Here is a 56,670-nt window from a genome sequence, read left to right as displayed (position 1 = left end):
ATGGCGCAGTGCGCCGGCACCGTGAAGAAGCTCTCGCTGGAACTGGGTGGCAACGCGCCGCTGATCATCTTCGACGATGCCGACCTGGATCGCGCGGTCGAGGGCATCCTTGCCTCCAAGTTCCGCAACAGCGGCCAGACCTGTGTCTGCGCCAACCGCATTTATGTGCACGACCGCGTCTACGACGAGGTCGCGCGCCGGCTGGTCAGCGCGGTCGAAAAGCTGCGGCCGGGCCATGGCGTCGACAGCGGGGTCACGCAAGGCCCGCTCATCGACGCCGATGCGGTAGCCAAGGTCGAAGCGCATATCGCCGACGCGCTCGCGCACGGCGCCACGGTGCTGACGGGCGGCCAGCGCCATGCGCTCGGCGGCACCTTCTTCGCGCCGACGGTGCTGGCCAATGCAACTTCGTCGATGCGGGTCGCGCGCGAGGAGACCTTCGGCCCGCTGGCACCGCTGTTCCGCTTCACCAGCGAAGAAGAAGTGGTGGCGATGGCGAATGATACCGAATCCGGGCTGGCCGCCTACTTCTTCTCGCGCGACATGGCGAAGATCTGGCGCGTGGCGCAGGCGCTCGAGTACGGCATGGTCGGCATCAATACTGGGCTGATCTCCAACGAGGTGGCGCCGTTCGGCGGCGTCAAGCAATCGGGGCTGGGCCGCGAAGGCTCACGCCATGGCATCGACGAGTATCTGGAGACGAAGTACCTCTGCATGGAAGTCGAATAACAGCAGGGGTAAAGCACACCCCACCACCAGGGCGGGGCATGGCGCACCCACGCAGTGCGCTGGCCCCATGGAGACAAGACAGTCCGGCAAATGCCGGTGCCAGGTGGGCGACTCCGGTGCAAGACCTGCGCAAACTTCCGGGAAAGGGAAGGGGGCGGACAGGACGCGCGCCGGGATCGGCCCAACGCCAATGGCACGCATATTGCGGACTGGGAAGTGCCATCCGTTCCTGTCAGCGGATGCCATTTTATCGATGAGGGTACAAAGATGCGTTCCACTGCTATCCGCAGCCTGCTTGCTGTCACCATGCTGACGGCCTCTTCACTGGCACTTGCGCAAGGCACCCGCGACTGGCCCAGCCAGCCGGTGCGTATTGTCGTGCCGTTCCAGGCCGGCTCGGCCACCGACCTGATCTCGCGGCAGATCGGCATCGGGCTCGGCAAGGAATACAGCCAGACCTTTGTGGTTGAAAACCGCCCGGGCGCCGCCGCGATGATCGGCAGCGAGGTGGCCGCGCGCGCGCCGGCCGATGGCTATACGCTGCTGATGTCCGGGCCGGCGTCGATGGTGACCAACCGGTTCCTGTACAAGAAGCTCAGCTATGACCCGGATGCGTTCGAGAAGGTGGCAGTGGTCGCGGTCACGCCGAATATCCTATTGTCCAACCCCTCGCTGCCGTTCAAGACGCTGCCCGAGATGGTCGCGTATGCCAAGGCTAATCCCGGCAAGCTGACCTATGCCTCCTTCGGTGCCGGCACCACCTCGCATATCGCCGGCGAGATGCTGAAGGCCGCGGCCGGCATCGATATCGTCCATGTGCCGTACAAGGGCGCCGGCGAAGCGATCCCGGCGCTGCTGTCGGGCCAGGTGTCGATGTATTTCGACACCATCATGACCGGCCTGCCCTATGTGAAGGCCGGCAAGCTGCGCGCGCTCGGCATGTCCACCGCTAAGCGCTCGCCCAACGCGCCGGAGATTCCGACGATTGCCGAGCAGGGTTATGCCGGTTTCGATATCGCACCGTGGTATGGCATTGTCGCGCCCAAGGGCACGCCGGCCGACGTGGTCAGCAAGCTCAATGTCTCGATCAACAAGCTGCTCAAGGCCCCGGAGTTCCGTGAACGCCTTGCTGCCACCGGTGCCGAGCCGCGCGGCGGCAGCGTCGGCGATTTCAGCGCGATGGTCAGCGCGGAGATCCCGCGCACCGAAAAGCTCGTCAAGCAATCCGGCGTGACGCTGCAATAAGCCGCGTGCAGCAACCCTGGGGCGCCGCCCGCGCGCCCTTTTACCTGTTCTGAATGGAGTTCCCGATGTTGCCTTTCGACTGGACCTTTCCCTACCCGTCGCAAAAGATGCCGCTGCTGGCCGCCAACGCGGTCAGCACCAGTCAGCCGCTCGCCGCGCAGGCGGGGCTGCGCATGCTGTACGAAGGCGGCAATGCCATCGACAGCGCCATTGCCAGCGCGATTGCGCTGACCGTGGTGGAGCCGGTCATGAACGGCATTGGCGGGGACATGTTCGCGCTGGTCTGGCATGAGGGGCAGCTGTACGGGCTCAACTCCAGCGGCCGGGCGCCGGCGCGCTGGACCCTGGATCATTTCGCCGGGCACGACAGCATGCCCCAGGTTGGCTGGGATACGGTCACCGTGCCGGGCCAGGTCGCGGGCTGGAAGGCGCTGTCGGCCCGCTTCGGCAAGCTGCCGTTCGCGCGGCTGTTCGCACCGGCCATCGAGTACGCTGAACAGGGTTTCCTGGTGTCACCGCAGATCGCACGGCAATGGGCCGCGCAGGTGCCGGTGCTGGCCGGGCAGCCTGGTTTTGCCAAGGCGTTCCTGCGCGACGGCAGGGCACCGCAGGCGGGCGAGCGCTGGCGTTTCCCGGAGCAGGCCGCCACGCTGCAGCGTATTGCCGAGAGCGATGGCGCAAGCTTCTACACGGGTGAACTCGCCGCGCGCATCGTCGCGTTCGCCGAGGAAACCGGAGGCGCCATCCGCGCCGACGACCTGGCCGCGCATCGCGCCGCCTGGGTCCAGCCGATGGCGCAGCAGTTCCGCGGCTTTACGCTCCATGAAATTCCCCCGAACGGCCAGGGCATCGCCGCGCTGATCGGCCTCGGCATCCTGGACCGCTTCGACGTGGAAAGCATGGGCTGCGACAGCGCCGGCTTCTACCACGTCAGCATCGAGGCGATGAAGCTGGCCTTCGCCGACCTGCACCGCCACGTGTCGGACCCCGCCACCATGCAGCACGCGCCCGCCGCCTTTCTGGATCCGGCCTATCTTGCCGAGCGCGCGGCGCTGATCGATATGAAACGCGCCGGCACACCCACCGCTGGCGTTCCGAAGAGCGGCGGCACCGTCTACCTGTCCAGCGCGGATGCCGCGGGTTCGATGGTGTCGTATATCCAGTCCAACTACCGCGGCTTTGGCTCCGGCGTGGTGGTGCCCGGCACCGGCATCGCGCTGCATAACCGCGGCGCGGGCTTCAACCTGAAGCCCGGCCACGCCAACTGCGTGGCGCCGGGCAAGCAGCCGATGCACACCATCATCCCGGGCTTCGTCACCCGCAATGGCGAGCCAGTAATGTCATTCGGCGTGATGGGCGGCTCGATGCAGGCGCAGGGCCACGTGCAGATGATGGCGCGGCTTGCTGCCTTCGGCCAGAATCCGCAGGCCATGAGCGATGCCCCGCGCTTCCGCGTGGAGCACGGCCCGGTGGTGAATGTCGAGGCGCATCTGCCGCCGGACGTGGTCTCCACGCTGCGCGGCATGGGCCATCGCGTTGAAGTGGCGCCGCGCGACAGCCTGGAGTTCGGTTCGGCGCAGCTTATCTACAAGGCGCCGGACGGCTATATCGCGGCCTCGGACTCGCGGCGCGACGGGCAGGCAGTGGGGTTTTAGGCGCGAGCCGCCCGCGGTCACAGCGGCGCAGGCTGGGGCTGGCTGGCAGACGTGGCCGCGGCGGGCTTCTTGTTGTCAGTGCCGCTATATGAGAAGTACCTCGCCTTCGCGCCCCTGGCCCAGTACGCCACGGTGAAGTGCTTGCTGTCGCGCCCATAGAGCAGTTCCAGGCTGCCATTCGCGGCGGCCCACTCGGCGTAGCCATTCTCCGCCGCGCCTTCGGTCTTGCGCAGGGACGCATAGCGTTCGTCGAGCTTCTTGCGCACCTCATCCAGCGCCGTGCGCTCGAACGTCATCGTGATCAGCGCCACGGTGTCCTGCGCATCGCAGTTCAGGATCACGCGCGTCAGGCCCGGGAGGTGGAAGCGCTCCAGGTGCCTGAGCTCGACGGCATCGCCACCGGCCCACTCGGACTTGCCGGTCCTGGCGTTATTCTGCGGCGGCGCCAGGCGAGAGCACCTGGCCTTGCCCAGCTCCAGTCCCAGCGGCGCCGCGGTGTTGCCGGCTGCGTCAGGCTGGGCAGGAGATGCGGCATGGATCGAAACGGATGTCAGCAGGGCGGCACAGAGCAGGGCGGCCTGCTTCAGGTTCAGGCGGGAAAGTGCTTTCACGGTCTTGAGGAGAAGTTGTCAGCCGGGGATTCTACGGCTTTCTTGCTTCCTGCCGTCCGATCTTGCTAATGACGGGTGTGCCTGCCTGCGCGGCTTGCGCCGGCATGAAGCGGCGGGTGGCGGCCCAGAACATCAGCGCCAGCAAGCTGACCACGGCGCCCAGCACGCAGACGCCCCGCCACCCGGCAGCCTCATAGACTGCCGTGGTGGCAATGGCGCCCAGCCCGCTGCCCGCCGCGTAGAACAGCATGTACGCGCCGACCAGCCGGCTATGTACCGCGGGGTCGGTGCGGAAGATCATGCTCTGGTTGGTGACGTGGATGGCCTGGCCGCCCAGGTCGAGCAGCACGATGCCAATGGCCAGCGGCCACAGCGATGTCTCCAGCCACGACAGCGGAAGCCAGGCCGCCACCAGCAGCACCAGTGCCGCGAGCGTGGTGCGCTGCCCGAAGCCCTGGTCCGCCCAGCGTCCCGCACGCGCGGCCGCCAGGGCACCCACCGCGCCAACCAGCCCGAAGGCGCCGATGGCCGTATGCGACAGCGCGTAGGGCGGAGCGCTCAGCGGCAATACCAGGGCGCTCCACAGGATGTTGAACGCCGCGAACATCAGCAGCGCGATCGTGCCCCGGATCTGCAAGACCCGGTCGCGGCGCAGCAGCAGGAACATCGATGCGACCAGGCTGGCATAGCGCATCCGCTGGCCGGCGCTGGCCACCACTGGCAGCGCACGCCATAGCAGCCACGCAAGCACCAGCATCGCCGCTGCGGCGCAGACATAGACGTTGCGCCACCCGACCACGTCGCTGACGCCGCCGGCCACGACACGCGCCAGCAGCAGTCCGATAAAGACACCGCTCTGCGCGGTGCCGACCACGCGCCCGCGTTCATGCGGTCCTGCTGCCGCGGCCGCGTAGGCGATCAGTCCCTGGGTCATGGCGGTGCCGAGCAAGCCGGTCAGGAGCATCCCCGCCAGCAGCACGGTAACGGACGGCGCCAGCGCCACGGCGGCCAGCGCGCCGGCCAGGGCAAGCACCTGTGCCAGCATCAGGCGGCGGCGTTCCACAAGGTCGCCCAGCGGCACCAGCAACAGCAGCGCCAGGGCACAGCCAAGCTGGGTGGCGGTGACCACGCCGCCGATGGCCCCGGCGCTGATGGAGAAATCCGCCATCAGCGCATCCAGCAGCGGCTGGGCGTAATAGACATTGGCGACGCTCAGGCCGCTGGCGCAGGCGAACAGCAGCACGGCGCCGCGCGGCAGGTTCGCACACGGTGCCGCAGGGCAAGTCGGAGGCGGTGCCGTCACCGCGGGGGAGGTTTCCATACCAGTTCACATGGTTGCAAATCAAAACCAGTTGAAGCGTAAGCCTACTGGTTTTAAAATGCAACTACATTGACGGGCTGCACAGCCCCAAGGCAACCAAGACATGGCCACCCGCAAAGACCCCAGCGATGAAACCTGCCCCGTTGCGCGCACCCTGGAGCTGGTCGGCGAGCGCTGGTCGCTGATGATCGTGCGCGATGCGTTCGACGGCATACGCCGCTTCAGCGATTTCCAGCGCAGCCTGGCGGTCGCGCGCAACATCCTGGCCGACCGTCTGCGCCGGCTGGTGGAAGCCGGCATCCTGACGACGCAGCCGGCTTCCGATGGCAGTGCGTATCACGAGTATGTGCTGACGAAAAAGGGAGAGAGTTTGTTCCCCGTCGTATTGGCCTTGCGCCAATGGGGCGAACACCATCTGTTTGCGCGCGGCGAGCGGCGCTCGCAGATGGTGGAAAAGCGGACCGGGAAGCCGGTGCCGCTGATGATGCCCCGGACCAGCGACGGTGATGTGCTCTTGCCAGGGGAAACGGAAGTGCGCAAGCCGCGCTAGGGGGGCGGTGACGAGGTCGTCGACAGTCGCCCGCTTTTCGGCACGGGCGACATGCTTCTTGCATTCAGCTGCCCCGATACGTCCCGAAGCTCCACGGCGAACACAGCAACGGCACATGGTAGTGCTGCGCGGCGTCCGCGATAGTAAAGCGCACGGGCACGATGTCGGCGAAGACGTCGGGGGTGCGGAAGTAGTCCGCCACCCAGAAGCGCAGCTCGAACTCGCCGGTGCGCGCCTGGGCCGGCGGCAGCATTGGCGTGTCGGTGCGGCCGTCGTGGTTGGTGCGAGCGCGCGCGATCAGCCGTGGCGGCTGGGTGGCGACGTCGAACAGTTCCACCTGCATGCCGGCCACGGGGCGGCCCAGGGATACGTCGAGCACATGTGTGCTGATGCCTGCCATGATGCGTGTGTCTCCGGGTTGGGCCGCGGCGTCAGCTGCCGCGGTAGTAGTTGTAGCTCCACGGCCCGAACAGCACGGGCAGGTGGATGCGCTGGCTGGCGTCGGTGACGCGCAGGCGCAGCGGGATCTTCGACAGGAAGGAGGGTTGCGGCAGGCTGGCCTTGCGTGCGGCAAAGTATTCGTCCGCGTGCAGGATCAGCTCATAGGTGCCGGTGCGGTAGCTGTCGCCGATCAGCAGCGGCGGTTCGCTGCGGCCGTTGGCGGCCAGCGTGACGGTCTGCAGCGGCGTGCGCTGGCCATTGTCGATGCGGAACATCTCCACGCGCATACCGGCCGCGGGCGTGCCGTGGTAGGTGTCCAGCGCGTGCAGTGTCAGGCGCGGGCTCAGGCCGCCTTGCTGCACCGGCGCAGCGGTCTGGTTCGGGGCCGCCGCCTCCGGCGTGGCGCCCCAGCTGGCGCCGGCCAGCAGCGCGCCGCCGCCCAGCGTCATCGATTGCAGCGCGAAGCGCCGGCGGGTGGGATCAAAAGCATAGTCGTCCATGTCAGGCCCCTTGCTTGCCGTGCTTGCCGCCCAGCTTGCGGATGCCGACCAGCACCAGCGCCGCGGCCAGCACCTCGATCACCGCCACCAGGTACAGGCCGGAGGTGAGCTTGCCGGTAGTGTTCTTGATCAGCCCCATCACATAGGGCGCGCCAAAGCCGGCCAGGTTGGCCACCGAGTTGATCAGGGCCACGCCCACCGCGGCGGCGCTGCCTGCCAGGTATCGGTTGGGCAGCTGCCAGAACACGGGGATGGCGCTCATGGTGCCGACCAGCGCGGCGGTCATGGCCAGCAGTGCGATCACCGGCGACAGCACCTGCGCGCCCAGCAGCACGGCCAGCACGGCCATGGCACCGCCACCGACCAGCGCCGCGCCGCTGAAGTGCCAGCGCACTTCGTTGCGGCGGTCGGAATGCGCGCCGTTGAGGATCATGCCGGCGGCGCCGCACAGGTAGGCCACGGCGGCGATCCAGCCCACCGCCATCGGCGTGGTGAAGCCCACGTCCTTGATGATGGTCGGGATCCAGAAGGTCAGCGTCGAGTTGGCGCACAGCAGGCAGAAGAAGATCGCGATCAGCAGCCACACCTTGGGGTTGGTGAAGAGCGTGCGCCAGTCGTGGCCGCGCTCGCCCAGGGCGGCGTTGTCGCGCTTGAGGGCGTCCTGCAGCACGCGCTTCTCGTCGTCGGAGAGCCAGCGCGCCTGCTCCGGCTTGTCGGTCATGTAGAACCAGGCAAAGATGCCGGCCAGCACCGACGGGATGCCTTCCAGGATGAACAGCCACTGCCAGCCGTGCATGCCGTTCACGCCAGCCATGCTGGTCATGATCCAGCCGGCCAGCGGGCCGCCCAGCACGCCGGCGATGGCCGATGCGGACATGAAGGTGCCGAAGGCGCGCGCGCGGCGCTGCGACGGGTACCAGTAGGTCAGGTACAGGATCACGCCCGGGTAGAAGCCGGCTTCGAATGCGCCCAGCAGGAAGCGCAGGATGTAGAACTGCGTGGGCGTGGTGACAAAGGTCTGCAGCATGCAGATCACGCCCCAGCAGATGGTGATGCGCATGATCGTCTTTTTGGCGCCGATCTTCTGCAGCAGCATGTTCGACGGCACCTCGAAGAAGAAGTAGCCAAGGAAGAAAATGCCCGCGCCCAGCCCGTACACGGCCTCGCTGAAGTGGAGCGCATCCAGCATCTGCAGCTTGGCGAAGCCGATGTTGACGCGGTCCAGCCAGGCCAGTACCCACAGCACCCCAAGGAAGGGCAGCAGGCGCCAGGTTACCTTCCGGTAGACGCTGTCCTCGGCGTCGTCGGCGGTGCCGGCAAATACCGGGATGCCTTGTTTCGTGATCGACATGATGTCTCCTGTCTTGTCGTGTTCTGCCAGGTCTTGCTTGGCGGCGGTGCATGCCGTCCGCCGGGTTGGGAGCAAGTATATGAATGGCCCGCCAATGCGAAACGAGGGGGCTGGTATAGACCCCATAGCAGCACCGATATGGGCTGCAATCCCTTGTGTGGCGCGGGTTTGCGGGTGCTCCGGCGGGGCCCTGGCGGACCTATGGATTACCCTAGGCAGGCCGTTTTCCGGGGTGCGCGCACGCGGACCGGGCAGGCTCGTCCGGGTTGTACCGGTTGTCGTGCGGTGCGCGACACGCTACAAAGTCGCCATTGCCTGGCACGGCGTTGCCGCCCGGAGCGGCGGCAGCCGCACCCGCCAGGCCTCCACTTTTTCTGCCACGGACCCAACATGATTCGCGCCGACGACCCGTTCGATACCTACCTGCTGCGCGTGCTGTGCATCCTGATCGCCGAGCAGAGCGTGTCGCGCACGGCGATCCGCCTGAACCAGTCGCAGCCGGCCATCAGCGCCGCGCTCAAGCGCCTGCGCGCGATCTTCAACGACCCGCTGCTCACGCGCGAGAAGAACGTCATGGTGCCGACCGAGCGCGCGTTGCAGCTGGCGCGCAATGCCCAGGCCGCGCTCAGCGCGCTGGACAACCTGCTGGTCTCGGACGACCGCTTCGACCCCGCCACCACCGAGCAGAGCTTCGTGGTGGCCATGCCTGACTACCTGGCCCCGCCGTTCTTCGCGCACGTGGTGCGCGCGGTGCGGCGTGCGGCGCCGCACGCGCGGCTGTCGGCGCTGCCGCTGGGGGCCACCTTCGATTACGAGCAGGCGCTGTCGGCGGGTACGGTCGATATCGTGATCGGCAACTGGCCCAATCCGCCTGAGCACCTGCACCTGTCCGTGCTGCTGGAAGACGAGGTGGTGTGCGTGGTGGCGCAGGACAGCGTGCATGCGCAGCCCGGCAAGTTCACCGCCCAGGCCTACCTGGGCGCCTCGCATATCGTGCCCACGCCGTATTCGCGCGACCAGCGCGGCCTGGTCGATGCCGGCCTGAGCACCATGCGCGTGCACCGGGACAACCGCATCAGCTGTCCCTACTTCAACCTGGCGCCCAGCCTGATCCCCGGCACCGACCTGATCTTGACCACCGCACGCCACTTCGCCAACTACCATGCGCAGCATGTGCCGCTTGCGGTGCTGGAACCGCCGATCGAGTTCCCGTTCATGCGCTTCTACCAGCTGTGGCATCCGTCGCGCCACCGCTCGGCCGCGCATGTCTGGCTGCGCGGCATGCTGACCGCCGCCTCGCAGGAGCTGCGCGACCTGCGCGATATGCGCCGCTAGCGGTATCGGTTTCTGTTATGGGATCTATAGGGCGCGGGCTCTCGCCGCTGTGGCGGGCCGTTCCTATACTCGGCCCCGTATCCAACGATTCCCCATGCGCGGGATCCCTACGGGAGAAGCATCCATGTCTCAACCACTCGACCTGGCGTCGGTCAACGCCCTGGACGAAGCGGCCTTTGCCGATGCCTTCGGCAGCGTGTTCGAACACTTTCCGCAGGCCGCCGAGGGCGCCTGGGCGCAGCGGCCGTTCGCATCGGCGACGGCGCTGCACGGCGCCATGATGGACGTGGTGCGCAAGCTCGACGAGCCGCGCCAGCGCGATTTCCTGAACCTGCACCCGCAGTTGTCGGCACGCAATATCCGCGCGGGCACGATGACGGCCGATTCCAACGCCGAGCAGAAGAGCGCCGGCCTGGATGCGATGTCGGCGCAGCAAGAGGCCGCGCTGGACCAGCTCAACGCTGACTACCAGGCGCGCCATGGCTTCCCGTTCATCATCTGCGTGCGCCACTACACCCGCGAGGGCATCTTCGCCGCGTTCGAGCGCCGCCTTGGCCGCAGCACGCAGCAGGAGCTTGACGAAGCGCTGGCGCAGATCGCCGCGATCACGCGCGGGCGGCTGGCGGCGCGGCTGGCCGGTTGAGTTCAGCGTTTATCCAAAGGCTTCAAGACCCAGCGCCAGCATCCCGACCAGGATGAGGCTGGCGGCCCAGACCGCCTCCAGGTTGAACCAGCTCCGCGACACGAACTTCAGTCCCAGGTAGCGGTAGACCAGCCATGCCATGCCGCCGCCCACGGCGAACATGGCCAGGGTGTGGATGACGGCGACCACCAGCGCCATGCCCAGGTTGGCGCTGGCGAGCGTGGCGGCGGCCTGGTGCCCCAGGTCCGCCTCGACACGGCAGAGGCCAAGATAGATCGGCACCAGCATCAGGCCGGCGCCATGCGCAATCGCCACCGCGAACGACCATAGCGCTAGCCGCGATGGCGCGATGCGCACCAGTGCCCGCGGGTGGCCTCGCCTGAGCAGCAGCACGATGCCGCAACCAACCAGCAGCACGCTGGCGCCGATGCGGATTTGCGCTTGCCAGGCGACCAGGGCAGCCAGCATGCCGAAAGGCAGCGTTACCGCCAATACCGCAAGCGCGTGCCCGAAAGCCAGGTACCCGAGCGCGGCAAGGAGGGCGCGGCTGCTATGCGCCAGCAGGCCGTTCGATACCGCCAGCGGCCAGCCCATGGCCGGGTTGATGCCGTGATAGAGGCCGCTGGCCAGCACTGCCGACCAGAGGCCGATCTGTTCCCAAGCGTGACCGGTCAAGCCTTGACCGACGGATAGCAAAACGAGTCGGTCGAACAGTCGCCGCCTTCCAGCCGGATCTGGTGCGCGCGGTAGCCTTCCGGAAACTCGACCCAATAGTCATCGGCCAGCGTCAGCCCGCCGTCTGGGCCGGCATGCGCCATGACCTGCGTGCCGGGGATGCCGTCTGGGTAGAACTGGTTGTCCCAGGTGGAGTAGAGCGAGTTGGTCCAGTAGACGCGCTTGCCGTCGCGGCTGATCTCGACCATCTGCGGGCCGCCGGCAAATGGCTTGCCGTTGGGATGCGGCGTGCGGCGGACGATGCCGCCGATATGGACCGAGCCGGCGAGCTTCAGGTTGCGCGGATCGCTCACGTCATACTGCCGCATTTCGCCGGTGCCCCAGCAGGACACGTAGAGGAACTTGTCGTCGAGGGACAGATCGATATCGGTCACCAGCGGCGGCACGGCACCGAAGCCCTGCAGCAGCGGCGGCAGCAGGCTTGCGTCGGCGGCTTCGGGCGGGATGGTTGCCGTCTTCTCGGCGTGGAACTTGCCGCCTTCGCGCCACCAGGTCCAGATCGAGCCTTCCAGGTTGGTGGTATCGACCACCACGCCAACAAAGCCGTATTCCCGGATCGGATCATGCGCAGGCCGGACTTCCAGCGCCATCTGGTGGTTGGCGCCCAGGTCGATGGTCTGCACGTTGCGGCGCGCCCGCAGGTCCCAGAAATGCAGCTTGTGCCCGTAGCGGTTGCCCAGCAGGTCCTCGGGCACCAGCCCGTTCTCGAACTGCGGCGGCAGGGCCCATTCGCTGGACACCATGTAGTCGCGCGGCAGGTTCCACCAGAAGTCGTAGTGCTTCTCCTGTTCGCCGCGGTCGATTTCCCAGCGGCCCAGCACGTCGAAGGTCTCGCAGTCCATGATGAAGATGCCGGGCGCGCCGTCCGTGCCATCCGGGCCACCGCCCCCGAGCGTGCTGACGTAGATGCCCTCCGGCCCGCAGTGCACGGTATGGGGCCTGGAGTAGCCGGTCTTGCGGAAGATCTCGTCCGGTTCAACGATCTTGTGGATCCGTGCCTGGGTCGGGTGGGGCTTGGTGTCGATGATATACAGGCGCGACGAGCGCATGCCCGGAATGATCAGGTAGCGCCGTTCGAGAAACGCATGGCCGGTCAGCGGCGACAACGACGACGAGCACGCATTCCAGCCGAAATGGTGCAACTCGTCGCCCTTGTTGGTCATCGGCACGGTATGCACGACCTGGCTGTAGGTGGGCGAGCCGGGTTTGGCGTCGATCACCGCGAGCGCGTCTGGCTGCGAGGCGTCGGGGCTTAGCAGCACCGTATAAGCAAATGATTCCGCTGGTGCGCTGATCGCAAGTTCCGGCGAGGCGTGAAATGTCGGATCTGGCCGCATGTTCATGGGTGAGCCCTCCTGGTTTTGCAGGACGTCGCAACGTCGCCGGTACATCACTTGCCCGTGGTGTGTGGCCAAGGTGCAGGGGAAGCTTACTTAGCCTAGGTCGTTCTCAATACCGAGTCAAAGGCGGCGCAGGCGCGGCGAATGAATGACCCCCAGGGGCCTATTCATGCTGGCAAAAGATGCGCTTCGTGAAATAGAGATTTACGAAAAGCCGTAAATCGCGCAGAAATGAGGCTTCGGGCAGCGAGCAAGCCACGCGCTGCACCGGTATCAGAGAAACGATCAGCGAAATGGAAACCCAAGCAATGGATGCGGTGAAACCTCAAGGTGAGGGCGATGGCGAGTTCTGTCTGGACAATCCGGCACTGGAAAGCATCGGTGTCAGGATCACCCAGTGGCGCGACGACTATGTAGAACTTGAGCTGCCGCTCGCGCCCAATATGCTCAACCGCAGCCGGGTGGTGCATGGCGGCACCCTCTGCACCTTGCTCGACGCCGCCACTGGATACTCGGGCCTTTACTCGGCGCCAGGCGAGGACGCGCGCCATGCGGTCACGCTGTCGCTGACCTCGAACTTCCTAAGCAACGGCACGGGCAAGTTGCTGACCGCAAAGGGCATGGTCGACCGGCGCGGACGCTCGATCTTCTTCTCGCGCGCAGAGGTGTGGCTGGATGGGGAGTTGCTGGTGGCAACGGGTGTCGCCACGATGAAGTACCTGAAGTAGGCAGTCCGTCTCAGGCGCCGTCCTGGCGCCAGCGCGTCGGCGACTTGCCGAACTGTGCCGCGAACCAGCGCGAGAATGCGCTGGGTTCTGAAAACCCCAGCAGCGTGGCGACCCGGGCGAGCGGGCGCTGCGGATCCTGCAGGTAGCGTTGCGCAAGCTCGCGGCGCACTTCATTGACCAGTGCGGAGAAGGTATCGCCATCCTGCTCCAGCTGGCGCTGCAGCGTGCGCGGACTGATGCCAAGGCTTTGCGCGACCTGTTCCACCGCGCCGCGCCCGCGCGGCAACAGCTGGTGCAGGGTGCGCCGGACGTCGGCCGCGATGGAAGGCTTGCCGACCCCCGGCTGCAGGTCGAGGAAGCCCCTGGCGTACCCGGCCAGGCTGGCATCGGCCAGGGGATTGACGCGATCCAGGTCGCCGCTGGCGAGCACCAGCCCGTCGAACTCTGAACCGAACTCAATGTGTTGTCCGAACAGGCGCCGGTGGATTTGCAGGTCGGCCGGCGCCGCATGGGCGAAATGCACGCTGTGCGGCTTCCAGGACGTGCCCAGGATGGCGCGGATCAGGCTGTACAGGGCGGCGACTGTCAGTTCCATGGCCTGCCTGCCGGGCTGGTGCCGGCCCGTCTGCAACGTCACATGCAGCACCGTGATCTCTGGATATTCCGTGACCAGGATGGAGATGGAGTCGCTGAGCCAGTGGCGGTAGCGCTCGATCTCCGCCAGCGCGTGGCGCAGCGTGGGCTGGTGCTGCAGCAGCAGGCTGACCGGGCCGAAGTCTGACAGGCGCCACGATTCCCCCACCATCAGGCCAAGCGAATGGCAGGCCGTGACTCGCGCCGATGCCTCCAGCACTTCGGCCAGGCGCGCTTCCGGGATGCGCAGGTCCGGGGTGTACAGGCAGGCCTGGTCCAGGCCTGCCTGGGCCACCATGCGCACCGGATCCAGGCCCGCGCCCCGGGCAATCTCCAGGTATTTGGTCAGGGAAGCGCTGCGAACAAGGACGGTCATAAGGCTGCCGCGAGAGTGGGTGGGGGCGTCGGTCGTGTCCGTCATCAAATGTCAAATCCTGGCGCGATCGGTCAAGGGTGCCGCGCCATGGCTGTCTGACAATCGTTACCGTCGCGCCAATGATAGCGGCGCGGGCAGGACACGACAATCAGGAGACAGCCTTGGCAAAAGCCATTCGCATGTACGAGACCGGAGGGCCCGAAGTCCTCCGCTATGAGGACGCCGAGGTCGGCGACCCGGGCCCGGGCGAGGTGCGGATCCGCCACGCCGCCGTCGGGCTGAACTATGCCGACACTTACTTCCGCAACGGCACCTACCCGGTGCCGCTGCCCAGCGGCATGGGCGTGGAGGCAGCCGGCGTGGTGCAGGCGGTCGGGCCGGGCGTGACCCATGTCGCGGAGGGCGATCGCGTCACATATACCGGCTTTATCAACACCCTGGGTGCGTACAGCACCGAGCGCCTGGTGCCTGCCGCACCGCTGATCCGCCTGCCGGAAGCGATCAGCTTCGAAACCGCGGCGGCAATGACCATGCGCGGCCTGACCTCCGCCTACCTGATGCGCCGCATCTACCCGTTCAGCGGTGGCGAAACCATCCTGCTGCACGCGGCTGCCGGCGGCGTGGGGCTGATCGTCTCGCAATGGGCCAGGCTGCTCGGCCTGACCGTGATCGGCACCGTCTCGACCGAGGCCAAGGCAGAGGTGGCGCGTGCCCATGGCTGCAACCACATCATCAACTACAGCCATGAGGACGTCGCAAAGCGGGTTCGGGAGCTGACCGATGGCGCGGGCGTGTCCGTGGTCTTCGACAGCGTGGGCAAGAGCACCTTCATGGCGTCGCTGGATTCGCTGAAGCGGCGCGGGTTGATGGTCTGCGTCGGCACGGCCTCCGGCACCATCCCGCCGTTTGATCCGCAGCTGCTGGCGAGAAAGGGTTCGGTCTACCTGACCCGACCGGCGCTGGCCGACTACATTGCGGACCCCGCCGAAAAGGCCGAACTGGCCGCCGAGGTGTTCGGCCACGTTGCCGCTGGCCGTATCCGCATCGAAATCAACCAGCGCTATGCGCTGCAGGATGCCGTGCAGGCCCACCGCGACCTGGAATCACGCAAGACCACCGGGTCTTCGATCTTTGTGCTGTAAAGGAGCGTCCCCATGCGAGCCCAACCCCTTACCTGCAATATCGGCGCCGAAGTCAGCGGCGTCAGCCTGGCCGATGCCGCGCGCGACGACGCGCTGTTTGCCGAGATCAAGTCCCTGCTGCTCACGCACAAGGTGCTGTTCCTGCGCGACCAGGAAATCTCCCGCGCGGATCACGTGGCATTCGCGCGCCGCTTCGGCGAACTGGAAGACCATCCCGTCGCCGGCAGCGATCCCGACCATCCGGGACTGGTCCAGATCTATCGCAGCGACAAGCGCGAGAACTACGAGAACAGCTACCACACCGACGGCAGCTGGCGCGAAACCCCGCCCATGGGCTGCGTGCTGCGCTGCATCGAATGCCCGCCGGTCGGCGGCGACACCATCTGGGTGAACATGGCGGCGGCCTACGAGCACCTGCCCGAGGACATCAAGCAGCGTATCGCCGGGCTGCGCGCCAAGCACAGCATCGAGCATTCGTTCGGCGCGGCGATGAGCCCGGAAAAGCGCGCCAGCCTTGCCGCGCAGTACCCCATGGTCGAGCACCCGGTGGTGCGCACGCATCCGGAAACCGGCGAGAAGGCGCTCTACGTCTGCGGCTTCTCCACGCATTTCGCCAACTTCCATACGCCCGAGAACGTGCGCTACGGACAGGACAAGACCCCGGGCGCCAGCCATCTGCTGAACTACCTGATCAGCCAGGCGGCGATTCCCGAATACCAGGTGCGTTTCCGCTGGCAGCCCAACAGCGTGGCCATCTGGGACAACCGCTGCACCCAGCACTACGCGGTGCAGGACTACTGGCCGGCTCCGCGCAAGATGGAGCGCGCCGCCATCATCGGCGACAAGCCGTTCTAAGGCGCGCCAGCCGCCGCCAGGCCACGTGCCTTTATCAATGGAGACATGCCGTGAATTACCTCGATGGATCCCTGTTCCCTGAAAACCAGCAGCCGTTGATCATCACGGCGGCACCCTACGCACCGGGCTGGCTGCCGTCCGATTTCCCGGAAGACATCCCCGTGACGATGGAAGACCAGATCCAGAAGGCCGTGGACTGCTACAACGCCGGTGCGACTGTGCTGCACCTGCATGTGCGCGAGCTTGACGGCAAAGGCTCGAAGCGTCTGTCCAAGTTCAACGAGCTGATCGCCGGGGTGCGCAAGGCGGTGCCGGAGATGATCATCCAGGTGGGCGGATCGATCAGCTTTGCGCCGGAAAACGAGGGGGATGCCGCCAAGTGGCTGTCCGACGACACGCGCCACATGCTTGCCGAACTCGACCCCGTTCCGGACCAGGTGACCGTCACGGTAAACACGTCGCAGATGAACGTGACGGAGCATGCGGAACTCGCGGATTTCAAGGGCACCTCGCGAGAGAACCCCGCGATCTTCAATGCGTACAAGGAAATGACGGTTCCCGCCCAGCCGGGCTGGGTCGAAGAGCACATCCGGCGTCTTTCCGCTGCCGGCATCCAGAGCGCATTCCAGTGCTACAACATCAACAGCTTCGAATCCGTTGAGCGGCTGATCCGGCGCGGCGTGTACAAGGGCCCGCTGGTCATGAACTGGGTGGCGATCAGCGGCGGCATGGATGCGCCCAGCGTCTTCAACCTCGCCAACATCGTTCGCGCCGTCCCGGATGGCGCGGTGCTGACCGTCGAAAGCTCCGTGCGCAACGTGCTGCCTGTGAACATGATGGGGATTGCCCTGGGCCTGCATGTGCGATGCGGAACCGAGGACTGCCTCTGGAACCAGTCGCGCACGGCCAAGATGAGCACGGTGAAGCAGATCGAGCAGCTGGTGCGCATCGCGGGCGAATTTGGCCGCAAGGTGGCAACGGCCCAGGAAGCGCGCGAAATCCAGAAGATCGGCGTGTTCTACGACACCGTCGAAGAGACGCTGGAGGCCAACGGCTTCGCGCCGAACCGCAATGGCGGCAATCAGGGCTTCCTGCGCAAGGCCGCCTGACCCGGGCCGGTTGGCATTGGCGATCCGCCAGCAGAAGGGCAAGGGTGGCAAAGCACCGGCTCACGATGAAGCCGGCTGCTGCCCTGAACAACCCTCGCACATTGGAGACAACCATGAATCAAGCACAACCGTCGGCGCGCCGCAGGGCGTCGCTGTCATGCATGTTCGGCCTGGCGCTGTCGGTGGCGCTGCCGGCTGCGCTTCCATCGACCGCCCAGGCCCAGGCGTGGCCAACCAAGGTGGTCAAGATCGTGGTCGGCGGCCCCGCCGGCGGCACCGCCGATTTCCTCGGGCGCCTGCTGGCCGAGGGGCTGACGCAGTCGCTGGGCAAGCCGGTGATTGTCGAGCAGAAGCCTGGCGGCGCCGGGGCGATCGCCGTCAACACACTGCTTTCCGCACCGCATGACGGGCATACACTGCTGCTGATCCAGGGCGGCATCGTCTCCGAGACGCCGCTGGCGCTGAAGGTCTCGTTCGATCCTTTCAAGGACCTGAAACCCGTTGCCCAGGTGGCCCGTACCGGGCTGGTGCTGGTGGCCAACCCCAAGCTGCCGGCGAAGAACTTCAGCGAATTGCTTGCCTACATCAAGAGCAAGCCCGGGCAGATCGACTATGCCTCTTATGCCGCCGGCATGCGCGGGCAGACCATCGGCGTCCAGTTCAACCGCCTGGCAGGCGTGAACATGAACCATGTCGGCTACAAGGGATCGCCGCCCGCGCTGCAGGACGTGATGGGCGGCCATGTGCCGCTGATGTTCGACGGCCTGGCCACGTCGCTGCCGCTGATCAAGTCCGGCAAGCTCAAGGCCTATGCCGTGGCGTATCCCAAGCGCATCCCCGCGTTGCCGGATGTGCCGACCTTCGCCGAAGTCGGCTTCGCGGCGATGACGGAGCCCAGCTGGATGGGGGTGTGGCTGCCACCGGACGTGACGGCGGCGGTGCAGGAAAGGATCCGCAACGCCACGCTGGCCATCGTGCAGCAGCCCGGCTACCGCGAGCGCGTGGAGGCCATGGGCATGGACGCCGGGCAGCCGCTCAGCAGCGAGGCGCTGTCCAGGGAGGCGCGCGCCGCCCATGATCGGCAGGCGGAGTTGCTGCGGTCGATACATTTCGTGCCGGAGTAGGGGGCCGGCAAGGAGGGCAGGCGCCCTGCGGGCGCCTCGGCGCAGCGTTCAGCAAAGTTGTATGCTTTCTGAATGGCCTGCCGGGCGCCTCCAGCGCGTTCCCGTCACGGCGCAAACAGTATGGCGGTGACGACATGAAGCCTGCTCACGCATTGATTGTGACTTGCGTCATGCTGGCCGCCTGCGTATCGACGGGCGTCGAGGTGAAACAGGAGCAAATGTCGAACTTCCTGCTCGGTTTCTCCACCCTCGACGACGTTACCAGCCAGCTGGGGAAGCCCTCGTCGCAGACTACCCTGGTCAACGGGTCAACCATCCTGATCTATTCGTTTGCGGCCTCCAGGCCGCACCCTGAGAGCTTTATCCCGTTCATTGGCCCGCTGTTCGCCGGCGGCGCGATCCGGTCGTCGACGGTTTTCTTCGAGTTCGACGAGAACGGCGTCCTCAGGAGCCAACGCCTGACGACGTCCGGCAGCGTTTCGGGATGGAGCGTGCTGCCGCCCGATATGTTGCCATAGGCCGGGGCGGTATACTTCTGCTCCTTTACGGCCCTGGCCAGACACCCGAGAGTCCCCATGAGCGCTTTGCCTCCCTGCCCAAAATGTCATTCCGAGTTCACCTATGAAGACGGAGGCCTCTACATCTGCCCGGAATGCGCGCATGAATGGTCGGCGCAGGCCGCGGCGCCGACCGAATCGGAAGCCAGGGTGTATCGCGATGCGGCAGGCAATGTCCTGCAGGATGGGGACACCGTCACCGTCATCAAGGACCTGAAGCTGAAGGGGTCGGCCGGTGTGGTCAAGATGGGTACCAAGGTGAAGAACATTCGCCTGGTCGACGGTGACCACGATATCGACTGCAAGATCGACGGCTTTGGTGCCATGAGCCTGAAATCGGAGTTCGTCAGGAAGGTCTGACCGGGCGTTGCACCTTCGCCGCTCAGTCACCTGCGCGGCGGCTTCCTGGACGGGGTCGTCCCCGACTGCGCGAACGGGCTGTCGCGAACATCTGCATGTCGCGCAGGATGCAGTCCAGCAGCGTATTCGCGGCCACGCCCATCGGGCGGCCTGTCTTCACCAGCAGACGTGCCTTGGCGGCCTCGAACAGCGGATGGGCGATAGGCAGCGTAACCAGTTCGCCGGACTGCAATTCACGATAGGCCGCGAACCCGCCGATCAGCGTGATGCCATCATGCCGCTTCACGAAATGGCGCAGCACGGCCAGGGAGTTCGTGGTCAGCGTCGGGCGGATCTGGACATTCTCCGTGTAGGCCAGCATCTGCACGACCTGCCCGAGTCCGAATGCCGGCGGCATCATCGCCAGCGGGTAGTCGCCCAGTTCGCGCACGTCGACCTTGCCGCCCCGGCGTGCCAGGGGATGCCCGGCATGCACCAGCAGCACCACCGGTTGCGATGACGTGGCAACCCAGGTGATATCGGCATGCGCAGGCGGATTGTAGGCCAGCCCGATATGCGCGCGGCTTTCCGCTACCTCTTGCAGGACGTTGTTGACCGGGAGGATGTCGACGGTCACGTCGAGCCTGGGATAGCGCGCACAGAAATCCGTCAGCACTTCGTCCATCAGTCCGTCGACATAGCCCTCGCTGGTGGCGATGCGCACCTGGCCGTGCTGCAGGCCGCGCAAGGCCTGCAGGCGGTCCTCGAAGAGCTCCTGCTGTGCGCGGCAGCCGCGCCAGTACTCAAGCAGGTGTACTGCGGCTTCGGTCGGCTGCACCCCGCGTGCATGGCGGTCGAACAGCGGCGCGCCGACCTCCTCTTCCAGCAGCCGGATCTGGCGCGTGATCACCGATGGCGAGGTGTTGATGCTGTCGGCCGCACCACGGATCGAGCCATGTGTCAGTACCTCGTGGAAATAGCGCAGCCTGCGCTGGTTCAGTTCCCGCATGTCGGATCCCGCTGTTGCCAATAGGGCAACGATAGCGGACTTAAGTTGCTCTTGCTCTGTTTTTTCATATGCCAGAGGATCGACCCTGAACGACATCGCATCCACAAGAGATAGAGCCGACCACGGGAGAGACCGACATGTCCGCAACCCTGCCCCCACGTACCACGCCGAAGTACGCCAGCGCCGCGCAGCAGGCGCTGTACCGCAAGCTGAACTGGCGCCTGTTGCCGTTCCTGCTGCTCTGCTACACCTTTGCCTACCTGGATCGCGTCAATATCGGCTTTGCCAAACTGCAGATGCAAAGCGATCTCGGCTTTTCCGATGCGGTGTACGGGCTGGGCGCCGGCATCTTCTTCTTCGGTTACGTCCTGTTCGAAATCCCGAGCAACCTGCTGCTGCCCCGGATTGGTGCCCGCAAGACCATCAGCCGCATCCTGGTGCTGTGGGGTATCACTTCCGCGGGCATGATGTTCGTGCGTGACGAGACCACGTTCTATGTGCTGCGCTTTCTGCTCGGCGTGTTCGAGGCCGGCTTTGCACCGGGCATGATCTTCTATCTCACCTACTGGTACGGGCAGCGGCGCATGGCGCGCGTGATGGCCGTGGTGATGCTGGCCGGGCCCATCGGCGGGATCTTCGGCTCGCCGCTGTCCACGTGGCTGATGACAGGCCTGTCCGGCGCGCATGGCCTGGCGGGCTGGCAATGGATGTTCCTGGTCGAAGGGCTGCCTTGCGTGCTGCTCGGTGCCCTGGCGCTGCGCGTGCTGGCCGACAGGCCCGCCGAGGCGAAGTGGCTCAGCGACGAAGAGAAGCGCATGCTGGCGGCTGAACTGCAGGTGCCGGCAGGCGGCCACCAGTCATTCGGCCAGGTGGCACGCGATCGGCGTGTCTACCTGCTGGCCTTTGCCTACTTCACGATGATCTGCGGCATCTATGCCGTGAGCTTCTGGCTGCCGTCGATCCTCAAGGCCGACGGCGTCACGGACACCATGCAGATCGGGCTGTATTCGATGATTCCGTACATGGCGGCGGCGATTGCCATGGTCGTGATCGGCCGCAGCTCGGATCGTCGCGGCGAGCGCCGCTGGCACAGCGCGGTCCCCGCATTTGTCGGCGCCGTGGCGCTGGCCCTGGCCACGGTGTCGAGTGGAAACCTGCCGCTGTCATTGCTTTGCATGACCGTCGCCACGGCGATGATGTGGGCCGCCTACACGGTGTTCTGGGCGATTCCGTCGCAATACCTGAAGGGCGATGCCGCCGCGGGTGGTATCGCGCTGATCAATACCATCGGCCTGATTGGCGGCTTCCTGAGCCCGACCATCATTGGGGCGGTGCGCACCGCCACCGGCAGCATGCAGGCCGGCCTGCTGGTGATGGTGGCGCTGCTGATGGCCGGAGCGGCCGTACTGGTAGCCAACCGGATGCCATCGCCCCAGGGCGCGGTCTCGCCCGCCTGAGGCTGGCCATTCAACTTACGGAGACAACATTGGCAACACGGATTCTGATCGCCGGATTTCAGCACGAGACCAATACCTTTGCACCGTCAAAGGCCACCTATGCCAGCTTCGAGCGCGGCGAGGGCTTTCCGGCGATGGTGCGTGGCTATGACGTGCTGTCGCTGCGCGACGTCAACATTCCGGCCGGCGGCTTCATTGCCGCGGCAGAGCGGCGCGGCTGGACGCTGCTGCCGGTGATCTGGGCCGGCGCCAGCCCATCCGCGCACGTGACTGAGGATGCGTTCGAGCGCATTGCCGGCGAAATCGTCGAGGCCGCGCGCGCCGGCGGATTCGATGCGGTCTATCTGGACCTGCATGGCGCGATGGTTGCCGAACATACGGACGATGGCGAAGGCACCTTGCTCTCGCGCATCCGTGCCGTGGCGGGGCCGGGCGTGCCCGTGGTTGCGTCGCTCGATCTGCATGCCAACGTCACGCGGGCGATGCTAGAGGCCGCCGACGCACTGGTGGCCTATCGTACGTATCCGCACGTGGACATGGCCGAGACCGGCGAGCGGGCCGCGGCATTGCTGCAGCGCTTGCTGGAGGGCAGGGGGCCGCTGCATCGCGCAGTGCGCCGGCTGCCCTTCCTGATCCCGATCAACGGCATGTGCACAATGCTGGAGCCTGCCCGCGCCATGTATTCGCTGCTGCAGCAAGGGGAAAGCGGCGCCGTGGTGTCGCTGTCGTTCGCGCCGGGCTTTCCCGCAGCCGATTTCCCGGAATGCGGGCCGGTGATCTGGGGATACGGCGAGGATGCCGCAGCGGTCGACGCGGCGGTGCAGGCCTTGTACGACCGGATGCTGGCGGATGAGCCTGCCTGGGAGGTCCCGTTCCTCTCGCCGGACGAAGCAGTGCTCGAGGCCATGCGGCTGGCCGAGGGGGCGACGCGCCCGGTGGTCATTGCCGACACGCAGGACAATCCCGGGGCCGGCGGCGATTCGAACACCACGGGCATTCTGCGCGCCTTGCTGCGCCACGGCGCGCGGCACGCGGCCATCGGGCTGATCTGGGATCCGGCCGTGGCGGCCGAGGCGCACCGCGCCGGCGTGGGAGCCACCATCGACGTCGCTCTCGGCGGTGTTTCCGGGGTGCCCGGTGACGAGCCGCTGCGGGGGCGCTTCGAGGTGCTGAAGCTCTCCGATGGCGTATGCCGCTACGGCGGGCCGATGATGAACGGCATGCTGGCCGATGTCGGGCCCGTCGCGCTGTTGAGTATCGACGATGTGCTGGTGGTCGTCAGTGCCGGCAAGGCCCAGATGCTGGACCGCAACCTGTTCCGCGTAGGCGGGGTAGAGCCCGAGGCCATGAAGATTCTCGTCAACAAGAGCTCGGTGCATTTCCGGGCCGATTTCCAGGGCATCGCGCACGCCGTGCTGGTGGCCAAGGCGCCCGGCCCGATGACGGCGGATCCCGCAGACCTGCCCTGGACCAGGCTTGCCCCCGGCATCCGTCTCAAGCCGATGGGCAAGCCCTTCCAGGGCTAGTACCGCGCCAGCGACGCGACCGAGCGACCCGGCGGGGCGTCAGTTGAAGACATCCTGCCGGTACCTGCCCGTGCTGACCAACTCCGCCAGCCAGTCCGACGCAGCCTCTGGTGTCATCCCCCCTTGCTCTGCGCCGATCTGAATCAGCACCTGCCTGACCGCGGGCGCCATGTGGCGGCCGTCGCCGCACACGTAGACGATCGCACCCTGGTTCAGCCGGGCCCAGACATCGGCACGGCGCTGCCACAACAGGTCCTGCACGTAGCGCGGCTCGCCATCCACGACGGAACAGGCCAGGTGGACCTGCACCACGTCCTGTGCCTGCCAGCGCGCCACGTCGTCGCGGTACAGCCAGTCGTGCGCGGGGTGGCGGCACCCGTAGTACAGCTGCACCGGGGCCACCGGCTGGCCGGCCGCCTGTTGCGCGGCCCGCTCCTCAAGAAAGCCTCGGAACGGGGCAATGCCCGTGCCGGGGCCGATCAGGATCATGGGCGTGGCCGGGTCCGCCGCAGGAGCGAAGGCGGGATTGGGCGTGCGGATGGCGCCCGCCACCATGGCGCCGGGCGCCAGGCCCTGCAGCCAGGTAGAAGCCACGCCGCGGAAGAGTCCGCGGCCCGACAGCGCCGCAGACCAGACCGTGCCGACGGTGATGGTTGCCACGTCGGGTGAGACCAGCGGCGATGAGGCAATCGAATAGAACCTCGGCCGCATCGGCACGGTGCAAGCCAGCAGGCCGGCCAGGTCCAACTCGATGGCGGGAAAGCGGTCCAGCACGTCGGCCAGCCCGAGCCGGCGCGGTGCCACCTGGGCGGCGTACCCGCTCTTGGCGTCGTCCGAGGCCAGCTGCTGCAGGGCCTGGCGCGTGACCGGGCAGCGCGAAGACTGCGACAGCAGGCGCAAGGTCTGGCGCGACACCACGTCCTGCAGTTCCACAAAATGGGTCAGCAGCTGCCGCACGGACAGGGCCTCGCCCAGCGGCAGGCCGCGCGCGGCCCCGCCGGAGGCGGACAAGGTGACGATGGCGTCCGGGTCGATGCCGATCCGCTCGCACAGGGCCGCGACCATCCCGGGCTGGTTCTGCGGATAGACGGCGAGGTGGTCGCCCGTGGCGTAGCGCACGCCTGCGGGCAGCCTGAGGCGGATATCGCGCGTGGAAGTTCGCGGCGCCTCGCGCGAGAAGTCCCACAGGCCGGATGGATCGTTCACCAGCTCGGTGTTGGCCAGGACCGTGAAGCCCTGGGTGTTTGCCGGCAGCGTGGACGCGCGGATCTCGGCGACGTCTCTCATCTGCACCCGGACCGGCGGCGTTCCGTGGGCCGGCCCGCCGACGCTGTCACCGGCCTGCAAGGCTTGCCACAGCGAGGCCAGCCAGCGTTCCGCGGCCTGGTCGAAGTCGCCGTTGCCGTCGGCTTCGCCACGCGGCAGCAGCGGACTGGCGCCGGCGTTGGTGAAGAATTCATAGACCCGGCGCGGGAAGGCCTGGTACGTCGGCCATTGCGAGTTGCCGCAGCCCAACACGGCCACGCTTAGCCCTTCTGCGCGGTAGCCGCTGGCGGCGCCGCTATCGAGCAGCGCTTCGAGGCGCCTTGCCGAGTCCGGCGCGCGGCCATTATAGGTGGCGGCGATGATGACGGCCAGGCCGGTGGTCGGGAGCGCGTCGGCCACATCGTCCAGGTCGCGCAGCGTCGCATCAAAGCCCGCCGCCAGCGCGCCGGTATGCACCTGCTCAGCCAGTTCGCGCGCGGTGCCAAGGCTGGATCCGCACAGCACGGCAAGCGGCCTGCCGCCGCCCTGCACATCAGGGCCCGCCTGCGGCGCTTGCGCGGTCCCGGCGACCGGCGCCGCGGCGATGCGCTCATGCGGCCGGCGCCGGCGCGCACGCACCGTGAATCCGTCGGGTTTGATCGTCAGCGTTTCCTTGATGCGGAACTGGTAATCGTGCGCATCGGTGAACTGGAAATTGCGCAGCATCAGCGCCAGTGCCAGCTTGGCCTCGGTCAGCGCAAACTGGCGGCCGATGCAGGCACGCTCCCCGTTGCCGAAAGGCATGTAGGCGTGGCGCGGCAGCTTTGCCTCCTGCTCAGGCAGGAAACGGTCGATGTCAAAGCGTTCCGGGTCGGCCCACACCTTGGGGTCGCGGTGCAGCGCGGTCAGCACCACCGACAGGCGCCTGTCCTTGCGGATCAGGTAGCGGCCGCCCAGCAGCGTATCTTCAAACGGCGCTACGGCGAAGGCGGGCGCGGTGGGCCACAGGCGCAACGTTTCCTTCAGCACGCGGTCCAGTACCGGCAGCCGCGCCAGGTCGGCGTAGACCGGCGCAGCGTCGCCGGGCAACACGGCGTCCACCTCCGCGTAAGCCTGTGCCATCACGCCCGGGTTGCGCAGCAGTTCGTACAGCGCGAAGGTGAGCAGCCCGCTGGTGGTCTCGTGACCCGCGATCAGGAACGTGATCACCTGGTTGCGGATGTTCTCGTCGTCCAGCCGCTGGTCGGTGTCCGGATCCCGCGCTTCCAGCATCAGGCCGAGCAGGTCGTTGGCCGTGCCGCCCCGGCGTTGCGCCGCGTTGCCCGCGCGCCGCCGCCGGATCACGTCGTCAACCAGGTCGCGCATGAAGCGGGTGTCCTGGTCGAACTTCTGGTGTGCCGCATGCATGAAGCGGTCTTGCAGGGCAAAGCGCGTCAGCTTGGACATCGCCTCTTCCAGCGCGCCGACCATGGCCTCGATGAAGGGGTGCAGGTTTGCGCTGGCGAACGATTCAAAGTCGTAGCCGAAGCCGGACAGCGCGATGGTATCGAGCGTCAGCCGCGTCATGTCGTCCGCGACGGCGATATCGGCATCCGGGCCTTGCCGGTCCCATTTGTCCACCAGCCGGTTGGCCACGCGCAGCATGACGTCGAAGTAGCCCTTCATCGCGCGCTGGCTGAACGCCGGCATCAGGATGCGGTGCGCCTTGCCCCAGTTGGCCTCGTCGGAGCGTGCGGTGAACAGGCCATCGCCGGCCATGCCGCGCAGGTAGGACAGCGGCGGGCCGATGTACTTGCGGAAACGCGCGGCATCGCACAACTCGCCGGCCAGTGCCACCGACGTCACAAACGGCACGCGCCGGCCGGCGAAATTCAGCTCGAAGATGCCGTCATGATGGCGGCTGCGCGCCAGCAGGTGCTGGCCCAGCGCACCGGGTGTGATCTGCAGCAGGTTGCCCACCAGCGGCCAACCCGGGTCGCGCGGGATGGGCTCAGGGTTGGGGGCATGCATGGGGCGGGCAGGGGATGGATGCTGCGCGTCGGAGGCCTGGTCGGGGCTGGATAGCTCAATGGGCGGCGGCATGGCAGGGCGGTGTCTCCTGAACGGGCGCTGACACGCGATTTGCCACGTGCGGCCGTTTCATTTAACGTAGACATCTGTCTACCGGCGCAAGCGTAGACAACTGTAGACATGCTGTCAACGAAGCATGTCGGGCAAAAACCGAGTCCTGCTACTAAACCGCATTCATGGAAGCCATTGCCGACGGCAAACGCCGCCTGATCGACGCCGCGTTGCGGCTGGCCGCAGCCAAGCGCAGCTTTGCGGCACTCAAGCTGCGCGAGATCGCGCGCGAGGCCGGCCTGAATCCCAACACGTTCTACCGGCATTTCAGCGACATGGAAGACCTGGCCATCACCGCCATGGCCGAGGTAAGCGCCGAACTGCGGCCGATGCTGCGTGCGGTCCGATGGGCCGCTGCCCGCGACAACCCGGGTGAAGTGGCCACGCGTGCGTGCGAAGCCCTGTTCTTGTACGCGCAGCATCACCCGGATGCATTCATCGTTGGTGTGTGCGGGATCACGGGCCCGCAGCCCGCGCTTCGCGTTGCCATTCGCACGGTGCTGGATGACATCGCCGCCGAGATGGCGGAAGACATCGAACGGCTGGGGTTGTGTCCCAAGCTCTCACGCCCGGCCATTGACGACGTCTGCGCGTACGTCGTTTCCTACCTATTCCATCAATGCGTCGACTACATCGAAGCCGATGCTGCCGGACGGCGCAGGCTGATGGCGCGCTCGGTGCAGTTGAGCTGCTGGCTGCTGCAGGGCGCGGCAGGGCCGAATGCCCAGCCGGGAACGAAATCAGGCAGGGAGCGCAAGGCCGTGGCTGCGTAGCAGGTTGCGGCGAAACACGCAGAAGGAAGAACCTCAGCCGAGGCAGCGGTCGAAGCGAGGGGGTGTGTCCGGGCAGCGCTCACCCTGAAATTTTGATGCCACACTCTTGCGCCACCGCCAATAGCTTCTCCATGTCTGGCGCGCCTGGCGGAATTTCCTCATCGAGCCGCGTGAACAAGCGCGATGCGCTTCCGCCGTGGCTGGTGACTGAAATCATTTCGCCGCCGCCGATGCCGAACCGGAAGTAATGCACGGTGCCCGCCGGCACATGAACAAAGGTGCCAGCGACAGCAGTGATCGCTTGATCGCCATAGCCGATCTCGATCGTCCCCCTGGTAACGTAGAACGATTCGTCCCAGTCATGGCTATGGGGCGGTGGGCCACTGCCTTCTTCGCCCTGCTGCAGAAATACCTCATAACCTTGCGTGGCGGCATTGGACGCCAGCACCGTGATCCTTTCCCCTACCACGTTGAGCGCGCGTGCATACGCATCCGGAGTCACTGCAAATGGTTCTGGTTTCATGTTTCTCTGCTCCGTCAGTGAGAACGTCGCCGTGGAGAGGGTAGCCAGGTCTGAGGCATGCGGTCGCTCCAAAGCGAGCCGGCCACGGTGCCAGGCGGTGCCCCTTTTTGATGTCTGGCAATCTTAGGCGCCCCACGATGGGAAGTCATCGCCAGGAAGCGAGGATTGCCGCGGCCAATGTGCGTCAGCAAACATTGCTTCCATGCGCAATGTCACTTGCCCCTGGCTCGTTTTCCCATTTCAATGGAGTTGAGAGAAAGAAGGGATGACATCATCCGGCGTCACATACGATCCGCGAGGTGGCGGCCACGCCGATGGATGGCCCGGAACCTGCGCTTCGTATTTGCCAATGAGCCGGTCGAGCGCCTGGCTGGCATTCGCGAGCGGATTCGCCTGGCGTGGGACATCTGATACGTGCAACGCTGAGCGACGAAAATGCTGGCCGCTTCTGGTCATGATGGTTCCGAGGGCAGCGACCGAACCCTGCTGTATTTCGGTTGCCTGACCCTGTTCATCGCTCTGGCAACACCAGCCGGTTCCCTGGTGGATATACAGACGTCGTACCTGCTCAAGAACCAGTTGCATGCGACCGCAACGCAGATCTCGATATTCCGGCTGGTGACGGGAATACCGGTGTATCTTGCGTTCGTTTTTGGTCTCGCGCGCGACCAATGGAGCCCGCTGGGATTGCGGGATCGCGGTTTCTTCCTGATTTTCGCTCCGGTGACCGCAGTGGCATTCATCTGGATGGCGTTTTCAGGTTTCTCATACGCGGGACTGGTCATCGGGTTGCTGCTGGCAATGCTGTCGTCCCGGTTTATCGCCGCAGCGTATCAGGGGCTGATCGCTCTGGTGGGCCAGGAGAAGCTCATGTCCGGGCGCCTGAGTGCACTGTTGAACGTGGTCGGCTCGGTCCCGGTTGTTGCGGCAGCGTTCGCCTCCGGGTACATCTCCGATCATCTGGCTGCAAAAGAAGCCTTCCTCCTGGTGGCGATGTTCGCCTTGTCGATTGCCCTGTTGGGGCTCTGGAAGCCCGTTTCCGTCTTCGGCCATCTTTACGAGAAGCCGCAAGCCAGGGGCTCGGATCTCGTTGGCAATGTCAGGCGGCTGGTGAAACATAAGGCTGTTTATCCAGCGGTCCTCATCTGCTTTCTGTGGAACTTTGCGCCAGGAGCGGCCACGCCGCTGCAGTTCTATCTGAGCAATGAGCTGCATGCATCGGATTCCGTTTACTCGTACTACAACGGGATCTTTGCCGCCGCCTTCATCCCGACATTCTTGCTGTATGGCTTCTTGTGCAAGAAGGTATCGCTGAACAAGCTGCTGTGGTGGGGAACGATCGTCGCAGTGCCGCAGATGATTCCGCTGGCATTCATTCACTCGGCCAATCTTGCCCTTGTCTTGGCGGCACCGATAGGGCTGATGGGCGGTGTCGCCACGGCAGCATACTTCGATCTCGCGATGCGGTCCTGTCCGCCAGGCCTGCAAGGAACCTTGATGATGCTGGTGGATGGCGTTCTCGCGCTCTCGGCGCGTGCCGGCGATCTCCTGGGCTCATGGATCTATAACAGCAGCCCAACGCACGGTTTCACATATTGTGTGATCGCGACTACCGTGGTGTACGCAATGATCCTGCTTTTGATCCCGCTGACGCCGAAAGCACTGATTGCTACCAGGGATGGCGAACCAGGCCCGGAGGTCCAGGCGCTGGCGGAGGAGGCGAACAGGCCCTAGTAATGTATGGTGGCCGGGCTCTGGATGCCGGCGTTCTCGTCAACGACATACGCTTCGATTCCCGCGCTGCCGCCGTTCCACCAGTTTGTCATATCAAAGACAGTCTCGTCGTCCAGCCGCTGGACATGGACGCCGTAGATGGTTAGCGGCTTGCCGGGCGCGCAGACCGCGGGCGAAGTCAGTGGCCTCAGGAAGTGAACAGCGCTGGGCGATGTCGTGGACAGGTTGGTGACGCGCTGTGCAATGAAACGGCCTGAGATCTTCTGAATCTGCAATGCTGTCTCGACGTCAAGGCCAATCCCGCGGGCGGCCGACGGGTTCTTCAGGACTCCGCCCTCGCAGCCTGAACCGGACCATGGCGCAATGCTTCTTGACAGGAACGTGACCAGCCTGCCCATGCGATCGCGCGAGTCGAAGTGCGGATCGACGAACGTATCGTCCAGTGCCGTAGCGTTCAGGAAACTGGGCCCGGAGAACCCTTTCGGGTCAAATGTCATGTACTTGTTGTACGGATCGCTCAGCGCCTGCGTCGATGTGACCGTCCCTTCGATGGCGGAGAAAACGAACTGCCCCAGCACGTTGGCCCCGGCGCTGGTGCCGCCAACAGGTACGTTCTGCTGCATGAGCGCGGCGATGGTCGCGTTGAGCTTCGTACCTTTCCAGAACTTGATGTAGTTGCTCTGGTCGCCGCCCGCAATCCACAACGCGTTCGCGCTGCCGACAACGGCATTGACAAACGGGTCATTCGCCGCGGCAGTGTCGGTAATAACCAGCGTTTCCGCCGCAGTCAGGCCGAGGTACGCGCCACCGACATACCCGTCCACCGCGGGCATATCGGTCGCGTTCTTCTTGTTGCTGTAATAGAAGTAAGGGTCGTAAGCGTCGGTGCCGGTCGCGCGAATCACGACCAGGCGGCCGCCCGTTGCTTTCGTAATGCCCGCTTGCTGAATCATCCAGCGATACGCGCCGTCTACATCGGGCCCGCCACCCATGATGACCACCGGCTGCACCGCCTGTGGCTGCGGTGTGGGGAGGGTCTGCACCGGCACCGGATTGCCAGTCTCGAAGTACTTTGTGCCGGTTACGAAGTAGCTGTAGGAGGCGGTAGTCTTGTCACCTGCAAGCGCAGGGGGAATCAGCACCCCGAGGGCCACGCTGATGCAGGCGACCGCGTAGTACCCCAACATCCTGCAACGCTGGGTGAACTTCGAAATGGATTCCATGACGTGACACCCCCTGCCGCTATCTTCTTTGTACAACTCGGTGACGACAGAAAAGCAACGCGCCAGATCCCTGGAAGGGCTGGCGGATGTCACGTCACCAGGCAAAAGCTCCCGCCGTTACTCCGAGCACGGGTGCGGGACGTGCAGGCGTTCCGTTATAGACGCTGGCGCACAAAAACTCCAGCCGACGCTGACCGCGGCAGCAGATGCGGTGAGGCAGAAACGACCACCAGCAACAAAGCCCCTATCGCGGCCAGCTTTCAAAGGTCACTACTGGCAGCGCTTTCGCATGCCGGATCGCCTTGAGAGCAAGGGTGCCACGGCAATCGGAAAGGTCTGTTCGCTGGCATACGCAGGCGTTGCACTGCTTGCCAGTCCCCCGGCTTGGAAGCTTGCGCAACCGGCCTCGCCAATGCGACGCAGCGCTCAGTCTGCGCACCGCTGAATGAACTGCGTCATGGCAGGCAGGATGGACTCCCGGAAACGCTGGCCGGCGAAGGTGCCGTAGTGACCCACGCCGTCGACGACCAGGTGTTCTTTCCGGTCGGCGGCAAGGCCTGCGCAGAGCGCGTGAGCCGCTTCGGTCTGGCCGCGACCGGTGATGTCATCGTCGCTGCCTTCGATGGTCAGCAATGAAACGTTCCTAATGGCCTCGGGGTAGACACGGCGCTGGCCGACTTCCATGCAGCCGCGGCACAGGTGATGCTCCAGGAAAACCTTCTGGATGGTTTCCAGGTAGTACTCGGCCGGCACGTCGAGTACGGCGTTGTACTCGTCATAGAACTTGCGATGCCTGGCTGCCTCGCTCTGCCTGCCATCGACCAGGTGGCGGTAAAAGTCGAGATGAGCACCGGCGTGCTGTGCGACGTTCATCGATACGAAGCCTGCAAGCTGGAGGAAGCCCGGATACACCCGGCGCCCGTTTCCCGGGTAGCCGGCGGGCACCCGTTCGATGACGTTGGCCTCGAACCACGCCAGCGAATGTTGCCGCGCGAACTGGTCGACCGCCGTCGGGCTGACGCGGGTGTCGATCGGCGCGGCGATCAGGGTCATGGAGCGGGGCTGCACCTGCTCGTTGTCTTCGGCCATCTGGGCGACCGCGCAAAGCACCGGGACCCCGGGCTGGCAAACCGCCACGATATGCGTGCCGGCGCCGAGGTATCGCAAGAACTTTTTCAGGTAATCGACATAGCCGCCAAGATCGAAGTGCCCGGCGTCAAGCGGGACCACGCGCGCATCGGCCCAGTCGGTGATATAGACATCATGACCGGGCAGCAATGCCTCGACCGTCGGGCGCAGCAGGGTGGCGTAGTGGCCGGAGAGCGGCGCCACCAGCAACACCCGGGGGCCAGGACTGGACATGTCCTTCCTGAAATGCAGCAGCCGGCAGAAGGGCTCTTCGATGAGCGCGGTCTCGGTGACGGCCACCCGTTGCCCACGTACCAAGACCTCGTCGATCTCAAAGCGAGGTTTCCCGTAGGACTTGGTCAGCCGGGTGAACAACTCAAGCGCGGCGTCGGCCTCGCGCAGTCCCGGAAGCCAGGCGACCGACTCGCCCCAGAAATTGACTGCGCGATAACCTGCTTCGATCATCGCCCCGAGCGGGCCAAGGGACTGCAGCGTGAGTTCCCGCAGAGCATAGAGCGCCATGGCGATTCCCGCCTTTTTGAATTGGTTGGTGTGTTGTTCTGGCGCAGGGGCCGGCAAACCGGGTGCTGCGCAATGCGGGCTTCAGCGCAGTTGGCGTGCCCGACAGCCGCACGGCCGGCTTCGTGCAAGGTGGGCGGGCGGGCGACAGGCTTCTGCCGCGGGTGCGTAGGTGGGAAGGTGGCGCTGGTGCACCCAGAAGTGCTGCGCGCGGCTCAGGTGCCGTCGATGTCGAATGGACTGGCTGCGGGAAGCACCGGTGTTGCCGTGGCGGCCGTTGCGGCCGGACTGATGCGCGCGGCCCAGGTCGCACGCGAATCGGCTGGAATGCTGCATGATGCCCCCCACTACTCAAGCCACCAGCATTGGCGTCGCAATGCCAGCGGTACAGCTTGTAATCAAGTTACGCCATTTACATTCAGTAACATATTCGATCTAACCCTATTGCAACGCTTTGCATACGTCCCTGGCAACGAAGGAAGGCTGGCGGGATCATTCGATGCGAATGTGGCCTTATGTGCCGGCGATATGTGATCCTCTATTGCCAGAAGGGCGGACCCAGCCGGACCGTCTGCCAGGCTATTTGTAAATTTTTGCAAGTTGCGTTCGGGTAAAACGTCAGGCAGGCGGATGTGGTTGACCCGCCCGGTCCCGCTTCCTCGCTGTCACGCTGCCCGGCCAATGACCGGAATCACGCCGAACGCAACAGTGGCCAGCATCATGACCACGGCCGCCGACAGCGCCCAGAGCAGCGTATAGCGCTGGTGATCGCCAAATTCGACCTCAGCCAGGCCGACCAGCAGGTAGGTCGACGCGACCAGGGGGCTCAGCAGGTGAACCTGCTGCCCGATCAGCGAGGCGCGTCCGATCTCCGCCGCGCCGATGCCATAGACGGCGGCAGCCTTGGCCAGGATCGGCAGGATGCCGAAGTAGAACGCGTCGTTCGAGACAAAGAACGTGAACGGAATGCTCAACACCCCGGTCACCAGGGCCATGTACGGGCCCATCCAGTCCGGCACGGCGCTGATGACGCTGTTGGCGATGGCGTCGACCATCTTGGTGCCCGACAGGATGCCGACGAAGATGCCGGCGGCGAAGATCAGCGACACCACCGGCACGACGTTGGCGGCATGCGCGCCCATGCGCTCCTTCTGTTCGTGCAGGCTCGGGTAGTTGACCATCAGCGCGATGGCGGATGCGATGATGAACAGCGCAGGCAGCGGCAAGGTGCCGAGAATCAGCAGCACCATCAGGGCGATGGTCAGCAGGAGGTTGAACCACAGCAGCTTCGGCCTGGCGATCTGCGGATCGCCGGCGGCAGCCTCCGGCATGGCATGGCCGTCATCACCGGCCCCGGTGCGCATCAGTGCGATGGTGCCAAGCCGGTTGCGTTCGCGGCGGCCGAGCAGGAATGCCACGAACAGGCCCCACATGCCGGTGACAATCATCGGCAGGATCATCGGCACGAACAGCGAGCCCACGTCCACGCCCAGCGCGCTGGCGGCACGCGCGGTCGGGCCGCCCCAGGGCAGGATGTTCATCAGCCCGCCCGCCATCATGATCACGCAGGCCAGCACCAGCCGGCTGATGCCCAGGCGCTTGTAGAGCGGGAGCATCGCGGCGCAGGTGATCATGTAAGTGGTCGAGCCGTCGCCGTCGAGCGACACCAGCGCGGCCAGCACGAAGGTGCCCATGATGATCTTGACCGGATCGCCGCCCACTAATTTCAGGATCACCCGCACCACCGGATCGAACAGCCCGGCATCGATCATCAGGCCGAAATACAGGATGGCGAACATCAGCATCACGCCGGTCGGCGCCAGCTTCTTGACGCCGTCCAGCATCATCGGGCCGAGTTCCGGGCCGAAACCGCCGATCGCGGCGAACGCAATCGGAACGAGGATCAGCGCCACCATGGCGGAGAGCCGCTTGGTCATGATCAGTGCCATGAACACGATCACCATCGAATAGGCGAGCAGGGTCAACATCTTTCTCTGTATCTCTTTGCCGCCCTGCAGCGTGGGCGCTTGGGGGCGGGTGTGTGTGCGTCCGTCTGGCGCACGAGGTCAAGGGCGAGGCCGATCCCGCCGGCACGGCAGGGCGTGCCGGGTATGGAATGACCGCGGAGGGAGGCAGTCTTGTGCGCTGGCCCAGGCGGGCCGCGCGGGTGTGGCTCAGTTGGCGGATTCGATGCGTTTCACTACCGCGTCCGCAAACTGCAGCGTGGAGGCCGTGCCGTGCAGGTCGCCGGTCTTCACCTGGTCCTGGCTGAGCGTCAGCTCGATGGCTGAGCGCAGGCGCGTGGCCAGGTCCTGTCGGCCCACGTGGTCGAGCATCAGGCCGGCCGCCAGCATCAGCGAGATGGGGTTGGCAATGCCCTTGCCGGCGATGTCGGGCGCGGAGCCGTGCACCGCCTCGAAGATCGCAGCGTCGTCGCCGATGTTGGCGCCCGGCGCCATGCCAAGCCCGCCAACCAGGCCGGCGATCTGGTCCGACAGGATGTCGCCGAACAGGTTGGTACAGAGCAGCATGTCGAAGCGCCACGGGTTGAGCACCAGCTGCATGGCGCAGGCGTCGACAATAATGTCGTCCATGTCCACGCGGCCGGCATAGTCCTGGGCGACTTCACGCGCCGCTTCCAGGAAGATGCCGGTGAGCGCCTTCAGGATATTGGCCTTGTGCACCACGGTAATCTTCTTGCGGCCGTTCCTGACGGCGTACTCGAAGGCGAAGCGGGCAATGCGCCGGCAGGCGTCGCGCGTGTTGGTGCCGGTGGACACCGCTACCGCATGCGGGTCGTCGCCGACCGGGATGTAGTAGTCATGGGCCACATAGAAGCCGCCGACGTTCTCGCGCACCAGCACCAGGTCGATATTCTCGAAGCGGCCCGGCACCAGGGTGCGGGCCGGGCGCACATTGGCATAGAGGTTGAACGCCTCGCGCAGGCGCACATTGACCGAGCGGAAGCCGCCGCCCACCGGCGTGGTCAGCGGCCCCTTCAGGGCCAGGCCGGTGCGGCGGATGCTGTCCAGCGTGTCTTCGGGCAAGGGATCGCCGCTGTATTCGACGCCTGCCATCCCCGCCCGTCGGATATCCCAGGCAAATGGGGCGCCAAGCGCATCCAGCACCCGGACGGTGGCGTCGACGACTTCGGGACCGATCCCGTCGCCGGGGATCAGCGTGGCCGGGATCTGTTCGCGTGCACCGTTTTCCATTTGCGTTCCTGTCGTGAATTGAGCGTTTCGCTGGCCGGCCAGCCGGGGCCAGGGAGGCTGTGTTTCTCGTCCCTGGCGGGGAATCCGGCGTTCGCGGCCGATCCGGCTAACCAGGGGCCCGATTCTAGGCGGGGAAGGCTGTCAGGAAACTGTCAATGTGCCGGCTATGTCATTGGGGTTTACGCTGAGGGCGACAAACTCTGCTGGCGGGGACCGGCTGACGAATCGGGGCCGGCGACGGTGAAATCGTCTTCGCTGCAGTGCGCAGGGACTGGCCGCGACGATGAACGTGCGCCGATGTCCGGAAGCCGCGCTAAGCGGGCAGGCGCGCCGCCTTGAATTGTTTCCAGAAGCGGCGCAGCGGCTGCCTGTCAACGCTGACACCCTTTGCGATATAGCCGCGCGCATAGCCACAGCCAATCGCAAGTTGCTGCCGCTCTGTCCCCAGGCGCAGCAACAGTCCCTTTGCGACCGCCATATCATTGCGCCATCCCAGGTCATCCTGCAGGCGCGACAGTTGCCGGCGATAGCGGCGCAACTTATTCGCGGCAAACAAGGATTCAAAGAACTCGGTCGCGTAGCGCAGCTTCTTTGCGGCGATACGCGCACGATGGCGCCGCTGCTCATCGAGCCTGGCCATGCCTCGGCCCCGCTTGAGCAGCCTGCGTTGCCGCTTGCGCAACGTGGTCAGCGCGAAGTCCCTGGCGGATCCGGCAAGTGCCGCGCGCTGCGCTTCGTCCAGCCCATGGTCCCAGTCCGCGCTGCCCAGCCAATGGCTCAGCGTCAGGACCAGCCGGGTGTAACGATCGGAATTCACGGCCTGGGCCGCGCGTTGCCGGGCATCGGCTGCGACTGCCTTCGCCGCGGCAAGCACCGCGCCCGCGCCCACGTCCTCCGGCGCCCCATCGAACGCCTCACGCAAGGTGGTGTTGGCGAGCACGTCCCAGTCGCGTGCGGGGCCCAGTTCATCCGCAATCCATTTGAGTTCCGCTTGCAATGCCGGCGGGCAGGCAATCAGCGGCTCAAAGATATCAAGCGCCGAGCGCAGGCGACGCAGGCCGACACGCATCTGGTGCACGCTTTCCGGATTGGAGCTGTTGACCACGCCGCGTTCGTTCCCCGAGATTTGCGCCAGGCAGTTCCGGGCAATGCACTGAAACACCGCTTCCGCCGACCCGGCGTCGGCCAGCCTGAGGGGCTGCGCCCGTACCGCTTCATTGGCCTCGTCAGCGACCAGTGCATAGCCACGGTCGCCTTTGCTGGCGCGGCTCAGGCGCATTGGCACTGCGTCGAGCAGCCGCAGGGCAAACGCTGACAGATGGGCCGGCTCCCCGGCCTGGATCTCCATCTCAAGCTCGCGGATTGGTTCCGTGGCATCGTTCGCACGGACCACGCCGCGATCGACAGCCAGTTCGACCTCGTCCCCCTGTGGCAAGCGCAACAGCAGGACCGTGCGCCGGACATCCGTGATGAAGATCGGCTTCAGGCGTTCTGCCAGGTCGCCTTCACGGAGCAGCGTCCCCAACGCAGTGCCCTCGGGCAGCTTGTCTCGTAGTGCACCAAGATCTGGCGTATTTCCGGAAACCACCGACTCAAACTCTTCCCGCTCGTAAAGCGCCCCATGCTGCGTGCCACAGGTCTTCAAGGTCTGCACGTAATGATCACCCGCTTGTCGTACGCGCAGCGATGCGTGCATACGCCGAAAGGCAAGATCCGACGTATCGAAATACGTGCTCACGAGCCTGTCCTCGTGCGGCGGCTCCACGCAGCAGGACGACACCAGGGGCAAGCCGATCAGGCCTTCGGCCTGGTCCTGCAGCAACTCGAGCTTGAGTTCGCGTTCCATTTATCCGAGCTTTGCCGTGTCCTCGAATTTTGCGTATACGCTGGCCTGGACTGCGTTCATCACTGCAAGGATCTCGTCACTGGCTGGGCCGCTGGTTGTTACGCCCGTGGCGTTCTTCGGCTTCGAACCGGGCGGGTCGAAGACAAAGAGCGTATCGAACTTTCCGGCCGACGCTTTCTTCAGGCGCCGGTTAAGTGCTTTCAGGTATCGCTTCTTGTCAGTCTTTGACATAGGTTCCACGGTTATCCGCGGTGGTAATCACAACCAAAATCATTGAACTACCTGCTTAGTGAATTCACTGCGTCACCAGGCGGCACTGCTAGTGCGGCTGGCCTCCATTCGACTCCGCGCCGGTGAAAGGGATTTCGTGCTCCCGCAACTTCTGCAGTGATCGGGTCAGCCTGGCGCCGTACTTGCGGTCCGCGGCCAGCAGCAGGGCCTCTATGCCGTCGTCCAGCCCGGCAAGCTCGCGGTCACCCGGCAGCCTGGTCGCTTTCATCTCCTGCAATTCGTTGGCAATGCGCTTCGCCAGCTTGCGCACAAACTCCGGGTCAAGGTGCCCTTGCGCTGCAGCATCTCCAATATGCTCGATCAAGCGCTTCAGGCCGTCCGGGGTGGTCTCGGTCGCAGAGAGTATTTCGTGTGTCATCGGCAGCTCCAGTGGGCGCGTAAGATCATTCTACGCATCGGATGCTCATAAGATGGTACGTATTTCGCGGGAGCAGTGCGATCCAATTCGCCCCGATATGCGTGATACGCCAGCTAGAATCTGGAAGGATTCCCCCGCACAGGCACTCACACCATGAAACCCGAATCCGATCCCATGCAAAATGCGTCGCCGACGGACGCGGGGGAGGAGCGCCTCGGCACCCCGGTCGATCCGGATGGCCTGCTGAATGGCAATGAGCTCTATATCAACCGTGAACTCAGCCAGCTGGAGTTCTTCGGGCGCGTGCTGCAGCAGGCCGCCGATCCCGCGGTGCCGCTGCTGGAGCGCCTGCGTTCCCTGTGTACCTTCAGCAGCAATCTGGATGAGTTCTACGAGATCCGCGTGGCCGGCCTGAAGGAGCAGTGCCTGCTTCAGTCTCCGGTGGCCGGCCCGGACGGGCTGACGCCGCAGGCGGTCTATGCGAGGGTCAACCAACGGGTCCGGGAGCTGGTTGATCAGCAGTACCGCCTGTTCAATGACATGCTGATTCCGGCCATGGCCGAGCAGCAGATCCGCTTTTTGCGGCGGCCCTCGTGGAACCCTACGCAGGCGGAATGGATCCGGGAGTTCTTCTTCGCCGAACTGATGCCGGTCCTGACACCGATCGGGCTGGACCCGGCGCATCCGTTTCCACGGGTGCTTAACAAGAGCCTGAATTTCGCCGTCGAACTCGAGGGCAAGGATGCGTTCGGGCGCAACTCCGGCTATGCGATCGTGCAGGCGCCGCGAGCGCTGCCGCGGGTTATCGCTTTGCCACCGGATATCGCCGGATGCGAGCATGGCTTTGTTTTCCTTTCTTCCATCCTGCATGCCCACGTCGGCGAGCTGTTCAGTGGCATGACGGTGCGCGGCTGCTACCAGTTCCGCGTGACCCGCAACAGCGAGCTGTTCGTGGACGAGGAAGAGGTCAAGAACCTGCGCGAGGCGCTGCAAGGCGAACTGCCGCACCGTCATTATGGTGATGCGGTCCGGCTGGAGGTGGCTGATAACTGCACGCCGGCAATGACTGCGTTCCTGCAGCAGCAGTTCGGCCTGGCGGCAAGCGAGGTGTTCTCCGTCAACGGACCGGTCAACCTGGTTCGCCTGATGCAGGTGCCAGATCAGATGGACCGGCCGGAACTGAAGTACCTGCCTTTCCGGGCCGGCCTGCCGAAGGTGCTGCACGAGCATTCCGATATCTTCCGCGCCATTCGCGAGGGCGACATCCTGCTGCATCACCCGTTCCAGTCGTTCACACCGGTGGTGGACTTTGTCGTGCAGGCGGCACAGGACCCCGATGTGGTGGCAATCAGCCAGACGGTGTATCGGGCCGGGCACGACTCGGTCCTGCTCTCGGCACTCATCGAAGCCGCGCGCAACGGCAAGGAAGTCACGGTCGTGGTGGAACTGCTGGCCCGCTTCGATGAAGAGGCCAATATCGGTTGGGCAACGCAACTGGAGGAAGTCGGCGCGCATGTCATCTATGGGGTCGTCGGTTTCAAGGCGCACGCCAAGATGGTCATGGTATTGCGACGCGAGGGTGGGAAACTCCGGCGCTATGTGCATCTAGGCACCGGGAACTATCACCACCAGACCACGCGCACCTATACGGATTTTGGATTGCTCACATGCAATGAGTCGCTGACGCAGGATGTGGCGCAAGTGTTCAGCCAGCTGACCGGCCGTGGCCAGACCCATTGCATGACCCATATCTGGCAATCGCCCTTCACGATGAAGCAGGCATTGCTTGAGGCGATCCGGCGCGAAGCCGGGCACGCCAGGGCCGGGCGCAAGGGATGGATCATTGCCAAGATGAATGCATTGCTGGAGCCTGACCTGATCCAGGCGCTGTACGACGCCTCACGCGACGGTGTCCGTATCGACCTGATCATCCGGGGCGCCTGTGCGCTGCGCCCCGGCGTTGCCGGCTTGTCGGAGAACATTGCGGTGAAATCGGTCATGGGCCGGTTTCTCGAACACTCGCGCATCTTATATTTCCACGACGGCGGCGCGGAAAAGGTGATGCTGTCCAGCGGTGAATGGATGGAACGAAGCCTGTCCCGGCGGATCGAGATCTGCTTTCCCATCCTCGATGCCAGGTTGAAGGAACGCGTCATCGCGGAAGGGCTGAAGCCGTACCTGGCAGACCGGTGTGACGCCTGGCAGATGACGCCGGACGGTAGATACGAGCGTCAGGCCTCGCGTGACGGCGAGGCTGCGCAGAATATCCTGCTGTCGGCTTTGACGTGAGCCCTGCATAAGGGCGCCGCATCATCCGCTCGCGAATGGCCGGTTGAATCCGCGGATCGAAGCAGGCCACCGCATAGTTGATGTGGCCCATGACGTTTCATTTTCTATACATACTTTTTCCGATCGCTCTGGCGGCCTGTCTACTACTTCCTCGCTAAGCCGTTCAGCTCGCGCCAGCATTCCCCTCCAGTGGGGATTGACCGCATTTTTCGGCGCCCTGGATACCAGTTCCGCGGTGCCTGCCGGAACCTCCGGAAACGACTTTCCATGACCGGCAATGCCTTGTCCTGCAAGGCTTCACGGGAATTCCACAGCCTCGCGGCGACTGTTCCCCATGACCAGTGCCGTGCGCTCCGACATTATCCTGCGCGCCGGTGGCGCGGCGTATTTTCATCCGCGCCGCGGGATGCCATTCCGTATAACCGCGGCCTCGTCCATAGAGCCGATTTTCCATTCCAATTCCGCCAGCTAGATTGACCTCATCGTTGGCGCCGCCAAAGCCATCGAATTTTACGTGCTCAAAAGGCCAAGGAAAAGGGGTCCATCCATGAAACGCATCCACATGAAGCTGGCGGCTTTGCCGCTCGCCTGTCTCGTCATCACGGTCGCAGGTTGCGGGGGAGGCGGGGGCGACTCGACCTCTACCACTGCCGCCACTACAGCACCAGGCACCGGCACGTCAACGTCAACGCCGACGTCACCCACGTCGCCAACAACGCAGACCGCGGCCAGCAGCAGCGCCATGCTGTCGGGTACCACCGATCCCGGGCCCGAGATCGGTAAAGACGGGGACTTCTACCTGAATACCGTGACCTGGATGCTGTTCGGGCCCAAGGCAAACGGCGTGTGGCCGGCAGGGGTTTCGGTGGCGGGTACCGGCAATACCGGCACGGCCGGGAACACCATCCTGTCCGGCTCGGTCGATCCGACCGACAGCGTCGGCAACAATGGCGACTACTACATCAATACCTCCACCTCGACCCTGTTCGGGCCCAAGGCAAACGGCACGTGGCCACCGGGCGTCCCGATGGGTGGCGGCACCGGGTCGGGCACCGGCGGCGGCGTCGTCCTGACGGGCGCGGGGGCGCCAGCCAACAGTGTCGGCAACAATGGCGACTACTACCTCGACACCAACACCTGGACGCTGTACGGGCCCAAGGCCAATGACGTGTGGCCGGCAGGGGTCACGCTGGTCACCCAGCCGGGCGGCAGCGGCGGCACCGGCGGCACCGGTGGCGGCACTGCAGGCAATGGCGGTCACATCCTGTACGGCAGCGGTGCGCCGACCGACGACATCGGCGTCGACGGCGACTTCTATTTCGACACCACGACCTCGACGCTGTACGGTCCCAAGGCGGGCGGAAAGTGGCCGACCTCGGGCGCGACCGCAGGGACAGGCACCGTCTACAACGGCAACTTCAACGTGCCAGACACGCTCAGCCGCGGCCGCTATGCCATGACCGGCGCCGGCGGGGCGGTGCCGTTGCCGACGGACTTCGGCGTCGTGATCCCCTACGATTGCACCAAGGTCACGCTCACTGCCAGCACACTCGGCAAGGTGCAGGGCACGCTGGACATCTCGGTGTACAAGGTGACGGGGTCCGGCGCGTCAGTGACCCTCACGCCCGTCAAGGATCTGAGCTGCAAAGTCACCAACGGCCTGCAGAACTGCAGTGAAGAGGTGCCGGCCGGTACCGTCAGCCACAACGACAAGCTGCAGGTACAGGTCGACAACAACCAGGCCACCGATTGGGGAGGCCTCGCCGTCAACCTCGCCTGCGTCAAGTAAGCCGGTTGGATGGGGCGCGCGTCTGTCTCGGGGGAGGCAGACGCGCGCCTGAGCGGAGGCAGGGCAAATTGTCCTGCCTCCTTTCATTTTTTCCGTGGTGCCTGGCATGTTGAACGACTGCGTGCAGCCCGTTCAGCTTGACCTGTTGCATACCGGGACAGTGCGGATCGGGGAGGGCCCCGGCCGGCCTGATCGATGACGTGGGCCACCGCTACGACGTGCGGTTTCCGCTCAACATGACCTATCGGTGGGGATCTGGCGGAGCAGTTCGGACAACACGTCGGCATCGCCGACATGCTGATGTTTCATCAGCGCCGCGCTAGCCACCAGCGCGGGCCACGTCGTCAGCCGGCAGCCTGCCCCGCAGGCATAGTACCCTGAGCGTCGCGGCAAGTAGCCGCTCCCAACGGCACCGCCATGATGGCCGCATCGCGTCGACGGGCAACGGGCACGGCTGTGCCGGCTCCGTAGCCGCTGCCACGTCCGCTTGCAGCGCGGGCTGCGCGAAGACGGCGTGCCCGCTGTACTGGGCCAGCAGTTCCTCGCGGCTGACTTCCTGCACCCCACCGCCCCAACCTGGCAGGGCGACGAGAAACCGGCCGTGCTCGCAGCGCTGCAGCAGTACGCACGGCCTGTTCTTGTCCAGCAACAGGATGGCCGGTATCGAGGTATCCGGGATATCGTCGAGCTCGCGTTCCGCCAGCCGGGTTGACAAGCCGGCGCGCGCCGCCGCGGCGCAGAGCAGCGGCAACGTCAGGGCCTGCCCGTCCAGCGGCAGCCCTTCCAGCAGGACCGCTGAAGGCACCGTCCGTTGCAAGGCCCGGTTCAGCAACAGCAGGCAGCCCAACATCGGATCGTCCGCACCCGTGAGCCGGCTCATTGCGGCAGGAGGCTCCCGGCGGCCAGTCACGAAAGACAGGTCGGAAGTGCCGGGATGCACCGCGGGCGTGGTCCTGGGTTGCTGGGTGCGCCGTGGTGGCGCTGATTCAGCTTCGATGTCTTCTGCTGGCGCCTCGCATAGTGCAAGGTCAGCCTGCGCATGTCGCCCGCGCGAATTCCGTTCACCCATGATTCCCCCCGGCTTCAGTGGTGTGAGCTCTACTGCGAGGGTAGTGCACCAGGGAGCGCGAGCCCATCATGCAAACAGGCTAGTGCAGCCGCGGCAAGACTGATTCAGGATTGAAACACCCGGGGCATGCCTGTTCCCTGGCGCGAACCGGCCGGCCCCCTCAACGCCGCTGCGCCAGCCAGATCCCCGCCGCGATCGCGGCCAGCCCCACTGCGTGGTACCAGCGGGGCCAGTCGCCCAGCAGCAGTGTCGACAGCAGGGCGGCGAACACCGGTGTCAGGGTGATAAAGAACACCGGCAACTGAGCGCCCGCGCGGGCGATGGCGCGGTCCCAGGCAAAGTAGGCGAGCAGCGAAGGAATGGTTGCTACATAGAGCAGGATGGCCGCGACCTTGTCGTTCCATTGCAGGGGCTGGTCCAGCGTCATCAGCTCCCATGCTGTCACGGGCGCGCTTGCCAGTACGCCGGTGACGATCTGCGCGAACAGCAGCACGGGCAGGGGCACGGCGGGGCGCTGCTTGCGCAGCAGCCAGGTATAGCCGCTCCAGGCAATGGTGGCGGCCAGCATGAACAGGTCGCCGGCGACCAGGTCCAGCTGGGCGAGCCGGCCCAGCTCGCCGCGTACCAGGACGAAGGTCACGCCGACCATGCACAGCAGCGCTCCGGCGACATGCCATGGCTTCACCCGTTCGCCAAAACAGATCGCGCCGATCACGATCAGAAACAGCGGCGTGGATGCGCCGATCAGCGTCACGTTGATCGGTGTCGATGTAGTCAGCGCCAGGTACTGCAGGGCGTTATAGCTGGCGATCGAAAGCACGCCCAGGGTGGTGATTACGCCGGCGTGCCGGCGCAGTGCCGCGCGGTGCTCGATCACGCCGCGCCAGGCAAAGGGTGCCAGCAGCAGCCCGGCCAGCACCCAGCGCACAGAGTTCAGCGTGATGGGTGGCACCGTGCCGGCGGCCAGGCGGCCGACGATGGCATTGCCGGCCCAGCTCAGGGGCGGGAAGGTAAGCAGGAACAGCGTTGTCCAGTCGATGCGTCCAGTGGTGTTGCTGCTTGCGTGCATGGGGATGGGGCGCTTGTAAAAAAGCGCATTATCCGCCATGCACGGCGCCTGGGCGCCTGGCGCCAAGATCCAGGGGGGAATGTGTCATGGCCTTGCGCAGGCCATGACCGCAGTCATTGGTCAGGTGTCCCGAGCGCGCGGCTGATGCGCAACGCTCCCAGGGTGCCGATCACGCCAGACAGCAGGTAGAGGCTGACCGCCGCCAGGCCGAACAGCGATGACAAGCCCAGCGCCACCAGCGGCGCAAAGGCGGCGCCGAACAGCCAGCCGAAGTCCGTGGTCAGGGCGGCCCCGGTGTAGCGGAAACGGCGTTCGAAGTTTGACGTCACCACGCCCGCAGCCTGCCCGTACGACAGGCCCAGCAGGCCGAATCCGACCAGGATGAAGGTGTCCTGGCCGGTGGCGCCGCCACCGAGCAGCCACGGCGTTGCCAGGCTGAAGATGCCGATCAGCACGGCCATGGCCGCCAGCGTGGTGCGCCGGCCGATGCGGTCCGCGATCCAGCCGGATAGCAGCGTGCCGATGAACGCGATGAAGCCGCCCACGATCTGCACGGCCAGCACGTCAGAGATGTCCTGTGTGCGGTGCAGGATCACCCAGGAGAGCGGGAACACCGTGACAAGGTGGAACAGCGCATAGCTGGCCAGCGCAGCAAAGGCCCCCAGGAAGATGTTGAAGCCTTGCGCGTTCACCATCTGCAAGGTGCTGATCGGCTCCAGCTCGTCTTCTTCGAGCAGCTGCGTGTATTCATGGGTCACCACCAGGCGCAGCCGTGCAAACAGCGCCACGACGTTGATGGCGAAGGCCACATAGAACGGATAGCGCCAGCCCCATTCGATGAATTCAGGCGGGGTCAGGCTGGCATGCAGGAACAGGTACAGCGAACTGGCGATGATAAAGCCGGTGGGCGCGCCGAGTTGGCCCACCATTGCATACCAGCCGCGCTTGTTCTCCGGCGTGTTGAGCGCCAGCAGCGACGGCAGCCCGTCCCACGACCCGCCGAACGCAATCCCCTGCAGGAAGCGGAACAGCGCCAGCAGGTAGATCGACGCGGCACCGATCGACGCGTACGACGGCAGGAACGCAATCCCCACCGTGGCCGTACCGAGCAGGAACAGTGACGCCGTCAGCTTGATGCCCCGGCCCCAACGCCGCTGGATGCGCATGAACAGCGCAGTGCCGAACGGGCGCCCGATGAACGCAAACGAGAAGATCGTGAAACTGTAGAGCAGCCCGGCCAGCTCGCCCGCGAACGGAAAGTAGACCGCCGGGAAGACGAGCACGGAGGCGATGCCGTACACGAAGAAGTCGAAGTACTCCGAGGCGCGTCCGATCACCACCCCGGTGGCGATCTCGGCGGGTGCCACCTGGTGGTGGCCGGGCGCCGGAGGTGCAGTCGGCGATGCGCGATGCTGGTGGGTGAGGCTGGCCATCGTCAAGTCTCCTTCTGGCAGGAGTGCTTCGATACTGCACGTGGAGCCGACCCCATTCGGATGAAATTGGCTCTTAAGTCTCGCACTGACAAGAATAGCGCCTAAACTGCCATAGAAAAACGAAAGGTGATTCACCGGCAGTTTGCCGATATTCCTCAGACGCCACATCCGAGACTATGGGCCGCTTCGACGCTGTAGTGCCGCTAAGACGTGTGCAGGGAAGATTACTGCTTCGGTGTGCCGCCGCAGTCATGCTGGCGTGCCTGGCCGGCTGTAATGCAGTGCTGCTTGCGCCATCAGGAGACATGGCCGTGCGCCAGCGCGACCTGATCATCATCGCCACCTGCCTGATGTTGCTGATCATCGTTCCGGTGATCATCCTCACGCTGCTGTTTGCGTGGCGCTATCGGGAAAGCGCAACCGACGCGCCCTACAACCCCGACTGGGACCACTCCACGGTGCTTGAACTGGCGATCTGGGCCGCGCCGCTGCTGATCATCATCGCGCTGGGCGCCGTGACCTGGGTTAGCACCCACCAGCTCGATCCCTACCGCCCGCTGACGCGGGTCGAACCAGGCAGGCCGGTGCCGGCGGACGTGAAGCCGCTGACGGTGGAGGTGGTGGCGATGGACTGGAAGTGGCTGTTCCTGTATCCCGAGCAGGGCATCGCCACCGTCAACGAGCTGGCTGCACCGGTCGACCGGCCCATCGCTTTCCGCATCACCGCCACCTCGGTGATGAACGCATTCTTCGTCCCGTCGCTGGCCGGCATGGTCTACGCCATGCCCGGCATGGAAACCAAGCTGCATGCCGTGATCAACAAGTCCGGCGTGTATGAAGGCTTCTCCGCCAACTACAGCGGCGCGGGCTTCTCGCACATGCGTTTCAAGTTCCACGGGCTGTCGAGCGAGGACTTCGAGCGCTGGATCCAGCAGGTCAAGTCATCGGGCCAGGGGCTGTCCACGGACACCTACCTCAAGCTCGCGCAGCCCAGCGAGCGTGAAGCGGTGCAACGCTATGCCAGCGTGGCGCCAGGCCTCTACGACCTGATCCTGAACCGTTGCGTGGGCGGCGGGCCGTGCGTGGCAGACACCATGGCGCTTGACCGCAGCCGCGGAAAATTCGACCCGTCCGGCGCGGTCTGCACGGCGCGCAACACCCCGGCCACAGCACCGGTGTTCGCGCGCAATGACGGCCGGGTGCTGCTGCAGTAAGGCGCGGATCCGGATCTTCCCTTGCGGTACTGGCCAGCCCCATCGGCCATGGTTGGTTAATTCAGGCCCCAGGTGACAAACATGCCCGAGCGCTCGGAACTCGCCAATTTGATCTTCGGCCGTCTTTCATGGGAGGCCGTCCCGCTGCATGAACCCATCCTGCTCGGCACCTTCCTCGTGGTGGTGCTCGGCGGGGGCGCATTGGTCGCAGCGCTTACCTACTACCGCCTCTGGGGCTACCTGTGGCGGGAATGGTTCACCAGCATCGACCACAAGAAGATCGGCATCATGTATGTGATCCTGGGCATCGTGATGCTGCTACGGGGCTTTGCCGATGCGGTCATGATGCGCATCCAGCAGGCCGTCGCGTTCGGCGACAACCTTGGCTACCTGCCGCCGCACCACTACGACCAGATCTTTACCGCGCACGGCGTGATCATGATCTTCTTCGTGGCCATGCCGCTGGTCACGGGGTTGATGAACTTCGTCATGCCGCTGCAGATCGGCGCCCGCGACGTGGCCTTCCCGTTCCTGAACAACTTCAGCTTCTGGATGACCACGGGCGGTGCCATCCTGGTCATGATGTCGCTGTTCGTGGGCGAGTTCGCGCGCACCGGCTGGCTGGCCTATCCGCCGTTGTCCGGCATCATCCACAGCCCTGACGTCGGCGTCGACTACTACATCTGGGCGCTGCAGGTGGCCGGGGTAGGGACCTTGCTATCCGGGATCAACCTGCTGGTGACCATCGTCAAGATGCGAGCGCCCGGCATGACGCTGATGCGCATGCCGATCTTCACCTGGACCGCGCTGTGCACCAACGTGCTGATCATCGCCGCGTTCCCGGTGCTGACCGCGGCGCTGGCGCTGCTTGCCCTGGACCGCTACGCCGGCACCAACTTCTTCACCACCGAGCAGGGCGGCAGCGCCATGATGTACGTGAACCTGATCTGGATATGGGGCCATCCGGAGGTGTACATCCTTGTGCTTCCCGTGTTCGGGGTGTTCTCGGAAGTGGTTGCCACGTTCTGCCGCAAGCGCCTGTTCGGGTATGCGTCGATGGTCTACGCCACGGTGGTGATCACCGTGCTGTCGTACCTGGTCTGGCTGCACCATTTCTTCACGATGGGATCGGGTGCCAGCGTCAATTCGTTCTTTGGCATCACCACCATGATCATCTCGATCCCGACAGGTGCCAAGATCTTCAACTGGCTGTTCACGATGTACCACGGCAAGATCCGCTTCGAGCCCCCGATGCTCTGGACCATCGGCTTCATGGTCACGTTCGTGATCGGCGGCATGACCGGCGTGCTGCTGGCGGTGCCGCCCGCTGACTTCTCCTTGCACAACAGCCTGTTCCTGATCGCGCATTTCCACAACGTGATCATCGGCGGCGTGCTGTTCGGCCTGATGGCAGGCATTACCTACTGGTTCCCGAAGGCATTTGGCTATCGCCTGGTCTCGTCCTGGGGCAAGGCATCGTTCTGGTTCTGGCTGGTCGGCTTCTACTTTGCGTTCATGCCGCTGTACTGGCTCGGGCTGCATGGGGTGACCCGGCGCATGAGCCATTTCGAGGATGCAACGTACCAGGTCTGGTTCCAACTGGCTGCGTTCGGCGCCTTGCTGATCGCCATCGGCATCACCTGCTTCCTGGTCCAGCTGGTAGTCAGCTTCATCCACCGTGAGGAGCTTCGCGACCTGACCGGTGATCCGTGGAACGGCCGCACGCTCGAATGGTCGACCTCATCCCCGCCGCCGCAGTACAACTTTGCCTTTACGCCGGTAGTGCACGACACCGACGCCTGGTGGCACATGAAGCAGAATGGCTATGCGCGGCCGCAGCAGGGCTTTATTCCGATCCACATGCCGAAGAACACCGCGGCCGGCATCGTGCTCGCGGGGTTCTCCACGCTCTGCGGCTTCGCGTTGATCTGGCACATCTGGTGGCTCGCGGCGGCAGCGTTCGCGGCGACGATCATCGGCGCGATCATCCATACGTTCAACTACAAGCGCGACTATTACCTCCCGGCCGATCTGGTGATCCAGACCGAGGCGGCGCGCACACAACGGATGGCAGGCCATGGCTGACACGACCTTTCCCAACCATGTGAGTGGCACCGCCGCCGCGGACACGGCGCCGCCGGGCGGCTACCAGTTCTACCTGCCCGAAGACCATCACCCGCAGAACGGGACGCTGCTCGGGTTCTGGCTTTACCTGATGAGCGACTGCCTGATATTCGCGTGCCTGTTCGCCGCGTATGGCGTGCTGGGCCGGGAGTATGCGGGGGGACCGAGCGGGGTAGAGCTGTTCGAGCTGCCGCTGGTGGCGCTGAACACCTCGTTCCTGCTGCTGTCGTCGATCACCTACGGCTTTGCCATGCTGCAGATGCAGCAGAACCGCATCGCCGGCACCCAGATCTGGCTGGCCATCACGGGGGTCTTCGGCGCGGGGTTCCTGGCGGTCGAGCTTTATGAGTTCGCGCACCTGGTCCATGAGGGTGCAGGGCCGCAGCGCAGTGCGTTCCTGACCTCGTTCTTCGCGCTCGTCGGCACCCACGGGCTGCACGTGACGTGCGGCATCATCTGGCTGATCGTGCTGATGACCCAGGTGGCGCAGCACGGGCTGATTACGGCCAACAAGCGCAGGCTGATGTGCCTGTCGATGTTCTGGCACTTTCTCGACGTCGTCTGGATCGGCGTCTTTACCTTCGTCTACCTGATGGGAGCGTTGCCATGAGCGCGCACGACGAAACGCTGGACAGCCACGGACACAGCCATGGACATGACGAGGAAGTGGGGCCGCACGCCACGCTGGGCGGCTATCTGACGGGCTTCGTGCTGTCCGTCTTCCTGACCGCCATCCCGTTCTGGCTGGTGATGGGAAAGGTGTTCGACAAGTCGTCCACCACCGCCATCGTCATCCTGCTGATCGGCGCCGTGCAGATCGTGGTGCACATGATCTACTTCCTGCACATGAACGCCAGGTCGGAGGGCGGCTGGAACATGCTCTCGCTGATGTTCACGCTGGTGCTGGTGGTGATCACGCTGACGGGTTCGCTATGGGTGATGTTCCACCTGAACAGCAACATGATGCCGACCATGCAGCATGAGCGCACGACAGACGCCGGCACGGCGATCGTGCCGCCCAGGACCAAGTAGGCACGGGCCCGCAGCGGCGGGAATGGATTCCCGCCTCGTTCCCGTTCACGGGGCCTGGCATGCGCGCAACGCGCCTGGTCGCGACCCTGTGCCTGGCGCTGCTTTCCGTGCCGGCTTGCGCGCAGCGGCTGGCCGTGGAGGTCGAGAACTTCAGCACGCCAGGCCCTTGTGCGGAAGAAGACAATGTCTCGTTCGCTCTGTCCGCCGCCGCGGTTGCCAGGTTCCGGATCCAGGCATTGCATCCCCCCTACGTCAACGCCATCCGCATTGACAGCTCCGCGCCGGATTTCTCCGGGTGCAACTTCGGCAAGACGCCTCACCCGACTGATCCGCGCCATGTCTTCGTGCCGCGCACGGTCATCCTTCATGACGACAGGAACATTGCCATTGTCGGCATCACGTTCGCCAGCTTCTGGCGGCCACATCGGGTCCCGGTCACGGTAGCGGGCAGGGCCGATGCCGGCTTTCACCTGATCCAGGTGTTCCGGAAATCCGGCCGGACGCGTACCGAGGTCCTGGTGCTCTATCCCGCCGATGGCTACTGGCGGGCGAAACCGTTGCCGGCCCGCAATCTGGGTGTCAATGCATATGGCTCTTCGTTCTTGCTGGGGCCGGTAGAGCAGGAAGGGCGCCCGGTGGTCAACATCGTGCGGATAGAAATCGAGCCGCAACCCTTGGCCTTCAGGCTGCATTTCACGGAAGGAGGCCAGGCAACGGTCACGATCACTGAAATCAGCGACATCCGTACGGCGCTCGATGTCCGGTTCCTTCCGGCCCATGACGCCAAACGTCCGTTTGCGATGCTGCGTTCCATGTATGTTGCCGACGACAATGCAGACGCGAGCGAAGTCTCCTGGACCACCGGGCCGGCTGGTGAGGCCATCAGGAAGCCAGTGATGGCCGTCACTTCAATGCAGGCGACCGCGGTGAGATTCGGCCGTACGGTCCGGTCGCGTCACAACACCAGTGCCCCCGATTTGATGTTCGACGCCTTCGAAGCGCCTCCGACGGAGGGCACGACGCCAATGGGAAAGAGCCCGGACTGAGTCGATTCCGGCACCTTACGACAAGCCAATATATTCATGTCGACAATAAAAATTACGACTGCTATGATTGGGCGCTCGATAGCCTGAGCCGTTAGAAATCGCTTGCCGCACGGTGGTGCGGGCTGGCATCAGTTTTCAGGCTGGGAAATTGTCGAAAGAACATGGGGACGACGATGTCATCACTGAAAGAGCTGCTCGCCATCACATTGTGCGCCGGGGCAATCATTGCCCTGGGCGCACCGGGGCCCGTGCAGGCACAGGAAGCCTGGCCCGCGCGCCCGATTCAAATGATCGTTCCGTCGTCTCCCGGGTCGGGAACCGACGCGCTGGCGCGGGCCATGGCGCAACGCCTTTCCGAATCACTGAAGCAGGCTGTGGTCGTGGAGAACCGGCCGGGCGGCAGCGGGGTGATCGGGACCAATGCCGTCCTCAAGGCGGCGCCGGACGGCTACACGATTCTCTACACAACGGCATCCAACATGGTGGTTGCGCCGGCCGTCATGAAGTCCGTTTCCCAGGAGGCAAGGAAGAGCCTCGTGCCGATCGCGCAGACAGCCGCGGGTGGGGTGTTGCTGCTGGTTAGCCCGGATCTGCCGGTGCACGACTTGCCAGGACTCATCGAGCTGGTGAAGGCGAATCCGGACAAGTACAGCTATGGCAGCTGGGCCACCGGCTCGTCCGCGCACTTGACGATGGAATGGCTGAAGAAGCAGACCGGCATGAAGACCGAGCACGTCGCATATCGGACATCCAGTCAACTGCTCACTGAGCTTTCCTCGGGGGTGCTGAAGATCGGCTGGACCGATCCCAGCGTGGCGGTTCCGTTCCTGCGTTCGGGGAAGGTGCGTGGCATTGCCATTGTCGGCAACGTGCGCTCGCCACAGCTTGCCAACGTCAAGACGATGAGTGAACAGGGCTATAAGTTCAATACGGTGGGATGGTTCGGCATGTTCGCGCCGGCCGGAACCAGTCCGGCGATCGTGAAGCGGCTGGCAGATGAGGCCAACAAGGTGCAGGCATTGCCGGAGATCGCGGCGCTGATGAAGAGACTGAACTTCGAGCCACCTCCGGTAAAGACCTCCGCGCAGTTGGGCGAGATCGTCCGGAACGATCTGCAAGTCTGGACGAAGATCGCCAACGACGCAGGGATCAAGGTCGACGAATAGGAGCTGGCGCACCTGCGCCAGCGGATCCTTGTCACAAGAAGGAAAGTTCAAGGCGTGCAAGGTAAAGCGGAACGTTGCGCCTTGCCAGATGATTCAATCGTCGCGAAAGACACTCAGACATCAACCGATCCACTGCGTCACCAAATCGGTCTGTCCTTTGGCGAATTCAAGCGGCGATCCGCAGGTGAACGGTCATATTCGATAGAGCACAGGAGACGACATGGCAAAACTCGTTAAGTTTTATGAAACAGGCGGACCCGACGTCCTTCGTTTTGAAGACGGCAGCGTTGGTGAGCCCGGACCGGGGGAGGTCCGCGTCCGCCACGTGGCGGCAGGCCTGAACTTTGCCGATACCTATTTCCGCAGCGGCACTTACAAGGTTCCGCTGCCCAGCGGCATCGGCAACGAGGCTGCTGGCGTGATCGAGGCCGTCGGTGCCGGCGTTAGCCATCTGGCGGTCGGGGACCGTGTGACCTATACGGGATTTACCAACACGCTGGGCGCCTACAGCACGGACCGGCTGATCTCTGCCGATCCGCTGATCAAGCTGCCGGAGGCAATCAGTTGCGAAGTCGCGGCGGCCATGACGATGCGGGGCTTGTCAGCGGCCTACCTGATGCGCCGGATCTACCCCTTCAAGGCGGGCGACTCCATCCTGCTGCATGCCGCGGCAGGTGGTGTTGGCCTGATTGTTTCGCAGTGGGCCAAATTGCTGGGGCTGACGGTGATCGGCACGGTTTCCACCGATGCCAAGGCCGAAGTGGCGCGCGCCCACGGCTGTGACCACACCATCAACTACAGCCATGAGGACGTGGCCAAGCGCGTGCGGGAACTGACGGACGGCGTGGGCGTGAACGTGGTCTTCGACAGCGTGGGCAAGGACACCTTCATGTCCTCGCTGGACTCCCTCAAGCGCCGCGGCTTGCTGGTGTGCGTGGGTTTCGCCTCCGGCCCGGTCACCGGGTTCGATCCGGCAATTCTGGCCCGCAAAGGCTCGGCATTCCTGACGCGCCCGGGCCTGGCCGACTATATCGCCGATCCTGCCGAGAAGGCGGAACTGGTAGGTGAGCTGTTCGGCCACGTGGCGGCTGGCCGCATCCGCATCGGGATAAATCAGCGCTATGCCCTGGAGGATGCAGTGCAGGCACACCGGGACCTGGAGTCTCGAAAGACCACCGGCTCGTCGATTTTCGTGATTTGACAGCACGACGCAGCTCTCTCATCCAATTCGACATTCTCAAGATTCACATCTCAACCCGGAGATCCATCAACATGAACTTCCTTGACGGCCACCTGTATCCCGAGAACCAGCAGCCTCTGATCATCACCGCCGCTCCCTATGCGCCGGGCTGGATCCCGTCAGACTTCCCGGAAGATATCCCTGTCACCATGGCGGATCAGATCCAGAAGGCGGTGGATTGCTACGAAGCCGGTGCGAGAGTGCTGCATCTGCACGTGCGCGAAGAGGACGGCAAGGGCAGCAAGCGCCTGTCCAAGTTCAATGAGCTGATCGCCGGCGTGCGCAAGGCCTGTCCCGAGATGGTCATCCAGGTGGGAGGCTCTATCAGCTTCGCGCCTGAAGAGGGCCAAGGCGCCAAATGGCTTAGCGATGACACGCGGCATATGCTGGCCGAACTCGATCCGAAGCCCGACCAGGTGACGGTGACCGTCAACACCTCGCAGATGAATGTGACGGAGCATGCTGGTGTGGATGATTTCAAGGGACTGTCGCGAGGGTTCGCGCACCTCTACGATACCTACAAGGACATGGTCGTGCCCTCGAATCCCAGCTGGTTCGAGGAGCACGTTCGACGTCTGACCGCCGCCGGAATTCAGAGTGAGTTTCAGTGCTACAACATCAACAGCTTTGAAACGATTGAGCGGATGATTCGCCGCGGCGTCTACAAGGGCCCGCTGGTGATGAACTGGGTGGCTATCAGCGGCGGCATGGATCAGGCGAACATCTACAACCTGGCAAATATTCTGCGAGCTGTGCCGGACGGAGCCGTGGTAACGGTGGAGAGTTCGGTGCTGAATGTGCTTCCCATCAACATGATCGGCATGGCCTTGGGCCTGCATGTGCGGTGCGGCATCGAGGACGTACTCTGGAACCAGACCCGCACGGGAAAGATGAGCACCGTCGAACAGATCAAGCAGCTGGTGCGTATCGCCGGCGAATTTGGTCGCCCCATCGCGACGGCGCAGCAGACCCGGGAGATCTTGCAGCTTGGGGTCTTCTACGACACGGTGGAAGAGACGCTTCAGAAGAATGGCTTCGCACCCAATCGTAACGGTGGCCACCAGGGCTTCCTGCGCAAGGCCGAATGCATGTAAAGAGCCCTGGGGGGGACTGATGGCCGGGCATCCTCGACCCACCATGTGATTGCCGAAGGCGGGACCCGCGACGGTATGGGTCCCGTTCTTTCGCCTTGCTGCCGTGGACCCTCAAGACCTCGATCGCCGTGTGGCCGATGCTGCGAGCAGGGTTTTCCCTCTGTTTGGGCGAAACGACAACAACTTGTCGTGATCGGTCAAGCCGGTTGACGCGGGGCGATCCGAGAATGGAGAAATGACGGCAATCAAGAGGTACAGACATGAGGAAGCGGACCAATAACTTATGGTGGCGCGGATACGCCTTGGCGATCGGAGTTGGTGTCGTCGGCGGGATGCCCGTGGCTCAGGCCCAGGAGGATTGGCCAAGCAAGCCGATCCGCCTGGTGGTTGGAGGGCCTGCCGGCGGCAGCGCCGACGCCTTGGCGCGGCTGCTGGCGGAAGGCCTGCAGAAGGCATGGAGCAAGCCGGTTATCGTAGAAAACAAGCCTGGTGCCGCCGGCGCGCTGGCGATCAGCGATTTGCAGGCCACCGGCAAGGATGGTCATACCCTTCTGGTCATCCAGGGCGGCGTCGTGAGCGAAGCGCCGTTGGCCTACAAGGTCCATTACAAGCCCTTTGCCGACCTGAAGCCCCTGGCCCAGGTCAGCCGGACGGGGTTGGTGCTGGTTGCCAACAAGGATGTGCCTGTATCCAACCTGAAGCAGTTGGTGGACTACGGCAAATCGCAAAAGGACGGCCTGGTTTTCGCGTCTTACGCTGCGGGATTGAGGGGCCACACCTCGGGCATACTGCTCGGGCAACTCACCCACGTGCCAATGCGGCATGTTGGCTACAAGGGCTCGCCTCCGGCGTTGAACGACCTGATGGGCGGCCACGTGCCGCTGATGTTCGATGGGGTGACTACCTCATTGCCGCTGATCAAGGCGGGAAAGATCAAAGCGATTGCGGTGGCCTATCCAAGCCGAATTTCCGCATTGGCGGATGTGCCTACGTTCAAGGAGCTCGGCTACCCGCAGCTGGCGCAGGCAGGCTGGTTCGCCGTGTGGTCGCGCCCGGATGTCGCTCCGGCAGTCCAGCAAAAAATCCGCGAGGCGACGCTGGCGTACTTCAAGCAACCCGGGGTGCAGAACCGCGTCAAGGATATGGGCATGGAGCAGGGGAATGCCGTCACCTCGGAAGAGATGATGGCGGACCTGAAGCAGGCATACCAGCAACAGGCCGCGCTGCTGAAGTCCATAAACTACCAGCCAGAGTAATACGGCAGTCACCTGGCCGCGCAACTGGCTGGGTGACTACCGGTGCGGCAGGCCCCTAGTGAAGCCCGATCACGAGCGTTTGCGCATGAACGCTTCGGCCTGCGGCCACTCGCCATAGCCAAAAGCGGGGTTCAGATGCCCGACCGATCACGTCGATCTTTCAGTAAGTCGCGTCACCGATGATGGCGGTGCGCTCCATCTTCCGGTGGCACGGGGGGTAATCCATCACTGCGTAGTGCTGGGTTGAACGGTTGTCCCAGAACGCAACGCTGTTTTTCTTCCAGCGGAAACGCACCTGGTATTCGGGGATGGTAGCCTGGCTGACCAGGTAGTTCAGCAAATTGGCGGCACCCGGCGCCTTGTCGATGCCGAAGCGCACGTTGTCGGGCACGTTGTAATTGGTGAAGTGCGTCGTAAAGCTTCCGTTGACGAACAGGATCTTCTCTCCGGTTTCAGGATGGGTGCGCACAACCGGGTGCTCGGCATCCGGGAACTGAGCCTTCAGTGCAAGACGCTTTTCGATCGGCATGGCGGCACCGAAGCTGGCCTCGATGCCGTGGCG

General features: G+C 64.7%; 52 protein-coding genes (1 of these 52 only partly in view). 29 read left to right on the top strand and 23 right to left on the bottom strand.

What is annotated here, in order from left to right:
• The 3 genes from AC1Q7H_RS21770 to AC1Q7H_RS21760 all read left to right on the top strand — a co-directional run.
• On the top strand, positions 1–729 hold the 3' portion of the coding sequence (locus AC1Q7H_RS21770; RefSeq protein WP_153955873.1) for an NAD-dependent succinate-semialdehyde dehydrogenase. 723 nt of this gene lie to the left of the window's left edge; the window shows 729 of its 1,452 coding nt (coding positions 724–1,452); its start codon lies beyond the left edge, outside the window; its stop codon occupies positions 727–729.
• 267 nt (positions 730–996) lie between these two features.
• Positions 997–1,974 (top strand): Bug family tripartite tricarboxylate transporter substrate binding protein, encoded by a 978-nt coding sequence (locus AC1Q7H_RS21765; protein WP_211981126.1) that lies wholly within the window; start codon positions 997–999, stop codon positions 1,972–1,974.
• 65 nt (positions 1,975–2,039) lie between these two features.
• The gene (locus AC1Q7H_RS21760) at positions 2,040–3,629 is read left to right on the top strand and encodes a gamma-glutamyltransferase family protein (RefSeq protein ID WP_211981127.1); all 1,590 of its coding nucleotides are present in this window, start codon (positions 2,040–2,042) and stop codon (positions 3,627–3,629) included.
• A 17-nt stretch (positions 3,630–3,646) separates the two neighbouring features.
• On the opposite strand, the gene AC1Q7H_RS21755 is transcribed toward AC1Q7H_RS21760, so the two are convergent.
• Positions 3,647–4,240, bottom strand: a complete 594-nt coding sequence (locus tag AC1Q7H_RS21755) for a hypothetical protein (RefSeq protein ID WP_211981129.1) — start codon at positions 4,238–4,240, stop codon at positions 3,647–3,649.
• Positions 4,241–4,271: 31 nt separating this feature from the next.
• Positions 4,272–5,561 carry an MFS transporter gene (locus tag AC1Q7H_RS21750; RefSeq protein WP_153955870.1) on the bottom strand — a complete coding sequence of 430 codons (1,290 nt, stop codon included), beginning with the start codon at positions 5,559–5,561 and terminating at the stop codon, positions 4,272–4,274.
• 103 nt (positions 5,562–5,664) lie between these two features.
• Between AC1Q7H_RS21750 and AC1Q7H_RS21745 the strand changes: the two genes are divergently transcribed.
• On the top strand, positions 5,665–6,111 hold the full coding sequence (locus tag AC1Q7H_RS21745; protein ID WP_153955869.1) for a winged helix-turn-helix transcriptional regulator: 447 nt from the start codon (positions 5,665–5,667) through the stop codon (positions 6,109–6,111).
• 64 nt (positions 6,112–6,175) lie between these two features.
• On the opposite strand, the gene uraH (AC1Q7H_RS21740) is transcribed toward AC1Q7H_RS21745, so the two are convergent.
• The 3 genes from uraH (AC1Q7H_RS21740) to AC1Q7H_RS21730 are packed head-to-tail and all read right to left on the bottom strand — an operon-like array spanning position 6,176 to position 8,403.
• Positions 6,176–6,511 (bottom strand): hydroxyisourate hydrolase, encoded by a 336-nt coding sequence (gene uraH / locus AC1Q7H_RS21740; protein ID WP_013952628.1) that lies wholly within the window; start codon positions 6,509–6,511, stop codon positions 6,176–6,178.
• A gap of 31 nt (positions 6,512–6,542) precedes the next feature.
• Entirely contained in the window at positions 6,543–7,052 is a 510-nt protein-coding gene (gene uraH, locus AC1Q7H_RS21735) for a hydroxyisourate hydrolase (RefSeq protein WP_153955868.1), read from the bottom strand.
• A 1-nt stretch (position 7,053) separates the two neighbouring features.
• Positions 7,054–8,403 carry an MFS transporter gene (locus AC1Q7H_RS21730; RefSeq protein WP_153955867.1) on the bottom strand — a complete coding sequence of 450 codons (1,350 nt, stop codon included), beginning with the start codon at positions 8,401–8,403 and terminating at the stop codon, positions 7,054–7,056.
• A gap of 390 nt (positions 8,404–8,793) precedes the next feature.
• Here AC1Q7H_RS21730 and AC1Q7H_RS21725 point away from each other — a divergent pair, with 390 nt between their 5' ends.
• Together AC1Q7H_RS21725 and uraD are read left to right on the top strand one after the other, a co-directional pair.
• Positions 8,794–9,738: a LysR family transcriptional regulator gene (locus AC1Q7H_RS21725; RefSeq protein ID WP_041228594.1), complete on the top strand. Its 945-nt coding sequence runs from the start codon at positions 8,794–8,796 to the stop codon at positions 9,736–9,738.
• A gap of 124 nt (positions 9,739–9,862) precedes the next feature.
• On the top strand, positions 9,863–10,381 hold the full coding sequence (uraD, locus tag AC1Q7H_RS21720; RefSeq protein ID WP_010809719.1) for a 2-oxo-4-hydroxy-4-carboxy-5-ureidoimidazoline decarboxylase: 519 nt from the start codon (positions 9,863–9,865) through the stop codon (positions 10,379–10,381).
• A 9-nt stretch (positions 10,382–10,390) separates the two neighbouring features.
• On the opposite strand, the gene AC1Q7H_RS21715 is transcribed toward uraD, so the two are convergent.
• Positions 10,391–11,056 (bottom strand): hypothetical protein, encoded by a 666-nt coding sequence (locus AC1Q7H_RS21715; RefSeq protein ID WP_041228595.1) that lies wholly within the window; start codon positions 11,054–11,056, stop codon positions 10,391–10,393.
• Positions 11,053–12,459 carry a selenium-binding protein SBP56-related protein gene (locus tag AC1Q7H_RS21710; RefSeq protein WP_013952633.1) on the bottom strand — a complete coding sequence of 469 codons (1,407 nt, stop codon included), beginning with the start codon at positions 12,457–12,459 and terminating at the stop codon, positions 11,053–11,055. The genes AC1Q7H_RS21715 and AC1Q7H_RS21710 overlap by 4 nt, the downstream gene beginning before the upstream one ends.
• A gap of 305 nt (positions 12,460–12,764) precedes the next feature.
• Between AC1Q7H_RS21710 and AC1Q7H_RS21705 the strand changes: the two genes are divergently transcribed.
• Positions 12,765–13,184, top strand: a complete 420-nt coding sequence (locus AC1Q7H_RS21705; RefSeq protein WP_211982156.1) for a PaaI family thioesterase — start codon at positions 12,765–12,767, stop codon at positions 13,182–13,184.
• Positions 13,185–13,194: 10 nt separating this feature from the next.
• On the opposite strand, the gene AC1Q7H_RS21700 is transcribed toward AC1Q7H_RS21705, so the two are convergent.
• On the bottom strand, positions 13,195–14,193 hold the full coding sequence (locus AC1Q7H_RS21700; protein WP_153955866.1) for an AraC family transcriptional regulator: 999 nt from the start codon (positions 14,191–14,193) through the stop codon (positions 13,195–13,197).
• Between the two features lie 161 nt (positions 14,194–14,354).
• Here AC1Q7H_RS21700 and AC1Q7H_RS21695 point away from each other — a divergent pair, with 161 nt between their 5' ends.
• From AC1Q7H_RS21695 to AC1Q7H_RS21670, 6 genes are all read left to right on the top strand, one after another.
• A complete protein-coding gene (locus AC1Q7H_RS21695; protein ID WP_211981131.1) occupies positions 14,355–15,335 on the top strand; it encodes a quinone oxidoreductase family protein in 981 nt (326 codons plus the stop codon).
• 12 nt (positions 15,336–15,347) lie between these two features.
• Positions 15,348–16,190, top strand: coding sequence for a TauD/TfdA dioxygenase family protein (locus tag AC1Q7H_RS21690; RefSeq protein ID WP_153955864.1), 843 nt, complete (start codon positions 15,348–15,350; stop codon positions 16,188–16,190).
• 50 nt (positions 16,191–16,240) lie between these two features.
• Positions 16,241–17,299, top strand: a complete 1,059-nt coding sequence (locus AC1Q7H_RS21685; protein ID WP_211981133.1) for a beta-keto acid cleavage family enzyme — start codon at positions 16,241–16,243, stop codon at positions 17,297–17,299.
• Between the two features lie 113 nt (positions 17,300–17,412).
• Positions 17,413–18,423, top strand: coding sequence for a Bug family tripartite tricarboxylate transporter substrate binding protein (locus tag AC1Q7H_RS21680; protein WP_211981135.1), 1,011 nt, complete (start codon positions 17,413–17,415; stop codon positions 18,421–18,423).
• A gap of 134 nt (positions 18,424–18,557) precedes the next feature.
• Positions 18,558–18,941 (top strand): hypothetical protein, encoded by a 384-nt coding sequence (locus AC1Q7H_RS21675; RefSeq protein WP_013952640.1) that lies wholly within the window; start codon positions 18,558–18,560, stop codon positions 18,939–18,941.
• Between the two features lie 57 nt (positions 18,942–18,998).
• Positions 18,999–19,340, top strand: a complete 342-nt coding sequence (locus tag AC1Q7H_RS21670; RefSeq protein ID WP_211981137.1) for a zinc ribbon domain-containing protein YjdM — start codon at positions 18,999–19,001, stop codon at positions 19,338–19,340.
• A gap of 22 nt (positions 19,341–19,362) precedes the next feature.
• Here AC1Q7H_RS21670 and AC1Q7H_RS21665 read toward each other — a convergent pair whose 3' ends face one another.
• Positions 19,363–20,328 (bottom strand): LysR family transcriptional regulator, encoded by a 966-nt coding sequence (locus tag AC1Q7H_RS21665; protein ID WP_492381700.1) that lies wholly within the window; start codon positions 20,326–20,328, stop codon positions 19,363–19,365.
• A gap of 137 nt (positions 20,329–20,465) precedes the next feature.
• Between AC1Q7H_RS21665 and AC1Q7H_RS21660 the strand changes: the two genes are divergently transcribed.
• Entirely contained in the window at positions 20,466–21,785 is a 1,320-nt protein-coding gene (locus AC1Q7H_RS21660; protein WP_211981140.1) for an MFS transporter, read from the top strand.
• A gap of 29 nt (positions 21,786–21,814) precedes the next feature.
• Positions 21,815–23,311: a M81 family metallopeptidase gene (locus AC1Q7H_RS21655; RefSeq protein ID WP_211981142.1), complete on the top strand. Its 1,497-nt coding sequence runs from the start codon at positions 21,815–21,817 to the stop codon at positions 23,309–23,311.
• Between the two features lie 39 nt (positions 23,312–23,350).
• On the opposite strand, the gene AC1Q7H_RS21650 is transcribed toward AC1Q7H_RS21655, so the two are convergent.
• Positions 23,351–26,638, bottom strand: coding sequence for a bifunctional cytochrome P450/NADPH--P450 reductase (locus AC1Q7H_RS21650; RefSeq protein ID WP_211981146.1), 3,288 nt, complete (start codon positions 26,636–26,638; stop codon positions 23,351–23,353).
• Between the two features lie 164 nt (positions 26,639–26,802).
• On the opposite strand from AC1Q7H_RS21650, the gene AC1Q7H_RS21645 reads away from it, so the two are divergent.
• A complete protein-coding gene (locus AC1Q7H_RS21645; protein ID WP_013952646.1) occupies positions 26,803–27,450 on the top strand; it encodes a TetR family transcriptional regulator in 648 nt (215 codons plus the stop codon).
• A 79-nt stretch (positions 27,451–27,529) separates the two neighbouring features.
• Here AC1Q7H_RS21645 and AC1Q7H_RS21640 read toward each other — a convergent pair whose 3' ends face one another.
• Positions 27,530–27,973, bottom strand: a complete 444-nt coding sequence (locus AC1Q7H_RS21640; protein WP_013952647.1) for a cupin domain-containing protein — start codon at positions 27,971–27,973, stop codon at positions 27,530–27,532.
• Positions 27,974–28,408: 435 nt separating this feature from the next.
• Between AC1Q7H_RS21640 and AC1Q7H_RS21635 the strand changes: the two genes are divergently transcribed.
• Complete coding sequence (locus AC1Q7H_RS21635) at positions 28,409–29,707, top strand: MFS transporter (RefSeq protein ID WP_211981148.1); 1,299 nt, start codon at positions 28,409–28,411, stop codon at positions 29,705–29,707.
• Here the strand turns inward: AC1Q7H_RS21635 and AC1Q7H_RS21630 are convergent.
• Positions 29,704–30,930 (bottom strand): cyanophycinase, encoded by a 1,227-nt coding sequence (locus AC1Q7H_RS21630; protein ID WP_013952650.1) that lies wholly within the window; start codon positions 30,928–30,930, stop codon positions 29,704–29,706. The two genes, AC1Q7H_RS21635 and AC1Q7H_RS21630, sit on opposite strands and share 4 nt — an antisense overlap.
• A gap of 426 nt (positions 30,931–31,356) precedes the next feature.
• Positions 31,357–32,580 (bottom strand): polyhydroxyalkanoate depolymerase, encoded by a 1,224-nt coding sequence (locus tag AC1Q7H_RS21625; protein ID WP_211982157.1) that lies wholly within the window; start codon positions 32,578–32,580, stop codon positions 31,357–31,359.
• Positions 32,581–32,757: 177 nt separating this feature from the next.
• Between AC1Q7H_RS21625 and AC1Q7H_RS21620 the strand changes: the two genes are divergently transcribed.
• The gene (locus AC1Q7H_RS21620) at positions 32,758–33,111 is read left to right on the top strand and encodes a hypothetical protein (protein ID WP_153955857.1); all 354 of its coding nucleotides are present in this window, start codon (positions 32,758–32,760) and stop codon (positions 33,109–33,111) included.
• Between the two features lie 131 nt (positions 33,112–33,242).
• On the opposite strand, the gene AC1Q7H_RS21615 is transcribed toward AC1Q7H_RS21620, so the two are convergent.
• The 5 genes from AC1Q7H_RS21615 to AC1Q7H_RS21595 all read right to left on the bottom strand — a co-directional run bounded on the left by AC1Q7H_RS21615 (position 33,243) and on the right by AC1Q7H_RS21595 (position 38,287).
• The gene (locus AC1Q7H_RS21615) at positions 33,243–34,565 is read right to left on the bottom strand and encodes a CitMHS family transporter (protein ID WP_211981149.1); all 1,323 of its coding nucleotides are present in this window, start codon (positions 34,563–34,565) and stop codon (positions 33,243–33,245) included.
• Positions 34,566–34,751: 186 nt separating this feature from the next.
• Positions 34,752–35,792, bottom strand: a complete 1,041-nt coding sequence (locus AC1Q7H_RS21610) for an isocitrate/isopropylmalate dehydrogenase family protein (protein WP_153955855.1) — start codon at positions 35,790–35,792, stop codon at positions 34,752–34,754.
• 313 nt (positions 35,793–36,105) lie between these two features.
• A complete protein-coding gene (locus AC1Q7H_RS21605; protein ID WP_492378642.1) occupies positions 36,106–37,638 on the bottom strand; it encodes a CYTH and CHAD domain-containing protein in 1,533 nt (510 codons plus the stop codon).
• On the bottom strand, positions 37,639–37,869 hold the full coding sequence (locus AC1Q7H_RS21600) for a hypothetical protein (protein WP_013952655.1): 231 nt from the start codon (positions 37,867–37,869) through the stop codon (positions 37,639–37,641).
• Positions 37,870–37,957: 88 nt separating this feature from the next.
• Positions 37,958–38,287, bottom strand: coding sequence for a hypothetical protein (locus tag AC1Q7H_RS21595; RefSeq protein ID WP_013952656.1), 330 nt, complete (start codon positions 38,285–38,287; stop codon positions 37,958–37,960).
• Positions 38,288–38,440: 153 nt separating this feature from the next.
• On the opposite strand from AC1Q7H_RS21595, the gene ppk1 reads away from it, so the two are divergent.
• Positions 38,441–40,576 carry a polyphosphate kinase 1 gene (gene ppk1, locus AC1Q7H_RS21590; protein WP_153955853.1) on the top strand — a complete coding sequence of 712 codons (2,136 nt, stop codon included), beginning with the start codon at positions 38,441–38,443 and terminating at the stop codon, positions 40,574–40,576.
• Between the two features lie 510 nt (positions 40,577–41,086).
• On the opposite strand, the gene AC1Q7H_RS21585 is transcribed toward ppk1, so the two are convergent.
• Entirely contained in the window at positions 41,087–41,320 is a 234-nt protein-coding gene (locus AC1Q7H_RS21585; RefSeq protein ID WP_249221269.1) for a hypothetical protein, read from the bottom strand.
• On the opposite strand from AC1Q7H_RS21585, the gene AC1Q7H_RS21580 reads away from it, so the two are divergent.
• Complete coding sequence (locus AC1Q7H_RS21580; RefSeq protein ID WP_249221270.1) at positions 41,319–42,365, top strand: hypothetical protein; 1,047 nt, start codon at positions 41,319–41,321, stop codon at positions 42,363–42,365. The genes AC1Q7H_RS21585 and AC1Q7H_RS21580 overlap by 2 nt on opposite strands.
• A gap of 319 nt (positions 42,366–42,684) precedes the next feature.
• Here AC1Q7H_RS21580 and AC1Q7H_RS21575 read toward each other — a convergent pair whose 3' ends face one another.
• From AC1Q7H_RS21575 to AC1Q7H_RS21565, 3 genes are all read right to left on the bottom strand, one after another.
• Positions 42,685–43,245: a cysteine peptidase family C39 domain-containing protein gene (locus tag AC1Q7H_RS21575; protein WP_492381699.1), complete on the bottom strand. Its 561-nt coding sequence runs from the start codon at positions 43,243–43,245 to the stop codon at positions 42,685–42,687.
• Between the two features lie 349 nt (positions 43,246–43,594).
• On the bottom strand, positions 43,595–44,503 hold the full coding sequence (locus AC1Q7H_RS21570) for a DMT family transporter (RefSeq protein ID WP_492381698.1): 909 nt from the start codon (positions 44,501–44,503) through the stop codon (positions 43,595–43,597).
• Between the two features lie 113 nt (positions 44,504–44,616).
• Positions 44,617–45,936: an MFS transporter gene (locus AC1Q7H_RS21565; RefSeq protein WP_013952663.1), complete on the bottom strand. Its 1,320-nt coding sequence runs from the start codon at positions 45,934–45,936 to the stop codon at positions 44,617–44,619.
• Between the two features lie 176 nt (positions 45,937–46,112).
• Between AC1Q7H_RS21565 and cyoA the strand changes: the two genes are divergently transcribed.
• The 9 genes from cyoA (at position 46,113) to AC1Q7H_RS21520 (ending at position 56,108) form a co-directional block, all read left to right on the top strand.
• Positions 46,113–47,150: a ubiquinol oxidase subunit II gene (gene cyoA / locus AC1Q7H_RS21560; protein ID WP_153953966.1), complete on the top strand. Its 1,038-nt coding sequence runs from the start codon at positions 46,113–46,115 to the stop codon at positions 47,148–47,150.
• Between the two features lie 81 nt (positions 47,151–47,231).
• A complete protein-coding gene (gene cyoB / locus AC1Q7H_RS21555) occupies positions 47,232–49,235 on the top strand; it encodes a cytochrome o ubiquinol oxidase subunit I (protein ID WP_211981157.1) in 2,004 nt (667 codons plus the stop codon).
• Positions 49,228–49,884, top strand: coding sequence for a cytochrome o ubiquinol oxidase subunit III (gene cyoC / locus AC1Q7H_RS21550; RefSeq protein WP_013952666.1), 657 nt, complete (start codon positions 49,228–49,230; stop codon positions 49,882–49,884). The genes cyoB and cyoC overlap by 8 nt, the downstream gene beginning before the upstream one ends.
• Positions 49,881–50,306, top strand: coding sequence for a cytochrome o ubiquinol oxidase subunit IV (gene cyoD / locus AC1Q7H_RS21545; protein WP_013952667.1), 426 nt, complete (start codon positions 49,881–49,883; stop codon positions 50,304–50,306). Before cyoC ends, cyoD begins: the two co-directional genes overlap by 4 nt.
• Positions 50,307–50,365: 59 nt before the next feature.
• Positions 50,366–51,352, top strand: coding sequence for a hypothetical protein (locus tag AC1Q7H_RS21540; RefSeq protein ID WP_211981158.1), 987 nt, complete (start codon positions 50,366–50,368; stop codon positions 51,350–51,352).
• Between the two features lie 173 nt (positions 51,353–51,525).
• Entirely contained in the window at positions 51,526–52,518 is a 993-nt protein-coding gene (locus AC1Q7H_RS21535; protein ID WP_492380165.1) for a Bug family tripartite tricarboxylate transporter substrate binding protein, read from the top strand.
• Between the two features lie 220 nt (positions 52,519–52,738).
• Positions 52,739–53,719: a quinone oxidoreductase family protein gene (locus AC1Q7H_RS21530; RefSeq protein ID WP_153953964.1), complete on the top strand. Its 981-nt coding sequence runs from the start codon at positions 52,739–52,741 to the stop codon at positions 53,717–53,719.
• A 71-nt stretch (positions 53,720–53,790) separates the two neighbouring features.
• Positions 53,791–54,852 (top strand): beta-keto acid cleavage family enzyme, encoded by a 1,062-nt coding sequence (locus AC1Q7H_RS21525; RefSeq protein ID WP_010809758.1) that lies wholly within the window; start codon positions 53,791–53,793, stop codon positions 54,850–54,852.
• 260 nt (positions 54,853–55,112) lie between these two features.
• A complete protein-coding gene (locus AC1Q7H_RS21520) occupies positions 55,113–56,108 on the top strand; it encodes a Bug family tripartite tricarboxylate transporter substrate binding protein (protein WP_153953962.1) in 996 nt (331 codons plus the stop codon).
• Between the two features lie 160 nt (positions 56,109–56,268).
• Here the strand turns inward: AC1Q7H_RS21520 and AC1Q7H_RS21515 are convergent.
• On the bottom strand, positions 56,269–56,670 hold a 402-nt coding region (locus AC1Q7H_RS21515; protein WP_492381697.1), incomplete at its 5' end, for a TauD/TfdA dioxygenase family protein.

It is taken from the genome of Cupriavidus sp. GW823-FHT06D04 (assembly GCF_058795055.1).
Note: the sequence above shows the minus strand (reverse complement) of the source record. Positions and strands in the feature narration are given on the sequence as shown.

Bases quoted from the DNA above. Each gene is read 5' to 3' on its own strand.
- AC1Q7H_RS21730 (WP_153955867.1), bottom strand. From the start codon at position 8,403: ATGTCGATCACGAAACAAGGCATCCCGGTATTTGCCGGCACCGCCGAC.
- AC1Q7H_RS21535 (WP_492380165.1), top strand. From the start codon at position 51,526: ATGTCATCACTGAAAGAGCTGCTCGCCATCACATTGTGCGCCGGGGCA.
- AC1Q7H_RS21710 (WP_013952633.1), bottom strand. From the start codon at position 12,459: ATGAACATGCGGCCAGATCCGACATTTCACGCCTCGCCGGAACTTGCG.
- AC1Q7H_RS21600 (WP_013952655.1), bottom strand. From the start codon at position 37,869: ATGTCAAAGACTGACAAGAAGCGATACCTGAAAGCACTTAACCGGCGC.
- uraH (WP_013952628.1), bottom strand. From the start codon at position 6,511: ATGGCAGGCATCAGCACACATGTGCTCGACGTATCCCTGGGCCGCCCC.
- ppk1 (WP_153955853.1), top strand. From the start codon at position 38,441: ATGAAACCCGAATCCGATCCCATGCAAAATGCGTCGCCGACGGACGCG.
- AC1Q7H_RS21700 (WP_153955866.1), bottom strand. From the start codon at position 14,193: ATGACCGTCCTTGTTCGCAGCGCTTCCCTGACCAAATACCTGGAGATT.
- AC1Q7H_RS21670 (WP_211981137.1), top strand. From the start codon at position 18,999: ATGAGCGCTTTGCCTCCCTGCCCAAAATGTCATTCCGAGTTCACCTAT.
- uraH (WP_153955868.1), bottom strand. From the start codon at position 7,052: ATGGACGACTATGCTTTTGATCCCACCCGCCGGCGCTTCGCGCTGCAA.
- AC1Q7H_RS21665 (WP_492381700.1), bottom strand. From the start codon at position 20,328: ATGCGGGAACTGAACCAGCGCAGGCTGCGCTATTTCCACGAGGTACTG.
- AC1Q7H_RS21635 (WP_211981148.1), top strand. From the start codon at position 28,409: ATGCTGGCCGCTTCTGGTCATGATGGTTCCGAGGGCAGCGACCGAACC.
- AC1Q7H_RS21520 (WP_153953962.1), top strand. From the start codon at position 55,113: ATGAGGAAGCGGACCAATAACTTATGGTGGCGCGGATACGCCTTGGCG.
- cyoD (WP_013952667.1), top strand. From the start codon at position 49,881: ATGAGCGCGCACGACGAAACGCTGGACAGCCACGGACACAGCCATGGA.
- AC1Q7H_RS21615 (WP_211981149.1), bottom strand. From the start codon at position 34,565: ATGTTGACCCTGCTCGCCTATTCGATGGTGATCGTGTTCATGGCACTG.
- AC1Q7H_RS21540 (WP_211981158.1), top strand. From the start codon at position 50,366: ATGCGCGCAACGCGCCTGGTCGCGACCCTGTGCCTGGCGCTGCTTTCC.
- AC1Q7H_RS21690 (WP_153955864.1), top strand. From the start codon at position 15,348: ATGCGAGCCCAACCCCTTACCTGCAATATCGGCGCCGAAGTCAGCGGC.
- AC1Q7H_RS21630 (WP_013952650.1), bottom strand. From the start codon at position 30,930: ATGGAATCCATTTCGAAGTTCACCCAGCGTTGCAGGATGTTGGGGTAC.
- AC1Q7H_RS21760 (WP_211981127.1), top strand. From the start codon at position 2,040: ATGTTGCCTTTCGACTGGACCTTTCCCTACCCGTCGCAAAAGATGCCG.
- AC1Q7H_RS21680 (WP_211981135.1), top strand. From the start codon at position 17,413: ATGAATCAAGCACAACCGTCGGCGCGCCGCAGGGCGTCGCTGTCATGC.
- AC1Q7H_RS21705 (WP_211982156.1), top strand. From the start codon at position 12,765: ATGGATGCGGTGAAACCTCAAGGTGAGGGCGATGGCGAGTTCTGTCTG.
- cyoA (WP_153953966.1), top strand. From the start codon at position 46,113: ATGGGCCGCTTCGACGCTGTAGTGCCGCTAAGACGTGTGCAGGGAAGA.
- AC1Q7H_RS21645 (WP_013952646.1), top strand. From the start codon at position 26,803: ATGGAAGCCATTGCCGACGGCAAACGCCGCCTGATCGACGCCGCGTTG.
- AC1Q7H_RS21675 (WP_013952640.1), top strand. From the start codon at position 18,558: ATGAAGCCTGCTCACGCATTGATTGTGACTTGCGTCATGCTGGCCGCC.
- AC1Q7H_RS21640 (WP_013952647.1), bottom strand. From the start codon at position 27,973: ATGAAACCAGAACCATTTGCAGTGACTCCGGATGCGTATGCACGCGCG.
- AC1Q7H_RS21595 (WP_013952656.1), bottom strand. From the start codon at position 38,287: ATGACACACGAAATACTCTCTGCGACCGAGACCACCCCGGACGGCCTG.
- AC1Q7H_RS21660 (WP_211981140.1), top strand. From the start codon at position 20,466: ATGTCCGCAACCCTGCCCCCACGTACCACGCCGAAGTACGCCAGCGCC.
- AC1Q7H_RS21725 (WP_041228594.1), top strand. From the start codon at position 8,794: ATGATTCGCGCCGACGACCCGTTCGATACCTACCTGCTGCGCGTGCTG.
- AC1Q7H_RS21605 (WP_492378642.1), bottom strand. From the start codon at position 37,638: ATGGAACGCGAACTCAAGCTCGAGTTGCTGCAGGACCAGGCCGAAGGC.
- AC1Q7H_RS21745 (WP_153955869.1), top strand. From the start codon at position 5,665: ATGGCCACCCGCAAAGACCCCAGCGATGAAACCTGCCCCGTTGCGCGC.
- cyoB (WP_211981157.1), top strand. From the start codon at position 47,232: ATGCCCGAGCGCTCGGAACTCGCCAATTTGATCTTCGGCCGTCTTTCA.
- AC1Q7H_RS21525 (WP_010809758.1), top strand. From the start codon at position 53,791: ATGAACTTCCTTGACGGCCACCTGTATCCCGAGAACCAGCAGCCTCTG.
- AC1Q7H_RS21565 (WP_013952663.1), bottom strand. From the start codon at position 45,936: ATGGCCAGCCTCACCCACCAGCATCGCGCATCGCCGACTGCACCTCCG.
- AC1Q7H_RS21650 (WP_211981146.1), bottom strand. From the start codon at position 26,638: ATGCCGCCGCCCATTGAGCTATCCAGCCCCGACCAGGCCTCCGACGCG.
- AC1Q7H_RS21750 (WP_153955870.1), bottom strand. From the start codon at position 5,561: ATGGAAACCTCCCCCGCGGTGACGGCACCGCCTCCGACTTGCCCTGCG.
- AC1Q7H_RS21570 (WP_492381698.1), bottom strand. From the start codon at position 44,503: ATGCACGCAAGCAGCAACACCACTGGACGCATCGACTGGACAACGCTG.
- AC1Q7H_RS21765 (WP_211981126.1), top strand. From the start codon at position 997: ATGCGTTCCACTGCTATCCGCAGCCTGCTTGCTGTCACCATGCTGACG.
- AC1Q7H_RS21625 (WP_211982157.1), bottom strand. From the start codon at position 32,580: ATGGCGCTCTATGCTCTGCGGGAACTCACGCTGCAGTCCCTTGGCCCG.
- cyoC (WP_013952666.1), top strand. From the start codon at position 49,228: ATGGCTGACACGACCTTTCCCAACCATGTGAGTGGCACCGCCGCCGCG.
- uraD (WP_010809719.1), top strand. From the start codon at position 9,863: ATGTCTCAACCACTCGACCTGGCGTCGGTCAACGCCCTGGACGAAGCG.
- AC1Q7H_RS21575 (WP_492381699.1), bottom strand. From the start codon at position 43,245: ATGAGCCGGCTCACGGGTGCGGACGATCCGATGTTGGGCTGCCTGCTG.
- AC1Q7H_RS21585 (WP_249221269.1), bottom strand. From the start codon at position 41,320: ATGGCGCTGCTGCTGGCCGCGGTCTGCGTTGTTGGCGACGTGGGTGAC.
- AC1Q7H_RS21580 (WP_249221270.1), top strand. From the start codon at position 41,319: ATGCTGTCGGGTACCACCGATCCCGGGCCCGAGATCGGTAAAGACGGG.
- AC1Q7H_RS21530 (WP_153953964.1), top strand. From the start codon at position 52,739: ATGGCAAAACTCGTTAAGTTTTATGAAACAGGCGGACCCGACGTCCTT.
- AC1Q7H_RS21610 (WP_153955855.1), bottom strand. From the start codon at position 35,792: ATGGAAAACGGTGCACGCGAACAGATCCCGGCCACGCTGATCCCCGGC.